Origin of the sequence: Paraburkholderia sp. BCC1885 (assembly GCF_900996235.1) — a bacterium.
GTDB lineage: Bacteria > Pseudomonadota > Gammaproteobacteria > Burkholderiales > Burkholderiaceae > Paraburkholderia.
This window is the reverse complement of sequence record NZ_CAAJGM010000177.1, coordinates 1-55,946: the sequence shown is the minus strand read 5'-3', so window position 1 is coordinate 55,946 and position 55,946 is coordinate 1. Positions and strand designations below refer to the sequence as shown.

Annotated in this window: 53 protein-coding genes (1 of these 53 running past the window's edge); 34 read left to right on the top strand and 19 right to left on the bottom strand. The window is 64.1% G+C overall.

Annotation, left to right across the window (positions count from 1 at the left end):
• The 11 genes in view from FQ755_RS16475 to FQ755_RS16425 are tightly spaced (at most 8 nt apart) and all read left to right on the top strand, a layout consistent with a single transcriptional unit that may run on beyond the window.
• Window positions 1-58, top strand: partial view of an AMP-binding protein gene (locus FQ755_RS16475; protein ID WP_144155920.1) — the final stretch only. Its footprint begins 1,646 nt before the window's first position; only the last 58 of its 1,704 coding nucleotides appear in the window; the start codon falls outside the window, past its left edge; the stop codon is at window positions 56-58.
• Window positions 55-1,797, top strand: coding sequence for a glycosyltransferase family 2 protein (locus FQ755_RS16470; RefSeq protein WP_144155919.1), 1,743 nt, complete (start codon window positions 55-57; stop codon window positions 1,795-1,797). Before FQ755_RS16475 ends, FQ755_RS16470 begins: the two co-directional genes overlap by 4 nt.
• Window positions 1,784-3,376 carry a histidine ammonia-lyase gene (hutH, locus tag FQ755_RS16465; RefSeq protein ID WP_144155918.1) on the top strand — a complete coding sequence of 531 codons (1,593 nt, stop codon included), beginning with the start codon at window positions 1,784-1,786 and terminating at the stop codon, window positions 3,374-3,376. The genes FQ755_RS16470 and hutH overlap by 14 nt, the downstream gene beginning before the upstream one ends.
• Window positions 3,373-3,804, top strand: coding sequence for an acyl-CoA thioesterase (locus FQ755_RS16460; RefSeq protein WP_144155917.1), 432 nt, complete (start codon window positions 3,373-3,375; stop codon window positions 3,802-3,804). Before hutH ends, FQ755_RS16460 begins: the two co-directional genes overlap by 4 nt.
• On the top strand, window positions 3,792-4,487 hold the full coding sequence (locus tag FQ755_RS16455; RefSeq protein ID WP_144155916.1) for a LolA family protein: 696 nt from the start codon (window positions 3,792-3,794) through the stop codon (window positions 4,485-4,487). Before FQ755_RS16460 ends, FQ755_RS16455 begins: the two co-directional genes overlap by 13 nt.
• A complete protein-coding gene (locus FQ755_RS16450; RefSeq protein WP_144155915.1) occupies window positions 4,487-6,889 on the top strand; it encodes an MMPL family transporter in 2,403 nt (800 codons plus the stop codon). The genes FQ755_RS16455 and FQ755_RS16450 overlap by 1 nt, the downstream gene beginning before the upstream one ends.
• On the top strand, window positions 6,886-8,070 hold the full coding sequence (locus FQ755_RS16445; RefSeq protein WP_222105738.1) for a beta-ketoacyl-ACP synthase: 1,185 nt from the start codon (window positions 6,886-6,888) through the stop codon (window positions 8,068-8,070). Before FQ755_RS16450 ends, FQ755_RS16445 begins: the two co-directional genes overlap by 4 nt.
• An 8-nt stretch (window positions 8,071-8,078) precedes the next feature.
• Window positions 8,079-8,576 carry a beta-hydroxyacyl-ACP dehydratase gene (locus FQ755_RS16440; protein WP_144155914.1) on the top strand — a complete coding sequence of 166 codons (498 nt, stop codon included), beginning with the start codon at window positions 8,079-8,081 and terminating at the stop codon, window positions 8,574-8,576.
• On the top strand, window positions 8,573-9,298 hold the full coding sequence (locus tag FQ755_RS16435; protein WP_144155913.1) for a 3-ketoacyl-ACP reductase FabG2: 726 nt from the start codon (window positions 8,573-8,575) through the stop codon (window positions 9,296-9,298). Before FQ755_RS16440 ends, FQ755_RS16435 begins: the two co-directional genes overlap by 4 nt.
• Complete coding sequence (locus tag FQ755_RS16430) at window positions 9,298-10,524, top strand: beta-ketoacyl-ACP synthase (RefSeq protein WP_144155912.1); 1,227 nt, start codon at window positions 9,298-9,300, stop codon at window positions 10,522-10,524. The genes FQ755_RS16435 and FQ755_RS16430 overlap by 1 nt, the downstream gene beginning before the upstream one ends.
• On the top strand, window positions 10,521-11,768 hold the full coding sequence (locus tag FQ755_RS16425) for a beta-ketoacyl synthase N-terminal-like domain-containing protein (protein ID WP_144155911.1): 1,248 nt from the start codon (window positions 10,521-10,523) through the stop codon (window positions 11,766-11,768). The genes FQ755_RS16430 and FQ755_RS16425 overlap by 4 nt, the downstream gene beginning before the upstream one ends.
• Window positions 11,769-11,785: 17 nt before the next feature.
• Here FQ755_RS16425 and FQ755_RS16420 read toward each other — a convergent pair whose 3' ends face one another.
• The gene (locus FQ755_RS16420; RefSeq protein ID WP_144155910.1) at window positions 11,786-12,523 is read right to left on the bottom strand and encodes a class I SAM-dependent methyltransferase; all 738 of its coding nucleotides are present in this window, start codon (window positions 12,521-12,523) and stop codon (window positions 11,786-11,788) included.
• Between the two features lie 124 nt (window positions 12,524-12,647).
• Here FQ755_RS16420 and FQ755_RS16415 point away from each other — a divergent pair, with 124 nt between their 5' ends.
• From FQ755_RS16415 to FQ755_RS16405, 3 genes are all read left to right on the top strand, one after another.
• Window positions 12,648-13,892 (top strand): NAD(P)/FAD-dependent oxidoreductase, encoded by a 1,245-nt coding sequence (locus tag FQ755_RS16415; RefSeq protein ID WP_144155909.1) that lies wholly within the window; start codon window positions 12,648-12,650, stop codon window positions 13,890-13,892.
• Between the two features lie 208 nt (window positions 13,893-14,100).
• Window positions 14,101-15,162 (top strand): catalase family peroxidase, encoded by a 1,062-nt coding sequence (locus FQ755_RS16410; protein WP_144155908.1) that lies wholly within the window; start codon window positions 14,101-14,103, stop codon window positions 15,160-15,162.
• A complete protein-coding gene (locus FQ755_RS16405) occupies window positions 15,159-15,695 on the top strand; it encodes a cytochrome b (protein ID WP_144155907.1) in 537 nt (178 codons plus the stop codon). Before FQ755_RS16410 ends, FQ755_RS16405 begins: the two co-directional genes overlap by 4 nt.
• Before the next feature lie 45 nt (window positions 15,696-15,740).
• Here FQ755_RS16405 and FQ755_RS16400 read toward each other — a convergent pair whose 3' ends face one another.
• The 3 genes from FQ755_RS16400 to FQ755_RS16390 all read right to left on the bottom strand — a co-directional run bounded on the left by FQ755_RS16400 (window position 15,741) and on the right by FQ755_RS16390 (window position 18,181).
• Complete coding sequence (locus FQ755_RS16400) at window positions 15,741-15,962, bottom strand: hypothetical protein (RefSeq protein ID WP_144155906.1); 222 nt, start codon at window positions 15,960-15,962, stop codon at window positions 15,741-15,743.
• A 195-nt stretch (window positions 15,963-16,157) separates the two neighbouring features.
• Window positions 16,158-17,522, bottom strand: a complete 1,365-nt coding sequence (locus FQ755_RS16395) for an ATP-binding protein (RefSeq protein WP_144155905.1) — start codon at window positions 17,520-17,522, stop codon at window positions 16,158-16,160.
• Entirely contained in the window at window positions 17,519-18,181 is a 663-nt protein-coding gene (locus tag FQ755_RS16390; RefSeq protein ID WP_144155958.1) for a response regulator, read from the bottom strand. The genes FQ755_RS16395 and FQ755_RS16390 overlap by 4 nt, the downstream gene beginning before the upstream one ends.
• 114 nt (window positions 18,182-18,295) lie before the next feature.
• Between FQ755_RS16390 and FQ755_RS16385 the strand changes: the two genes are divergently transcribed.
• The gene (locus FQ755_RS16385; protein WP_144155904.1) at window positions 18,296-19,084 is read left to right on the top strand and encodes a hypothetical protein; all 789 of its coding nucleotides are present in this window, start codon (window positions 18,296-18,298) and stop codon (window positions 19,082-19,084) included.
• 131 nt (window positions 19,085-19,215) lie between these two features.
• On the opposite strand, the gene FQ755_RS16380 is transcribed toward FQ755_RS16385, so the two are convergent.
• The 3 genes from FQ755_RS16380 to FQ755_RS16370 all read right to left on the bottom strand — a co-directional run bounded on the left by FQ755_RS16380 (window position 19,216) and on the right by FQ755_RS16370 (window position 21,133).
• Window positions 19,216-19,734 (bottom strand): hypothetical protein, encoded by a 519-nt coding sequence (locus FQ755_RS16380; RefSeq protein ID WP_144155903.1) that lies wholly within the window; start codon window positions 19,732-19,734, stop codon window positions 19,216-19,218.
• Between the two features lie 266 nt (window positions 19,735-20,000).
• The gene (locus tag FQ755_RS16375; RefSeq protein WP_144155902.1) at window positions 20,001-20,480 is read right to left on the bottom strand and encodes a DUF1348 family protein; all 480 of its coding nucleotides are present in this window, start codon (window positions 20,478-20,480) and stop codon (window positions 20,001-20,003) included.
• 14 nt (window positions 20,481-20,494) lie between these two features.
• Complete coding sequence (locus FQ755_RS16370) at window positions 20,495-21,133, bottom strand: TetR/AcrR family transcriptional regulator (protein ID WP_144155901.1); 639 nt, start codon at window positions 21,131-21,133, stop codon at window positions 20,495-20,497.
• Window positions 21,134-21,314: 181 nt separating this feature from the next.
• Between FQ755_RS16370 and FQ755_RS16365 the strand changes: the two genes are divergently transcribed.
• Window positions 21,315-21,965: a YceI family protein gene (locus FQ755_RS16365; protein ID WP_144155900.1), complete on the top strand. Its 651-nt coding sequence runs from the start codon at window positions 21,315-21,317 to the stop codon at window positions 21,963-21,965.
• A gap of 90 nt (window positions 21,966-22,055) precedes the next feature.
• Here the strand turns inward: FQ755_RS16365 and tdh are convergent, their stop codons facing one another.
• A complete protein-coding gene (tdh, locus tag FQ755_RS16360; protein ID WP_144155899.1) occupies window positions 22,056-23,084 on the bottom strand; it encodes an L-threonine 3-dehydrogenase in 1,029 nt (342 codons plus the stop codon).
• Between the two features lie 13 nt (window positions 23,085-23,097).
• A complete protein-coding gene (locus tag FQ755_RS16355) occupies window positions 23,098-24,300 on the bottom strand; it encodes a glycine C-acetyltransferase (RefSeq protein ID WP_144155898.1) in 1,203 nt (400 codons plus the stop codon).
• Between the two features lie 154 nt (window positions 24,301-24,454).
• Here FQ755_RS16355 and FQ755_RS16350 point away from each other — a divergent pair, with 154 nt between their 5' ends.
• The 3 genes from FQ755_RS16350 (at window position 24,455) to FQ755_RS16340 (ending at window position 26,663) form a co-directional block, all read left to right on the top strand.
• Window positions 24,455-25,069: a helix-turn-helix domain-containing protein gene (locus FQ755_RS16350; protein WP_144155897.1), complete on the top strand. Its 615-nt coding sequence runs from the start codon at window positions 24,455-24,457 to the stop codon at window positions 25,067-25,069.
• A gap of 118 nt (window positions 25,070-25,187) precedes the next feature.
• Window positions 25,188-25,586 carry a DUF2471 family protein gene (locus FQ755_RS16345; protein WP_144155896.1) on the top strand — a complete coding sequence of 133 codons (399 nt, stop codon included), beginning with the start codon at window positions 25,188-25,190 and terminating at the stop codon, window positions 25,584-25,586.
• Between the two features lie 69 nt (window positions 25,587-25,655).
• Window positions 25,656-26,663: a tyrosine-type recombinase/integrase gene (locus FQ755_RS16340; RefSeq protein WP_144155895.1), complete on the top strand. Its 1,008-nt coding sequence runs from the start codon at window positions 25,656-25,658 to the stop codon at window positions 26,661-26,663.
• 171 nt (window positions 26,664-26,834) lie between these two features.
• Here FQ755_RS16340 and FQ755_RS16335 read toward each other — a convergent pair whose 3' ends face one another.
• Window positions 26,835-28,040 carry a DNA-binding protein gene (locus FQ755_RS16335; protein WP_144155894.1) on the bottom strand — a complete coding sequence of 402 codons (1,206 nt, stop codon included), beginning with the start codon at window positions 28,038-28,040 and terminating at the stop codon, window positions 26,835-26,837.
• A gap of 2,443 nt (window positions 28,041-30,483) precedes the next feature.
• On the opposite strand from FQ755_RS16335, the gene FQ755_RS16330 reads away from it, so the two are divergent.
• Window positions 30,484-31,833 (top strand): replication initiation protein, encoded by a 1,350-nt coding sequence (locus FQ755_RS16330; RefSeq protein ID WP_144155893.1) that lies wholly within the window; start codon window positions 30,484-30,486, stop codon window positions 31,831-31,833.
• Window positions 31,834-31,910: 77 nt separating this feature from the next.
• Here the strand turns inward: FQ755_RS16330 and FQ755_RS16325 are convergent, their stop codons facing one another.
• Window positions 31,911-32,966: a ParB/RepB/Spo0J family partition protein gene (locus FQ755_RS16325; RefSeq protein ID WP_144155892.1), complete on the bottom strand. Its 1,056-nt coding sequence runs from the start codon at window positions 32,964-32,966 to the stop codon at window positions 31,911-31,913.
• A 24-nt stretch (window positions 32,967-32,990) separates the two neighbouring features.
• On the bottom strand, window positions 32,991-33,653 hold the full coding sequence (gene parA, locus FQ755_RS16320) for a ParA family partition ATPase (RefSeq protein WP_144155891.1): 663 nt from the start codon (window positions 33,651-33,653) through the stop codon (window positions 32,991-32,993).
• A 368-nt stretch (window positions 33,654-34,021) separates the two neighbouring features.
• Here parA and arsC point away from each other — a divergent pair, with 368 nt between their 5' ends.
• From arsC to FQ755_RS16305, 3 genes are all read left to right on the top strand, one after another.
• On the top strand, window positions 34,022-34,381 hold the full coding sequence (gene arsC, locus FQ755_RS16315) for an arsenate reductase (glutaredoxin) (protein WP_144155890.1): 360 nt from the start codon (window positions 34,022-34,024) through the stop codon (window positions 34,379-34,381).
• Between the two features lie 131 nt (window positions 34,382-34,512).
• Window positions 34,513-35,889 (top strand): gluconate:H+ symporter, encoded by a 1,377-nt coding sequence (locus tag FQ755_RS16310; protein ID WP_144155889.1) that lies wholly within the window; start codon window positions 34,513-34,515, stop codon window positions 35,887-35,889.
• Between the two features lie 199 nt (window positions 35,890-36,088).
• A complete protein-coding gene (locus FQ755_RS16305) occupies window positions 36,089-36,379 on the top strand; it encodes a DUF1272 domain-containing protein (protein WP_144155888.1) in 291 nt (96 codons plus the stop codon).
• A gap of 17 nt (window positions 36,380-36,396) precedes the next feature.
• Here FQ755_RS16305 and FQ755_RS16300 read toward each other — a convergent pair whose 3' ends face one another.
• Window positions 36,397-36,600 carry a zf-HC2 domain-containing protein gene (locus FQ755_RS16300; protein ID WP_144155887.1) on the bottom strand — a complete coding sequence of 68 codons (204 nt, stop codon included), beginning with the start codon at window positions 36,598-36,600 and terminating at the stop codon, window positions 36,397-36,399.
• Window positions 36,587-37,195 carry an RNA polymerase factor sigma-70 gene (locus tag FQ755_RS16295; RefSeq protein ID WP_144155886.1) on the bottom strand — a complete coding sequence of 203 codons (609 nt, stop codon included), beginning with the start codon at window positions 37,193-37,195 and terminating at the stop codon, window positions 36,587-36,589. The genes FQ755_RS16300 and FQ755_RS16295 overlap by 14 nt, the downstream gene beginning before the upstream one ends.
• A gap of 833 nt (window positions 37,196-38,028) precedes the next feature.
• On the opposite strand from FQ755_RS16295, the gene FQ755_RS16290 reads away from it, so the two are divergent.
• Both FQ755_RS16290 and FQ755_RS16285 read left to right on the top strand, forming a co-directional pair.
• Window positions 38,029-38,313 carry a hypothetical protein gene (locus FQ755_RS16290; RefSeq protein WP_144155885.1) on the top strand — a complete coding sequence of 95 codons (285 nt, stop codon included), beginning with the start codon at window positions 38,029-38,031 and terminating at the stop codon, window positions 38,311-38,313.
• Window positions 38,314-38,324: 11 nt separating this feature from the next.
• The gene (locus FQ755_RS16285) at window positions 38,325-38,597 is read left to right on the top strand and encodes a DUF6723 family protein (RefSeq protein ID WP_260858624.1); all 273 of its coding nucleotides are present in this window, start codon (window positions 38,325-38,327) and stop codon (window positions 38,595-38,597) included.
• A gap of 116 nt (window positions 38,598-38,713) precedes the next feature.
• Here the strand turns inward: FQ755_RS16285 and FQ755_RS37380 are convergent, their stop codons facing one another.
• The 3 genes from FQ755_RS37380 to FQ755_RS16275 all read right to left on the bottom strand — a co-directional run bounded on the left by FQ755_RS37380 (window position 38,714) and on the right by FQ755_RS16275 (window position 42,671).
• Window positions 38,714-38,884, bottom strand: coding sequence for a hypothetical protein (locus FQ755_RS37380; protein ID WP_186308544.1), 171 nt, complete (start codon window positions 38,882-38,884; stop codon window positions 38,714-38,716).
• 314 nt (window positions 38,885-39,198) lie between these two features.
• Complete coding sequence (locus FQ755_RS16280; protein WP_144155883.1) at window positions 39,199-40,146, bottom strand: hypothetical protein; 948 nt, start codon at window positions 40,144-40,146, stop codon at window positions 39,199-39,201.
• A 254-nt stretch (window positions 40,147-40,400) separates the two neighbouring features.
• On the bottom strand, window positions 40,401-42,671 hold the full coding sequence (locus tag FQ755_RS16275) for a hybrid sensor histidine kinase/response regulator (protein WP_144155882.1): 2,271 nt from the start codon (window positions 42,669-42,671) through the stop codon (window positions 40,401-40,403).
• Between the two features lie 687 nt (window positions 42,672-43,358).
• On the opposite strand from FQ755_RS16275, the gene FQ755_RS16270 reads away from it, so the two are divergent.
• The 8 genes from FQ755_RS16270 to FQ755_RS16235 all read left to right on the top strand — a co-directional run bounded on the left by FQ755_RS16270 (window position 43,359) and on the right by FQ755_RS16235 (window position 51,001).
• Window positions 43,359-43,727: a response regulator gene (locus FQ755_RS16270; RefSeq protein WP_144155881.1), complete on the top strand. Its 369-nt coding sequence runs from the start codon at window positions 43,359-43,361 to the stop codon at window positions 43,725-43,727.
• Complete coding sequence (locus tag FQ755_RS16265) at window positions 43,720-44,343, top strand: chemotaxis protein CheC (protein WP_144155880.1); 624 nt, start codon at window positions 43,720-43,722, stop codon at window positions 44,341-44,343. Before FQ755_RS16270 ends, FQ755_RS16265 begins: the two co-directional genes overlap by 8 nt.
• Complete coding sequence (locus FQ755_RS16260; RefSeq protein ID WP_144155879.1) at window positions 44,340-45,275, top strand: diguanylate cyclase; 936 nt, start codon at window positions 44,340-44,342, stop codon at window positions 45,273-45,275. Before FQ755_RS16265 ends, FQ755_RS16260 begins: the two co-directional genes overlap by 4 nt.
• Window positions 45,276-45,481: 206 nt before the next feature.
• Entirely contained in the window at window positions 45,482-46,330 is an 849-nt protein-coding gene (gene hpnD, locus FQ755_RS16255; protein ID WP_144155878.1) for a presqualene diphosphate synthase HpnD, read from the top strand.
• Complete coding sequence (gene hpnE, locus FQ755_RS16250) at window positions 46,330-47,598, top strand: hydroxysqualene dehydroxylase HpnE (RefSeq protein ID WP_144155877.1); 1,269 nt, start codon at window positions 46,330-46,332, stop codon at window positions 47,596-47,598. Before hpnD ends, hpnE begins: the two co-directional genes overlap by 1 nt.
• Entirely contained in the window at window positions 47,595-49,577 is a 1,983-nt protein-coding gene (shc, locus tag FQ755_RS16245) for a squalene--hopene cyclase (RefSeq protein ID WP_144155876.1), read from the top strand. The genes hpnE and shc overlap by 4 nt, the downstream gene beginning before the upstream one ends.
• Window positions 49,577-50,323 (top strand): phosphorylase, encoded by a 747-nt coding sequence (locus FQ755_RS16240; RefSeq protein WP_144155875.1) that lies wholly within the window; start codon window positions 49,577-49,579, stop codon window positions 50,321-50,323. The genes shc and FQ755_RS16240 overlap by 1 nt, the downstream gene beginning before the upstream one ends.
• 207 nt (window positions 50,324-50,530) lie before the next feature.
• Window positions 50,531-51,001: an acyl-CoA thioesterase gene (locus FQ755_RS16235; protein ID WP_144155874.1), complete on the top strand. Its 471-nt coding sequence runs from the start codon at window positions 50,531-50,533 to the stop codon at window positions 50,999-51,001.
• Between the two features lie 215 nt (window positions 51,002-51,216).
• Here FQ755_RS16235 and FQ755_RS16230 read toward each other — a convergent pair whose 3' ends face one another.
• On the bottom strand, window positions 51,217-52,281 hold the full coding sequence (locus FQ755_RS16230; RefSeq protein WP_144155873.1) for a VacJ family lipoprotein: 1,065 nt from the start codon (window positions 52,279-52,281) through the stop codon (window positions 51,217-51,219).
• On the bottom strand, window positions 52,278-54,905 hold the full coding sequence (locus FQ755_RS16225; protein WP_144155872.1) for an MMPL family transporter: 2,628 nt from the start codon (window positions 54,903-54,905) through the stop codon (window positions 52,278-52,280). The genes FQ755_RS16230 and FQ755_RS16225 overlap by 4 nt, the downstream gene beginning before the upstream one ends.
• A gap of 177 nt (window positions 54,906-55,082) precedes the next feature.
• On the opposite strand from FQ755_RS16225, the gene FQ755_RS16220 reads away from it, so the two are divergent.
• Window positions 55,083-55,688 (top strand): phospholipid-binding protein MlaC, encoded by a 606-nt coding sequence (locus FQ755_RS16220; protein ID WP_144155871.1) that lies wholly within the window; start codon window positions 55,083-55,085, stop codon window positions 55,686-55,688.
• The last annotated feature ends 258 nt before the right edge of the window (window positions 55,689-55,946 follow it).

Genomic DNA, 55,946 nt, shown 5'->3' with positions numbered 1-55,946 from the left:
CCGGCTCGGCGAACGTGACTGCGCCTCGGGCGTGATCGTCTACAGGGAGCTGGTATGAGCCACGCGGCCTGCATCGTGATCCCGATCTACAACCACAAGGACGCGATCGGCGCGACGGTGGCGAATCTGGTCGTCCACGGCTTGCCGCTTTTTGTGGTCGACGACGGCAGCGACGCCGCCACCCAGCAGGTCCTCGCCGCGCTGGCGCAGCAATACGCAGGGCAATTGACGCTGCTGCGCCTGCCCGTCAACGGCGGCAAGGGCGCCGCTGTCATGGCGGGACTGCGCGCGGCGCACGCGGCCGGCTACACGCACGCGCTGCAGATCGACGCCGACGGCCAGCACGACGCCAGCGACGTGCCGCGCTTTCTCGACGCCTCGCGCGCCAACCCGCAGGCGGTGATTCTCGGCAGCCCGATTTACGACGCGAGCGTGCCGAAAGCGCGGCTCTATGGGCGCTATCTGACGCACGTGTGGGTCTGGATCGAGACGCTCTCGTTCACGATCCGCGACTCGATGTGCGGCTTTCGCCTCTATCCGCTCGACATCGCCTGCGCGCTGATCGACTCCGTCAAGCTGGGCACGCGCATGGACTTCGACATCGAAATCCTCGTGCGTCTGCACTGGCGGCGCGTGCAGTTCATCGCGATCCCCACGCCGGTCACGTATGCGATAGACGGCGTCTCGCACTTCGACGTCCTGTGGGACAACGTGCGTATCAGCGGCACGCATACGCGGCTTGTCGCGGGGATGCTGGCGCGGCTGCCGTTGCTGCTGTGGCACAAACTGACGCCGCGCCGCGCGGCCTTTGCGTCTGCGCGCGCCGGTGAAGGAAAAGCAAGCGCGGAAGGCGACGCAGCCTGGTGGCGCATGGCGGAGCGCGGCAGCCGGCTCGGCATGCGGCTGCTCGCGCTCGGCTGCAAGACCATCGGCCCGCGCCTCACCGCGTGGTGGCTGCATCCGATCGTGGCGTATTTTCTGATCACGGGACGTCCCGCGCGCGACGCCTCGCGGCGCTACTTCGAGCACCTCGCGCAAGCCTCGGCGCCACACGACACGCCGCGTCCAGGCTGGCTGTCCGCCTACCGGCACATGCTCGCCTTCGCGCAGTCGGGTTTCGACAAGCTCACAGCCTGGTCAGGCCATGTCGAACCCGCCGAAGTCTGCTTCCACGACACCGGCGTGCTCGACGCCCTGCTCGACAGCGGCCGCGGCGCGCTCGTGATCGGCTCACACCTCGGCAACCTGGAAATGGCGCGGGCGCTGGCGACGCGCGGCTCCAAGACCAAGGTGACGGCCATCGTCTATACCGAACACGCGCGCCGCTTCAACAGCGTGCTGGCATCGACGAACCGCAACTTCTCGCAGCACATGCTCGAAGTGAGCGACTTCGGCCCGGAGACGGCGCTGATGATGCATGAGCGCGTCGCGCGCGGCGAACTGCTGGTTATCGTCGGCGACCGCACGCCGGCCCACGAAGCGGGCCGAACGACCAATGCCGAATTTCTCGGCGCCCCGGCGCCGTTCGCACACGGACCGTTCGTGCTCGCACATGTGCTCGAATGCCCGGTCTACCTGTTCTTCTGCCTGAAAGAGCGCGACAGCTACCGGCTGTATTTCGAGCCGTTCGCCGAGCGCATCGAACTGCCGCGCCGCGATCGCGCGCAGCATCTCGCGGCGTGGGCGCAACGCTACGCCACGCGGCTCGAGTATTACTGCCGCAAGGCGCCCTATCAGTGGTTCAACTTTTTCGATTTCTGGGCGCGCCCCAGTGGAGGCGCACATGGCCGAAAGTGATCTGACGCAGGACATCCAGCAACCGGCGCGCGCGAGCGGCGCGTCCATCGTCATCGGCGGACGCAAGCTGACCATCGAAGAGGTGGTGGACATTGCGCAGCAGCGCGCCCCGATCACGCTGAGCGACGATCCCGCGTGGCGTTCGCGCATCGCGCGCGGCGCCGACTTTCTGCGCCGCCATCTCGCTTCGGGCGCCACCGTCTACGGCGTGAATACCGGCTATGGCGATGCCTGCGTGGTCGACGTGCCGATGGAACTCGTCGAGGCGCTGCCGCTTCAGCTCACCCGCTACCACGGTTGCGGAATGGGCCGCTATCTCGACGATGCCGAAACGCTGGCCGTGATCGCCGCGCGGCTCAATTCGCTTGCATATGGCTTCTCCGGCGTGCGGCCGGTACTGCTCGAACGCGTCGCTGATCTGATCAATCATCGGGTGCTGCCGCGCATTCCCGCTGAAGGATCGGTAGGCGCGAGCGGCGATCTCACCCCGCTGTCGTATGTCGCCGCAGCTTTGGTCGGCGAACGCGACGTGCTGTTTAACGGCCAGTTGCGCGACGCGCGCGGCGTCTGGCGCGAACTCGGCCACGCGCCGCTCACGCTGGCGCCGAAAGAAGGCCTCGCGCTGATGAACGGCACTGCGGTCATGACGGGCCTCGCGTGTCTCGCCTTCGCCCGCGCCAGGCATTTGACGCGCGTGGCCGCACGGCTGACCGCCCTATCTACCATCGCGCTCGATGGCCGCGCCGCGCATTTCGATCCGCTGTTGTTCGAAGCCAAGCCGCACGCCGGCCAGGCCGAAGCCGCCGCATGGATTCGCGCCGATCTTGCGGGCCGCGACGACACGCCAGGCCATCGCCTGCAGGACCGCTACTCGATCCGCTGCGCGCCGCACGTGATCGGCGTGGCCTGCGACGCGTTGAGCTGGGTGCGGCGCGATGTCGAAAACGAACTGAACAGCGCCAACGACAATCCGCTGATCGACCCTGACAGCGAGCGCGTCCTGCACGGCGGCAACTTCTACGGCGGCCACATTGCCTTTGCGATGGACTCGCTGAAGAACGCCGTGGCCAATCTCGCCGATCTGATGGACCGCCAGTTGGCGCTGCTCGTCGACGACAAGTTCAACAATGGCCTGCCGCGCAATCTGTCCGGTGCGACGTCGGCCCGTGCGCCGATCAATCACGGCTTCAAGGCCGTGCAGATTTCGTCGTCCGCGTGGACGGCGGAAGCCCTCAAGCAGACCATGCCGGCGAGCGTCTTCTCGCGTTCCACCGAGGCCCACAATCAGGACAAGGTCAGCATGGGTACGATCGCCGCACGCGATTGCCTGCGCGTGCTCGAACTCACCGAGCAGGTTGCCGCCGCGCACACGCTTGCCGCCGTGCAGGCCGCGCGACTGCGGCTGCGCCTGAACCCGGCCACGCTGGTCCCGCAGCCGTTGGAAGCATTCATGCAAAGCGTGAGCGAGGATTCGCCGTTCGTCGACGAAGACCGCGCGCTCGAATTCGATCTGCGCGCGCTGACGGCGCGCATCGCGGCCTGCGCGCTGGTCGAGCGCAACGGCGGAGGCACGCCATGAGCGAATCACGCAAAGTGCTGAGCGCCAGCGCGAATGTCGAGGTGCCGTTTCACGACGTCGATGCGATGAACGTCTGCTGGCACGGTCATTACCTGAAGTACTTCGAGGCGGGCCGCGCGGCGCTGCTGCGGGCCTTCGATTACGACTACCGCGAGATGCAGGCGTCGGGCTATCTGTGGCCGGTGGTCGAGGCGCATTTGAAGTACGTGCGCCCGGCGATCTATGGTCAGCAACTCGAGGTCCGCGCGAGCCTGCTCGAATACGAGAACCGCCTGAAGATCGGCTACGAAGTCTTTGATCGGGCGTCGGGTACGCGGCTCACCAAGGGTCACACAATCCAGGTCGCCGTCGATGCGGCGACGCAGGAACTGCAGTTCGTTTCGCCGCCGATCGTGTTCGAAAAGCTGGAGCGCGTATGGCCGCGTTGAGGTTGCGCGGCGCCCAGACTGCGACGGCGGTGGCTATTGCACTTGCCTTGCAGACCCTCGTGCCTGTGAGCCACGCTGCGGCCTCGCCCGCTACTGACGCAGCCGCATCTACGCAGAGCGCGGGGCTCGTTTCGCAGATCGCCGCGCAACTGGGCCGCGCGAGCGGCATCCGCTCCCACTTCACGCAGACGCAGACACGCGCCGCGCTGAAACAGCCGCTCGTTAGCTCGGGATGGTTGCTGCTGGTGCGCGGCCGCGGTGTCGTCTGGCATATCGAAACGCCGTATCAGGCGACCTATCTGATCACCGATGCCGGTGTGAGCGAAATCAATGCGGCCGGTCAGCGCGTGGGCGCCGCTGCTGCACATGGCACATCCGGCGCACGCGGCATTGCTGAGGTGTCCAAAATGATGCGCGCGATGCTCGGCGGCGATCTCACCGCGCTCTATTCGCAATTCGACGTGCAGGCGAGCGGCACGCCTACGCAATGGCGCATGCAACTCACGCCGAACCAGCCGCAGCTCGCCCAGGCGATCAAAGGCCTGCAGATGAGCGGCGGCAACTATCTGCAAAGCCTGCGCATCACGCTCGCGAGCGGCGACATCACGAGTCTGGAGTTCGCGGACACCGCGACCGTCACCGATCCGACGCCCGCCGAGCAGCAGCTTTTTGGAGCGCCCTAGTGGACGTCTCACACGTGCGAGGCTCGAAACAGGCATGGGGCATACGCGCCGCGTGGCTGGCGTTCGCTCTCGTCGCGGCGCTTTACTGCGCATGGCGCTTTGCAGGTCCGTCGCCGCTGCAGACCAATCTGCTCGCGTTGCTGCCCGCCACCGAGGCGGACCCGGTCGCGGAGGAAGCGGTCGACAAGCTCGCCTCCGCACTCGGCGATCGCACCGTCTTTCTGGTGACGAGCAATGACGCGGCCCACGCCAAAGCCGCCGCCAGAGAGCTCGGCGCGTCGCTCGCCGCGAGCGGGGCGTTCCGCTCGGTCACCGCGACACTACCGCCGTTCGACGTCACGCAGATCGGCGCGCTTTACATGCCCTATCGTTTCGGCCTGCTAACGGCCGCCGATCGCGCGCAACTCGCCGGCGCCCCGAACTCGCTGCACGACGCGCTGATGCGGCGGCTCTACGCGCCAGCGGAAAGCGGTCTCGCCACCCCGCTCGCCGACGACCCGTTCGGTTGGCTCGAACACTGGCTCGGCGGCCTGCCGCTTGCCACCTCCAATCTGCAGATCGAAGACAGCCTGCTGGTCGCGCAGCGCGGCGCCGCGACCAGCGTGATGGTCCTCGCCACCTTGCCAGGATCGGCCTATGAGACGCAAACGCAACGCGGCGTCCTTGCGGCGGTCGCGCGCAGCGAAGCGGCTCTGAAGCAGCGCTTCCCCGACGTCAGGCTGGCGCGCACCGGCGCCGTTTTCTATGCCCAGGCGGCACGCAGCGCGTCCGAGCACGAGATGCATGCAATCGGCGTCGTCTCGATGTGCGGCATCGCCTTGCTGATGCTGTGGGTGTTCCGCTCGCCGAAGCTGTTGCTGCTCGGCTTCGTTTCGACCGCGCTTGGCATTGTCGGCGCCCTGGCCGTCACGCTGCTGGTCTTTGGCCAACTGCACCTGCTGACGCTGGTGTTCGGTGCGAGCCTGATCGGCGAGGCGGTCGATTATTCGATCCAGTATTTCATCGTCTATCTCGGCGCGCCACGCGGCTGGGATGCGCGGCGCGGCGCGCGCGCCGTCTCTGCGGCGCTGACGGTTGCCCTCGCCACGAGCCTGCTCGGCTACGCGATCCTCGCGTGCGCGCCGTTCCCCGCGCTCAAGCAGATCGCGTGCTTTGCCATCGCGGGCATTTCGATTGCCTTCGCCTCGGTGCTGTCGTTGTTGCCGACACTTCTCACGCGCCCCCCGACGCGCAGTCCGCAATCCCTGTTCAAGGCGGCAGGACGCGTGCTGAAAACCTGGCGCGCGCTGATCGGCGGCCGGCGCGCGGTCTGGGTGACGCTCGTGTTGCTGGTCGCTTGCCTGCCGGGCTGGTTGCAACTGCGCAGCGACGACGACATCCATCTGCTGATCCAGCGCGACCCGTCGCTGGTGGCGCAGGAGCATGAAGTCACCGCCGCCGCAGGGGTCGACAACACGGCGCAATTCTTCGTGGTGCGCGGCGAGACGCCCGAGATCGTGCTGGAACGCGCCGAAGCGCTCGGCGGAAAACTCGACGCGCTCACTGGCGCCGCGCAGGTGGGCGGCTGGCAATCGGTGACGTCGTTCGTGCCGTCCGCGAAGCAGCAACGCGCCGACCGCGCGCTGCTGGCGTCGCAGGTTTTCAGGGACCCCGCCGCCTTGCGCGCCCAGTTGCTGCAAGCCGGCTTCAAGGATGAAGTGGCCGACGCCTGGCTCGCGGACTACGCGAAATCGGCGGGGCAGGTGCTCAGCGTCGACAGTTGGCTGGCCGCGCCGTGGTCGCAGCCATTTCGTCATCTGTGGCTCGGCGCCACGCAGACCACGCCGCGTGCATTCGCCGCCGTCGTGATTCCGCAAAGCGTGACGCCGGCCAACCAGGCCGCGTTGCTCGAGGTGGCGCGTGCCGTACCGGGCGTGAGCTTCGTCGACAAGGCCGCGAGCGTGTCGAAACTGTTCGGCGAATATCGCGTCGATAGCGGCCTCTGGCTCGCGGGCGCGCTGGTGCTCGTGCTGATCCTGTTGATGCTGCGCTACCGGCCGCGCGGCGGCCTCGCCGTCACCTTGCCGGTGCTGCTCGCGGTAGGCGTCACGCTCGCCGCGTTCGGCTATGCGCACGTCCCGTTCACGCTATTCAACTGGCTCGCCTTGATGCTGGTGCTCGGGGTGGGCGCAAACTATGCCGTGTTCCTGCGCGAAGGCACCCTGCGCGCGGACGCGGATCCCGGCGCCGTGTGGACCGGCGTGCTGTTGTCGTCGGCGACGACCCTGCTGTCGTTCGGCATGCTCGGCATGAGTTCGATGCCGGCTTTGCGCAGCTTCGGCGCTACGTTGTCGCTCGGCATCCTCGTGTCCGTGCTGCTGGCGCCGATCGGCATTCCATCCCAAACCGGAGAAACAGTGTGAGCACGTCACGTGTTTATCTGCACGCGCTCGGCATGATCAATGCCCTCGGCAAGGACGTGCCGTCGATCGTCGCCGCGCTGGCGAACGGCGAGGCTCCCGGCATGGGCACGCTGCCGACCCGGCGCGGCGAAGCGTTCGTCGGCCGGGTGCTGGCGCCGCTCGACGCAGCGCCGCCCGCCGCGCTCGCGCATTACGACTGCCGCAACAACCGCCTGCTGCTCGCCGCCCTCGCGCAGATCCGTCCCGCCATCGAAGCGGCGCGCGAACGCTACGGCGCGAACCGGATCGGCGTGGTGCTCGGCACCAGCACCTCGGGCATCGGCGCGGGCGAAGCGGCGCTTGCGCAGCACGCCGCCGCCGGGGATCTGCCCGCCGGATTCGATTACCGTCAAATGGAAATCGGCACGGCCGCGCCGTTCGCCGCCGCGGCGCTCGGTCTGCAAGGGCCGGCCTACACCGTCTCGACCGCCTGCACGTCGGGCGCCAAGGCGGTCATCTCGGCGCGTCGTCTGCTCGATCTCGGATTGTGCGACGCTGTGATCGCGGGCGGTGTGGATTCGCTGTGCGAGCTGACCTTGCAGGGATTCGCCTCGATTGAATCCACCAGCGCGGTCCGCATGAATCCGCTGAGCCGCAACCGTCGCGGGATCAACGTCGGCGAAGGCGCGGCGGTGTTCCTGATGAGCCGCGACGCAGGGCCGGTCGTGCTGGCGGGCGCCGGTGAATCGAGCGACGCGCATCACATCTCGGCGCCGGACCCCCTGGGCATCGGCGGCGAACAGGCCCTGCGCGCCGCGCTCGCCGATGCGGGCCTCGCGGCGTCGGCCATCGGCTACGTGAACCTGCATGCCACCGCAACGCGCAAAAACGACGAGATGGAAGCTCATCTGATGGCGCGGATTTTCCCGCACGGCGTCGCCGCCAGCGGCACCAAGCCGCTGACCGGCCATCAACTCGGCGCGGCGGGCGCGAACGAACTCGGCCTCGCATGGCTCACGCTCGCGCGCGACGACGTCGCCTTGCCGCGTCATCTGTGGGATGGCGAAGCCGACGCCGAACTGCCCGCGCTCGATCTCGTCGAAACCGTGCGGCATTTGCCGCGCCATAGCGGCGCGCAGTACGTCATGAGCAATTCGTTCGCGTTCGGCGGCAGCAACGTCAGCGTGATTCTCGGCCGGTGAGCAATGTCATGATCCAGTCCAGTCCATCCAGTCAACCCGTCGGGCACGAGACGTTTGCGCCCATCGAGGAACTGCTGCCGCATCGCGGCACCATGCTGCTGCTCGAAGCGGTCGTCGCCTGCACGGACGAAGCGCTGACGGCTCACGCCCGCGCCCGGCACGACGCGTGGTACGCCGATGCGTCCGGCGCGATGCCCGCGTGGCTCGGCATCGAACTGATGGCGCAGGCGATTGCCGCGCACGTCGGCATCATGTCGATGCGCGCGGGGCATCCCATGCGCCCCGGCGTGCTGCTCGGCTCGCAGCGGTACGCCATGCATGCGCCGGCCTTTGCGCGCGACGCGCTGCTGCGGATCGACATCAAAGAGTTGTTGCGCGGCGAGGAAGGCCACGGCGCCTACGAATGCGTCATCCGGCAAGATGACACCGTGGCCGCCGAAGCGGTCATCAAGGTATTCCAGCCGCGCGATTTTCAGTCATTTATCGAAGAGGGTTTCAGGTCATGAGCAGGCGTGTTCTCGTCACCGGCGCAAGCCGTGGAATCGGCCGCGCGATCGCCTATCAACTGGCCGCCGACGGCTTTGCCGTAACCGTGCATTGCCGCACCGGCCGCAGCGAAGCCGAAGCGGTGACGGCCGGCATCGCGGCACAAGGCGGCACGGCGGGCGTGTTGCAGTTCGACGTGCGCGACCGCGTCGCGTGTCGCACCGTGCTCGAGGCGGACGTCGCCGCGCACGGCGCCTACTACGGCATCGTTTGCTGCGCCGGTGTCACCCGCGACGCGGCGTTTCCGGCGCTCACGGACGAAGACTGGGACATCGTCATCGAAACCGGTCTCGACGCGTTCTACAACGTCGTGCATCCGCTGACGATGCCGATGGTCCGCGCGCGCAAGGGCGGCCGCATCGTGACGGTCGCTTCGGTGTCCGGCGTGACCGGCAATCGCGGCCAGGTCAACTACAGCGCGGCGAAAGCCGGGCTGATCGGCGCGACCAAGGCGCTGGCGGTCGAACTCGCGACCCGCAACATCACGGTCAATAGCGTGGCGCCGGGTCTGATCGATACTGGCATGCTCGACGACGTGCCGCTCGAACACGCGCTGAAGGCCGTGCCGATGAGCCGCGTGGGCCAGCCCGTCGAAGTGGCGGCGGTGGTGGGCTTCCTGATGTCGGATGCGGCGTCCTATATCACGCGCCAGGTGATCGGCGTCAACGGCGGGATGGTGTGATGAAACGTGTCGTCATTACCGGAATGGGTGGCGTGTCGGCGTTCGGCGACCAATGGGACGAAGTCGAAGCCGCCTTGAAGCGCGGCCGCAACGCGGTGCAGCGCATCGCCGCATGGGACTACTTCCAGTCGCTGCATACGCGGCTCGCCTGTCCGCTGCCCTCGTTTGTCACACCGGCGCACTATCCGCGCAAGAAGACCCGCTCGATGGGTCCGGTGTCGAAGTACGCGGTGCGCGCCAGCGAGCTCGCGCTGACCGATGCCGGTCTGCTCGACGACCCGTCGATCAGCGACGGCCGCATGGGTGTCGCCTACGGCTCGTCGTCCGGTTCGGTGGAGCCGATCCGCGCCTTCGGCAAGATGCTCGACACCGGTTCGATGAGCGACGTGACGTCGAATAGCTACGTGCAGATGATGCCGCACACGACCGCCGTCAACGTCAGCCTGTTCTGGGACCTGAAAGGCCGCATCGTGCCGACCTCGTCGGCCTGCGCCTCGGGCAGCCAGGCGGTGGGTTACGCCTACGAAGCCATTGCGCAAGGCAAGCAGACGCTGATGCTGGCAGGCGGCGCGGAAGAACTGTCGGGACCGGCCGTCGCCGTGTTCGACACGCTCTATGCGACCAGCACGCGCAACGACGAACCGCATCTGACGCCGCGCCCGTTCGATGCCGCGCGCGACGGCCTGGTGGTCGGCGAAGGCGCGGCCACGCTGGTGCTCGAAGAATACGAACACGCGGTGGCGCGCGGCGCGCGCATTCATGCGGAAGTGGTGGGCTTCGGCTGCAATTCGGACGGCGCGCACATGACGCAGCCCACCGCCGAAACCATGGCGGTGGCCATGCGCCTCGCGCTGCAGGACGCCGGCTTGCCGCCGGAAGCGATTGCCTATGTCAACGCGCACGGCACTTCCACGGATCTCGGCGACGTTGCGGAAAGCCGCGCCACCGCGCAGGTGTTCGGCTCGCGCATGCCGATCAGCTCGCTGAAAAGCTACATTGGCCACACGCTCGGCGCGTGCGGGGCGATCGAAGCGTGGTGGACGATCGAGATGATGAAGCGCAACTGGTTCGCGCCGACGCTGAACCTCAGCAACGTCGATCCGGCCTGCGCGCCGCTCGACTACATCGTCGGCGAGGGCCGCGCGCTCGAAGCCGAATACGTGATGAGCAACAACTTTGCGTTCGGCGGCATCAATACGTCGCTGATTTTCAGGCGCGCCGGATGAGCGTGCCCACGCATACCGCCAACGGCCTGCGCCGCGTCGTCGTGACGGGCATGGGGCTCGTGTCCTGTCTTGGCAACACGCTCGACGGGGTGTCGGCACGTCTGCGCGAAGGACGCTCAGGCGTCACGCACATCGACGCATGGCGCGAGCGCGGCTTCGCGACCCAGGTGGCGGGCGTCGCCTCGGTGGCCGGCGAGCCGCTGTTCGAGCGCAAGCTCGAACGCTTCATGGGCGACACCGCGCGCTTCGCCTGTCACGCGGTGCGCAGCGCGCTCGACGATGCCGGCCTCGATCCCGCCGCCCTGCATTCGCCGCAGGCGGGCGCGGTGATCGGCTCGGGCGTCGGCACAATGTCCGCTTATGACGTCGCCATGGATATCGCCCGGGCGCGCGGGATCGATCGCGTGCCGCCGTACATCGTGCCGCAGGCGATGGGCAGCACGGCCTCCGCCAACGTCGCGCACGTGTTCGGCATGGAAGGGACGACCTATTCGCCATCGTCGGCCTGCACGACCTCGGCGCTTGCCATCGGCCAGGCGCTGCAACTGATCCAGACCGGCCGTCAGCAGATTGTCCTCGCCGGCGGCAGCGAAGCGCTGCACGACAACATGACGCTGATGTTCGACGCGATGGGCGCGCTGTCACGCCGCTTCAACGACGCGCCCGAACACGCTTCGCGTCCCTACGACACCGCGCGCGACGGCTTCGTGATGGCCTCGGGCGCGGGCGTGCTGCTGCTCGAATCGCTCGAACACGCGCTCGCGCGCGGCGCGCGCATTCAGGCGGAACTGACCGGCTTCGGTCATTGCACCGACGGCGCGGACATGGTGGCGCCGCGCGCGCCCGGCATCGCGCGCGCCATCCGCGAGACGCTTGCCGAGGCACGCACGCGTCCCGGCTACATCAACACCCACGCGCCTTCGACACCGCGTGGCGATCTCGAAGAACTGCACGCCTTGGTGGACGTATTCGGCCACGACATGCCGGCGTTTTCGTCGACCAAAGGTTTGACCGGGCATCCGCTCGGCGCCTGTGGCGCGCATGAAGCGATCTACACGCTGTTGATGATGAGAGACGGCTTCATGGCCGGCACGCCCGGTATCGAAACGCTCGATGCCGCCGTGGCCGGCCTGCCACTCGTGCGGCAGTCGCGTGCGGCGCGGATCGATACGGCCTTGTCGGTTTCATTCGGGTTCGGCGGCAGTTGCGCCGGCCTGATGTTTAGCGCCTGGAAAGACGCATAACGTTTTACCCTCGGCAATCAGGCCGCCTTGCGCGCGGCGACGTTGACCAGGGTTTCGCGGCGCTTGCCGGGCTGCGGACGATGCAGGCCGAGCCGCTCGAGCAGACCGAAATCTGCCGCACGGCTCCACCAAAGGTAAGGCAAGGAAATGTTCTGTGGTCCGAACGAAAAACCGGCCTGCCGGATCATCTCGAGGTAGCCGTCCGCGCTCTTTTGCACCTGCATGGGATGACGGAACAAAAGACGGATCACCCACGATCTGATGTAGGCATCGGTCGATTCGGCGAACAGCAACACACCGCCGGGCTTGAGGACGCGCCGGAACTCGGCCAGCGCGCGCGCCTGCTCGACGAGGTGGTGGAAAGTCTGATGGCAGAACACAATGTCGACACTCGCGTCGGGTAGCGTCAGGTGCGCGCAGTCGCCGTGCAGCACCTCGATCTCACCGACGCCAGCCTTGCCGGCCTTGCACTTGCGCGCGGCCTCGGCGGCCAGTTCGAGCGACGGCTCGTGATAGTCGATGCCGACGATGCGGCCCGGACGGAACGCTTCGGCCAGCAGCCGAAACGAGATACCCTGTCCACAACCGACGTCGGCAATCACCGGCGCCTCGGGCAACGGTGTGTCGATCAGGCGCTTGAGGTCGTTGATCGCCACGCGCAGGACATGATGCTCCCACGTATGGGTGCGCAGGAACCAGATGCCGAAGGCCGTTTCGTGCACGAAAGGCACGGCGGAAGTTTCAGACGCAGACATGGCTGTTTCCCCGGCAAAAATCGGCCTTTTGATTGAATAGGTAGCATTGTAATAGCAAGCCAGAACGTCACGATGCTGGGCCCGCCGCGGCGCAGTTCACTTTAGATAACCGGTAGAGGAAAGATTGAATTCCCTTTTAGCGAGTAACAACCAGGTCGACGTCGCGATCATCGGCGCCGGTCCCGCAGGCGCGGTCGCAGCGGCGCTGCTCAGAAAAGCGGGCCGTTCGGTGCTCGTGCTGGAACGGCAACATTTCCCGCGCTTTTCGATTGGCGAGAGTCTGTTGCCGCAAAGCATGGCCTACCTCGAAGAGGCCGGCATGCTGCAGGCGGTCGTGCAGGCCGGCTTCCAGTACAAGAACGGCGCGCACTTCATCTGGCGCGACAAGTCGTCGGCCTTCGACTTCCGCGACAAACACACGCCGGGATGGGGCACGACCTATCAGGTCGAACGCGCGACCTTCGACGACATCCTGATTCGCTGCGCCGCCGAACAAGGCGCCGAAGTGCGTTTCGGCCATACCGTGCAGGCCCTGCAAACCGGCAGCGCGCCCGTGCTCGACGTAGTCGATGAAGCCGGCCAGGCCTACCAGGTGCATGCGCGTTTCGTATTCGACGCCAGCGGCTTTGGCCGCGTCTTGCCGCGTCTGCTGAATCTCGAGACGCCAACCGGGATGCCGACGCGCGCGGCCATCTTCACCCACGTGCGCGACGGCCTCACGCTCGACGCCACCGACCGCAACAAGATCTGCGTCGCCACCCATCCGGAGCGCCGCGACGTCTGGTTCTGGATGATCCCGCTGGCGTGCGGCCGCTCGTCCGTCGGTTGCGTCGCCGAGGCGGACTTTCTCGCCGGCCCCGAGGAAGAACGCGACGCGAAGCTGCGCGGTTTGATCCAGCAGGAACCGACGCTCGCCCGCCTGATCGGCGATGCGCCGTTTCTGATGCCGGTTCGCCACATTGGCGGCTATGCGGCCAATGTCGAACGCCTGCATGGTCCGGGCTACGCCCTGCTTGGCAACGCGGGCGAGTTCCTCGATCCGGTGTTTTCGTCGGGCGTGACGATCGCGCTGCGTTCGGCGCATCTCGCTGTGCAGACGCTCGAACGCCAGTTGAACGGCGAGCCGGTCGACTGGCAGACCGAATACGACGTGCCGCTGCGCAAAGGCATCGATACCTTCCGCGCGTTCGTGGAGCGGTGGTACACCGGCGATCTGCAGGACATCATCTTCTATCCGCGTCAAACCACACTGATTCGCCGCATGATCAGCGCCATCCTCGCGGGCTATGCGTGGGACGAGTCGAATCCGTATGTGGCGGATCCGGTGCGCCGGCTGGATGCGTTGCATGAGATATGCATGACGCACTGAGGTTGTCGGAGGCCGCATTGGGACGCGGCAAGACCGCTCGCGGCCGAGGTCCGGCCCGGGCGGCGCCGCACACGGCAGGAGCGGACACCGGACAGGATTCGCGCTTTGCGACCTGCGGCGACGACGCGCGAAGTCTATTGATCATTGGCGCTTTTGCGATTGCCCTGCTAGATTGCTAGTCAGCCGAATCATTGATCGGGAGAGATCGATGGCCGACAGTCCGAGTTCCAACGGGTCCACCGTCCGTTCGCTAGTACTGATTGCAGTCGTCGTGATCGTGCTGATCGCGGCCTTCGCCTTTACGGCCGGCTGGCTCTCGCCGGCACGGCTGACGCCGGCCAGGCTCGTCAACGCCCTCGCGCCGCCAAACGGTCCGGCGCTCGGCTTCCGGCGCAATCACGCCAAGGGTATCTGCTTTACCGGCAGCTTCGAATCGAATGGCGCGGCGGCAGACCTGTCCAAGGCGCCCATGCTCGCGCAGGGCTCATACCCAGTCACGGGCCGTTTCAATCTCGGCACGCCGGACCCCAAAGCGCCGGACGCCACGGTTCGGGTACGCGGCCTCAGTCTGCGGATCGTCGCGCCGGACGGCAGCGAATGGCGCACGGCGATGATCAATCCGCCGTTCTTCCCGGTCGCCACGCCACAGGCCTTCTATGGTCTGCTTAAAGCCTCGGGCGACAAGACCGATCCGGACGCCATGAAGAATTTTATCGCCGCGCATCCGGAGTTCGGCCACTTCGCCCAGTGGGCCGGCAGCGCGCCGTGGACCGGTTCTTTCGCGCAGGAACGCTACAACAGCCTCAACAGCTTCATCTTCACCAACGCGGCGGGACAGGACCAGGCCGTGCGCTGGTCCTTCGTACCGGCCGCGCAACCCGAGGCCGTCTCCGTCGACCAGTTGAAAGCGCGCGGCGACGATTTCCTCGACGCGGATATTACGCAGCGGGTGCACAGTGCGCCGCAACGCTGGACCCTGGTCGTGACGGTCGCCAATCCGGGCGACCCCACCGCCGACCCGAGCCAGGCCTGGCCCGACGATCGACGCAAGGTGCAGGCGGGCACCCTGGTGGTCAATACCATCGAGTCCGAACCCGACGGGCCGTGCCGCGATCTCAACTTCGATCCCACTGTCCTGCCGTCCGGCATGCGCGTCTCGGACGATCCGTTTCCCGCCGCGCGCTCAGCCGCATACGCCGTCTCGTTCAACCGGCGCACCGCCGAGGAGAAGGACTATCCGCGCCATCCGGCAGGAGGAGACACGCAATGAGCACCCCGATCCACGCCCGCTTCACACCGCTGCAGCGCGCGCTTCACTGGCTCATGGCGGTTTGCATCCTGGCGATGCTGTTTATCGGCGTCGGGATGGTGTCGACCGTGCGGCCGGATTATCTGTCGCTGGTGTCGATCCATAAGCCGCTGGGAATCGTGATTCTCGTGCTGGGACTGATTCGTCTGGTGGTCAGGCTGGTTCGCGGCGCGCCGCCGTTGCCCGCTTCCATGCCGGAACCGATGAAGCTCGCCGCGCGTCTCTCGCATCTCGCGTTTTATCTGCTGATGATCGGGCTGCCGCTCATCGGCTGGGGCATGCTGTCGGCCGCGGATTATCCGGTCGTCGTGTTCGGCATCCATCTGCCGTCCTTCCTGCCACACAGCGACGCGCTGCATTCATTGCTGTGGAATGCGCATCGGGCGCTCGCGCTGTGCTTCTTTGCGCTGATCGTGCTCCATCTGGCGGCGGCGCTTTTACATGCGCTCGTCAGACGCGATGGTGTTTTCGAAGCGATGGCGCCGTGGAAATAAAACGGGCAAGAGGGATGCTGCGCATCGAGCGGCAGAACGCCACCGTCACGAGTCTGACGCCGCTAATTGCCGGCCAATGCATTTTGTTAGCAATACGAAGCATGCGATAGCCGCGACCGCCGCAAGGCGGAACGTCGTGGACGTGAACACGTTTTCCGACACGCCAAACAGGTCGATCAGCAACAGTGCGGCTGCATCTATCACGCTGGCAGCAAGCGATGCTGTCAAAAGATAGTTTCGTAGCAGGTTGATCGTGGCTGGTTTCATGATGCGGCTCGTCGACACGGATGGATGGCGCCACCGGTCGCGCTTTCATTTTTCTTGTAGCAACCGGTTAGCCAATGCACGTCGTATGGCTGTCACGCCCATCTATATACATGCGGTATGTGTCGATACTAGCGACGAAACCTGATGAGAACCTTAAGCAGGCAAGCGGCTTGCTTTCAACCGCACAACATACGCTTAAGCGTTGATTGCAGCGACGCGTTCGTGCACCGGCACAAATCCGCTTACCGATACCGTCAGGCCTGACGCGGCTATGTTATTACGCAGCGTAAGGGTCAGTTGATGCCGCTGCGCAATGCGAGCGGCGATGGCGAGTCCTAAACCGCTGCCCGTCCCCTTGGTCTGCTCGCCGCGATAGAAGCGGTCCAGCACGCGACCCAGTTCCTGTTCGGGAATGCCGGGGCCGTTGTCCGCCACTTCGAGGCCGAAGCGCGCTGACGATACGCGAGTGAGCACGACGTCGATCTTGCCTCCCCGCGGCGTATAGCGAATTGCATTGTCAATCAGATTGCTTAACAGCACGCTCAAGCCGTGTGGATCGGCCAGCACGTTGCATACGTCCTCCTGCGTGACCGGTTGGCGGAATTCGAGGCCGAGGTCGATCTGCTTTTCATCGGCAAGCAAAGAGAAATCGCTGACGGCCTGCTCGGCGAGTCGGCGCAAACTCACGCACGTGTCCAAGCTTGCCGATTGCGCGTCCTCGCGGGCGAGCGTCAGCAGTTGCTGTACGAGCCGGATGATGCGGTTAAGCCGCATGTCGATTCGTTCGAGCGTCTGACCGTCGTCCTTCAAGGTGCCGTTGTTCGAAGCCGCCTGCAATTGCAGTTTCAGCGCGGCAAGTGGGGAACGCAGTTCGTGGGCGGCATCGGCAATAAAAGTTCGTTGTGCCTGGGATGCGATGTTCAGACGCGCAAGCAGATCGTTCAGCGCCTCGACCAGGGGCCGGATTTCGACGGGCACGTCGCCGTCGAGACGCAGTGCATCGAGCGAATCGAGTGAACGCGTCGCAAGCAGACGCGACAACCCACCGATAGGCGCGAGCCCGCGCGCCACGACCAGCAGCACCAGCAGGATCGTCGCGGGCATGAACACGCCGAGAGGCCATAACGTGTGCAGCGCCAGATGGACGGCGAGCGCCTCACGCACGGACACCGGCTGTGCCACCTGAACGAAACGACCGGGCTGTTGCAGACCGAAGACACGCCAGGCATCGCCATTTCGGTCGATGGTGCGAATCCCCGCCGGCAGACGATCCAGCACCGCCGATTGCTGCGAGTGATAAATCAGTGCGCCGGTTTTGTCCCAGATCTCGATGAGAATCCGGTCGTCCGAAATGCCGCCGACTTCCGCGTCTTCCCGCTCGACCGTCTGCGTCGCCTCGACACTCGAAGGCAACGACAGGGCGACGGTGCGCAGTTCATAGTCGAACAGTTCGCTCGCCTCTTCGCGGGCGGTGTGAAAGATCGCCCACGCGGCGATGCCGGAGGCGGCGGCAAGACCGCAGATGAGCCACCCGAGCAGCCAGCGGCGAATCGATTTCATCCGCACCTCTTGAGCCGATAACCGACGCCACGCACCGTCACGATCTGGTCGACGCCGATCTTGCGCCGCAGGCTATGCACGTGGACTTCGATCGTGTTGCTGCCCACTTCTTCGCCCCAGCCGTATAACTTGTCTTCGAGCTCCGCTCGGGTGAAAACGCGCGCAGGTTCTTCGATCAGCGCCTGCAGCAAGGCGAATTCGCGCGGCACCAGCGTAATCGGCAGGCTGCCTTTGGTGACTTCGTGGGCCGCCGGGTCGAGCGTCAATTCGCCGTGCGTGTAGATGGGCTGCTTCTGTCCCGTGCGCCGGCGCAGCAACGCGCGGGCTCGCGCCGCCAGTTCGTCGAGATCGAAGGGTTTGATCAGGTAGTCGTCGGCGCCGGCGTCGAGACCGCGAATGCGGTCGGTCACGGCGTCGCGCGCGGTCAGGATGATGACGGGCGCCTCGCCACCCTGCTTGCGATAGCTGCTGAGCACATCGATGCCGTTTTTTCCCGGCAAACCCAGGTCCAGCAGGACCAGATCGTAGACGCCATTGTCGAGCGACAGTTCCGCCGCGCGGCCGTCCTGCGCCCAGTCGACGGCGTAACCCACGCGCCGCATGGATTCGAGCACGGTCTCCGCAATCATTTCATCGTCTTCTACCAGAAGCAGACGCATTGCGCCCCCCGCGTTGTCATTCAGCGCCATTGTCGCGCATCCCGCCTTACCCCTTCCTTAAGCCTTCGTTAAGCGTTCCTTCAATATCATCCCCCTTCAACCGAGGAGTGCGAGATGAAACAGGATGCTGTGCGCTTTGCCAGACAGGCCGTCAGCAAGGTTCCCGAAGTCACGCTGGGCTTCTGGGTGATCAAGGTGGCGGCCACCACGCTGGGCGAAACCGGCGGCGACTGGGTATCCATGTCACTGAATCTGGGTTACCTGGTCGGTTCGGCGATCTTCCTCGTGCTATTCGTCGGGCTTGTTTATGGCCAGGTGATGGCGCGCGATTTCCGTCGCTTTCTCTACTGGGCCACCATCATTGCGACGACGACGCTCGGTACCACCATGGCCGATTTCGCCGATCGATCCCTGGGCGTCGGCTATCCCGGCGGCACCGCGATCGTCGTGGCGTTGCTGATCGCCAGTCTGGGGATATGGTATCGATCGGAGGGCACGGTCTCGGCTGCAAGCATCGTCACCGGCCGCGCGGAATGGTTTTACTGGATCACGATCCTGTTCTCGCAGACACTCGGCACGGCGCTCGGCGACTGGGTGGCGGGCGACGATCGCGGCGGGCTCGGTATCGGTTACGAAGACAGCGCGCTGTTGTTCGGAGCGGGGCTTGTCGTCGTGGCCGCGCTGTATTTCTGCACGCGGGTGTCGCGCACGGCGCTATTCTGGGCCGCGTTTATTCTGACGCGGCCGTTGGGCGCGACGCTGGGCGACTTCCTCGATAAACCCCTGGCGCAAGGCGGATTGCAGATTAGCCGGCTGTATGCGTCTGCGATCCTGCTCGCCTTTATCGTGGTTTGTGTGGTGGTGATACCGCAGCGGCCAGCCAGGCGTGACGCGGCGGTTTAGCTGTGTTCTGCCGGCAAAGGTGAGCTTCTGCGGGATAGTGAGGACTTCCAGGAGATACGCCGGAAAGGTGAGCGTATTCGGGATGGTGAGGAGTTCCAGGAGTTGGAATATCGCACACCATCCCGATTGGATCAAAACTTCACTTTCACCTGAAACCCAATCGTGAACGGCAGGTTATCGGAAGGAATCGGCGGAATGAAGATCAGGTTCGCACCCACGCGCTTGTAGTCGAACATCACAATCGGCGCAGCCACCGGGCCGACGGTGTGATTGCGCCCAAGCCCCCAGTTGCCATAGTTATAACCGGAGATGATGCCGGCGATCACCGCGAGCCGCACGAAACCAAAGTGCGTAAACTCCGGCGCCCACAGACCGCCGCCATAGTACGAGGGACGGCGCAGCGAGTTGCGAAAGCCGCCCGCCGTCACGCCCCATTCGCCGTTGAACCAGCACTCGACGCCCAGGCCCGGATTGAATTCGTTGAAGTGGGTGCCCGGATCGGGATCGATATGGTATGAGCCCAGCATTGCGTCAACCCACACGCCACCGCCGCACCAGTCCGCCGCTTTCGCGGTAGAAGCCATCGCGAGGCAGGCGGTCAGCGCGACGAACAGGCGCAAAAATCGATTGAGGGTTGGCCGCAAATGCATATCTTCTCCGTCACCGGTCGTACGCCGGTGTCATGAATGTGCTGGTTATGGTCAGTGTGTCGTCCGTCGGGCACTGTACCTCAACCCATAAAAATCATGTTGAGGCCGCGCTCGGAAACGAGGGCGCGCGCCCTACGCGCGCCGCCCAGCCAGCACAATAACGGAAAGCAGTGGCAGATCGGTGAATCCGCGACGAGTCCTCATAGGAGGGTGAGGCTCGTGCATCGGTTGCGGCGCTCGGCCCACGCGCCGCAATCGTTCAGTCGTTACAGCCCGAGGTCCGAGAGGCCCGGATGATCGTCCGGACGACGCCCCAGCGGCCAGCGGAACAGACGATCCTGTTCGCGGATCGGCATATCGTTGATGCTTGCATGGCGATACGCCATCAGGCCGTGCTCGTCGAACTGCCAGTTTTCATTGCCGTAAGAGCGGAACCAGTTGCCCGAGTCGTCGTGCGATTCGTAAGCAAAACGTACCGCGATGCGGTTATCCGTGAAGGCCCACAGTTCCTTGATCAGACGGTAGTCGAGTTCCCTCGCCCACTTGCGGCGCAGCAGGCCGACGATTTCAGCGCGGCCCGTCACAAACTCCGCGCGGTTGCGCCACACGCTTTGCGGCGTGTAGGCGAGCGAAACGCGTTCCGGGTCGCGTGTGTTCCAGCCGTCTTCCGCGGCACGTACTTTCTGAATCGCGGTTTCGCGCGTGAAAGGCGGCACCGGGGGACGGGTTTCGATAACGTCAGCCATGATTGCTCCAAAGGTCAGGTGAGAGAACGCCGCGAGGGCGCGTGAGTGTGAGTCTCTTCGGCGTTCAGCAATTGCTCGGCCGCCGCGCGTGCATCCAGTGCCGTATCGGGTTCGCCGCTGACCAGCGCAACGCCAATGGCGCCGTCGATCAGGATCAGCCATTGCCGTGCAAGCGGCGCCGCGCGCCGGCCATCGATGCCGGTGGCGGCCACGTAGTCGTCGCATTGCTCGCGCACGAACGCCAGCAGGTGCTCCTTGTGTTCGCGCGCGACGACGCGGATCGGGTCGTCGGCCGCGGCGATTTCGCCGGATGCGTTGAGAAACGCGCAGCCGTGAAACTCCTTGGCGGCAAACCATTCGCGCAGCACGTCGAACATGCCGAGCAGATGCGCGCGCGGTGTCTTGCCGTGGCGCAACGTGCCTTCAATGAACCAGTTCATCCACCGTTCGTGACGACGTTCGAGCGCTGCGGCAACCAGCGCGTCCTTCGATTCGAAATGCGTGTAGAAGCTCTTGCGCGCCGTGCCGGACTGCTTGACGATCGCGTCCACGCCCGTCGCGTGGATGCCGCCGGCGTAGACCAGCGCCTCCGCAGCGGCCAGCAGGCGGTCGCGGGCGCTAGCCTGGGTCGGGGTTTCAGTAGAAGTAGCCATGGACGAAAGGTAGAACGATCATTCTCCCGCGTCAAGAAAAATTTTGCGAAGGGAATTTTTGGATGTCCACGGCGTTAACCTGACAGTACACGACGGACACTTGGACGTATCAACAGAGGAATGCCCGGGCGTAGCGCCGGCTTGCGTTATCGTGGCGCGAGCGGAATCAGGGAGCGAAACGATGAAGAAGGATGCTGTCCGCGCGATCGTGCTGCGCGGTTTGTCGATTGCGGCGGTCGCTGCGGTGGCCGCCTGCACGCCGTTACAGGTCGTCACGCACACGGTCACGCAGACCGAAGCCAGCGTGCCGGCCGGGCAATACATGCTCGACCCGCATCACTGGAGCATTACGTTCGACGTCGAACACCTGAAGTATTCGCGCTTTACGATGCGTTTCGACCACGCCACGGCCCAGCTTGACTGGAACGCGGGCGGCCTCGACAGGAGTTCGGTGGAAGCGGATATCGACGCGGCCAGTCTCGACACCAACGTGCCGCTGCTCGACAAGCAGGTCAAAAGCGACAGCGTGCTCGACGTGACGCAGTATCCGCAGATCCGCTTCGTCAGCACGGGCTTTGAGCGCACCGGCGAGGCACGCGGCAAGCTGACCGGCAATCTGACGATCCACGGCGCGACGGCGCCGGTGACGCTCGATGTGGTGTTCAACGGCTTCGGCCCGGATCCGCTCACCAGGCAGGACACACTTGGCTTCTCGGCGGAGGGCAGTTTTAGCCGCGCCAAATTCGGACTGGCGACGTGGTATCCGGCCGTGGGCGACGACGTCCACGTGCGGATTCAGGCTGAATTCGTCAAACCGGTTGCGGGCGGCTGAATGCACGACTGAACGCACGACCGAGCGTGCGCTCAGAGGCGCGACCGGGCGGCGGCGCACATGGCAGTGCGGCCGCCTCGTTTGCCGGTCTCAGGCGGTCCAGTCGAGAATGACCTTGCCGCTTTCGCCCGACAGCATGGTGGCAAAAGCGCGCTGATAATCGTCGACGGGGAAGTGGTGCGTGAGGATCGGTGACAGGTCCAGTCCGCTTTGCAGCATCGCCACCATCTTGTACCAGGTCTCGAACATTTCGCGGCCGTAAATGCCCTTGATTTCCAGCCCCTTGAAGATCACCTGATTCCAGTCGATGGCGGTCTGCGCGGGCGGAATGCCGAGCAGCGCGATCTTGCCGCCGTGGTTCATCGCTTCGAGCATGCTGGTGAATGCGCTAGGCACGCCGGACATTTCCAGGCCCACGTCGAAGCCTTCTGCCATGTGCAGATCGGCCATCACATCGCGCAGCGATTCGCGCGACACATTCACCGCGCGTGTCGCGCCCATCTTGCGCGCGAGTTCGAGCCGGTAGTCGTTGACGTCGGTAATAACCACATTGCGTGCGCCGACGTGTTTCGCGATTGCCACCGCCATGATGCCGATTGGCCCGGCGCCGGTGATCAGCACATCTTCGCCCACCAGGTTGAACGACAGCGCCGTGTGCGTCGCGTTGCCGAACGGGTCGAAGATCGCTGCGAGGTCATCGGAGATTTCCGGCGGAATCTTGAAGGCATTGAACGCGGGAATCACCAGAAATTCGGCGAACGCGCCTTCGCGATTCACGCCCACGCCGGTCGTATTGCGGCATAAATGACGGCGCCCCGCGCGACAGTTGCGGCAAAATCCGCAGGTGATATGCCCTTCGCCGGAGACGCGGTCGCCGATGGCAAAGCCGCGCACTTCCTGGCCCATTTCGACGATCTCACCGACATATTCGTGCCCCACGTGCATCGGCACGGGAATGGTTTTTTGCGCCCAGTCGTCCCATTTCCAGATGTGGATGTCGGTCCCGCAGATGGCCGTGCGCTTGATGCGGATCATCACATCGTTATGGCCGACTTCGGGTTTCGGCACGTCGGTGAGCGTGAGGCCCGGCGCGCGTTCGAGTTTTGCGAGTGCTTTCATGTGCGCCCCTGGTTTATTGGATGATGCCGAGCGAGCGGCCGACGCGCGCGAAGGCATCCACGGCGCGGTCGATCTGTTCAGAAGTATGCGCGGCGCTCATCTGCGTGCGGATGCGCGCACGTCCCTTGGGCACCACCGGGAACGAGAAGCCGATCACGTAGACGCCTTCCTTCAATAGTTCCTCCGCCATGCGCGAGGCGAGTTGCGCGTCGCCGAGCATCACCGGGATGATGGGATGTTCGCCCGGCACCAGCGTGAAACCCAGCGCGCTCATCTTGCTGCGAAAGTGCGCGCCGTTGGCTCGCACGCGCGCCCGCAGATCCGCGCCTTCCGCGCTTGCCAGCAGTTCGAGCACCTTGAGCGAGGCCGCGGCAATGCTCGGCGTCAGCGTGTTCGAGAACAGATACGGGCGCGACCGTTGCCGCAGCAATTCGACAATTTCCTTGCGCGCAGCGACGTAGCCGCCCGACGCGCCGCCCAGCGCCTTGCCGAGCGTGCCGGTGATGATGTCGACGCGCGACAGCACGCCGCAATGTTCCGGCGTGCCGCGTCCGTGCTCGCCGATAAAGCCGACCGCGTGCGAATCGTCGACCATCACCAGCGCGCCGTAGCGATCAGCCAGATCGCAAATGCCGGCGAGGTCGGCGATGATGCCGTCCATCGAGAACACGCCGTCGCTCGCGATCAGCTTGAAGCGCGCGCCGGCGGCGTCCGCTTCTTTCAGCTTCGCTTCGAGGTCGGCGAGATCGTTGTTCTTGTAGCGAAAGCGTTTCGCCTTCGAAAGCCGCACGCCATCGATGATGCTGGCGTGATTCAGTTCGTCGCTGATGATCGCGTCGGATTCGTCGAGCAGTGTTTCGAACAGGCCGCCGTTTGCATCGAAGCAGCTTGAGTAGAGAATGCAGTCGTCGGTTTGCAGAAAGGCGGCGAGCGCCTGCTCCAGTTCCTTGTGCACTGTCTGCGTGCCGCAGATGAAACGCACCGACGCCATGCCGAAGCCGTCGCGGTCGAGCCCGTCTTTGGCGGCCTCGATCAGGCGCGCGTCGTCCGCGAGGCCCAGATAATTATTCGCGCAGAAGTTCAGTACGTCCGCACCGTTGGCAAGCCGGACGCCGGCCGATTGCGGGCTGGCGATGACGCGCTCGGTCTTGTAAAAGCCGTCGGCGCGGATCTGCTCGAGCGTGCTGCGCAGATGGGCGAGGTAGGGTTCACGCATACGTCGGGCTCCTGGATAGGCAGCAGGCCGCGTGCGCTTACGATGTTCGGCGCGGTGGCGGCCTGCTATAGTCGAATAGCAGTTTTATCGAACAAATTCGATTTTCCGAACGAAAGTCCGGTATATCGAACAACTCTAAACGATAGGTCGGAAAATGGCAAGTTCGGGAACCCGGCGCGCAGCAGCCAGCGCTGCACCCACTCTGGCCCAAACGGTCGCGGCGCCGCCGCGGGTGGGCGAACAGATCCAGCGCCTGCGCAGCGAACGGCGCATGACGCTCGACGACCTGTCGCGCGCGGCGGGTGTGTCGAAATCCATGCTGTCCGAAATCGAACGCGACAAGGCCAATCCGACTATCGCGGTGGCGTGGCGCCTGACCAATGCGTTGGGCGTCAGTCTCGATTCGCTGTTCGCGCAGCAGAAGGCGCCCGAGGCCATCGCCGTTTCCGGACCGCACGAAATTCCGACGCTAAGCGGTCACGACGCCAAATATCAGTTGCGGGTGTGGGGACCCATCGAGCTGGCCGGCAAGTTCGAATGGTACGAATTGACGCTGCAGCCAGGCGGCGCGCTGGTGTCCAACGCGCACGAACCCGGCACGCGCGAACATTTGACGGTGCTGCACGGCTCGATCGAAATCGAGGCGGCCGGCACCACCCGGCGCCTGAAGACGGCGGACACGGCGCGCTACGTGGCCGACGAAGCACACGCCATTCGCAATGCCGGCAAGAGCGAAGCGAAGGCTTTGCTGGTGGTGATTCACGGCTGAGCAATCCGCGCACCGCCGGCGGCAAAACGCGTCGCGGCGGCAGATGAGGGGAAGGGTTGGCCTGGTTGCGCTGACTACTGTATGTTTGTACAGTATACCCAGATTGACCGGAGCCGAAATGAACGAACTGACAACCCACCACGCCGATCACGGCCTGGCTGCGCTGCGCTTCCAGACCGCGGCGCGCGACCTCGAACACATCGTCCGCAGCATCGCCGCGCGTTATATCGTGCAGCAAGTTCCACTCACCTGGCGGCTTCTGCACGCTATCGAGGCAGAAGCGCTTGCTGATCTCGGCTTCGCCAGCCGTCACGACGCGCTGATGCTCGGACTCTTTCAGCGCCCCTCGGCACTTCCGTATCCCGAAACCGACGAGGCAGTGGATTTCGGCGCGTCCAATGCGCTGCCGGCGGTGTTTGCGTTTGCTGTCGCCGTGTATGAAGAAGCGCATCGCAACGCGGCTCAAACGGCGCCACGACAAAGCGCGCCGCGACGGGCACGGGCCTGGGGCGGATGAGGTCGGCCGCGCCTGGCGGTCCGGTTGCGTCTCACCTACAATGAGACGCAACTAACGGTAAACTAGACAATGGTCCCTCCCAGCTCGTCCGGCTCCGCCGGCCGCAACATTCCCGCGACCGATCTGTTCGATCAGGAACGCGAAGACTGGCGCCGCGATCCGCGTATCGCCTTCGATGCGTGGCTGGCCAAACAACAGTTTCGTCAGTCTTCCGCTCAGGTGTACCAGGCGCAGTGGGGACTCTTTCTCGACTGGCTGAAAGTTCGGCATACTAATCTTATGACCGTCGACACGCGAACAATCGCCGATTTTGTCGCCGGGCTCGCCATCCGAAAACCGCAACGGGTCCGCTATTTAAGGCTCATCGAACGCGTGCTCGATCACGTCCGCGAAATCGAACTGGCGTCGACCAATCCCGCACGGTTTATCGCCCAGGACGGCGAAGCGGCGTGGCGCAATGCACGCGACAATGAACCCACCGGTTTTCTGACCAGTCACGAGCGCGCCTTACTGGTCGCGCATCTGTTCTCACCTGTAAGCCAACTATCCGCTGCGCAACGTTGGCGGGAACGGCGCGATCGGGCGTTGATTGCCGTGTTTCTCGGTGGCGGCCTAAAAACCGGCGAAGCGAGAGCGCTAACGGTTAGTTGCGTGATGGCCGGTTCATCGTGGGTCGTCATCGAGTCACCTAATCCATTGATGACCCGACGCACGCGGCTATCGCCTTTCGCCGTCGCGGCGCTGGACGCGTGGCTCGGGGAGCGGCGCGCGTCCGAGCTGGCCGGAACCCTCGTGTTTCCCGCATCGCCTTCTGGACGGCCGATGCACAAGGCCACCATGCTGCGTTCCGTCGACGCGCTGATCGACGCGGCGGGGCTCGCCAAGTCGCGTGCATCGCGCGCCAGTCCGCAAACCCTGCGCAATACCTTTGCTGCGGATCTGTTCGAAACAGGTGTCGCGCCGGATCTGGTCGGGCAATGGCTGGGGTTTATGCAACCGGTTTCGGCTAGCCGGCTGCATCGTGCATGGAAAACGTGGGTTGAGCAGCAAGATCCAGCGGGAAATCCCGGTGAGTGATGCGCCGGATTTCAGTCGGGCATCGGATCGCCCGGCGCCGCGCGACGGGCTTTCTGCGAAATAAGCGTGTGGAAATTTCCCCGCAAAGGCTCACCTTTCCGATCCCGAATTACCTCACCTTTAGCCAACGCCCGGCTACGCGGTGACATGCAGTGACAAATGGCCGTTCCACTACGCAGCCGAAGCAGCCGGTTTGAAGGCCAGAAACCGGCTGACGGCCTCAAGCCGCGAGTGACCGGGCCCCGATGAATGCTCGCACTCCGGACACTGCAGTTCGTAGCGGTGATCGACCTCGGATAGCTCCGGTTCACCTTCCTGGCATTTTGGACAACGCGACGGTAGCAGGACGTGGCCGTCCGCGAGCGTGCCAATCGTCTCCATTTCCTCCCCGTTCAGGCGACCTGACTGTGCAAGCGCGCTCAACAAACCTGCAATGGCCGGGTCGACATCCTGTTGGGTGCGGAGCGCCGCGACTTCTTTCGTCAGCGCATCGAGTTCGTCCGACTGCTCGCGTAATTGCAAGTCCAGCCGGTCGCCGCGCGCTTTGGCCGCCGCGATTTGCTGGATGAATTCGAATTCCTTGCGACTGGCGTCGCGCACGCCGGATTGATAGGTCGCCGCCATGCTGCGTAGCGAGTCGAGTTCGACCAGCATGGGTTTAACGCGGCGCTCGGCCTCGGCCACTGCATCCTTGATCTGCTGCGCATAGTGCTCGGTGCTCTGACGCAATTCGACGTGCAGGGCATCGATGCGGTCGCGCAAAGCGGCATTGCCCGATTGCTCGGTCTCCAGACGCTTGCGCAGCGTTTCGTTTTCAGCCTCAAGCCGGCGGACGCTGGATTGCAAGCTATCCTGGTGAATGCTGCCATGCGTGTTAGCCATCGCCAGTTCCGCTTCGAGCGCGCGAACGCGCTCCCACGCCGCATCCGCTCGCGCATCGCTGCGGCGAATGGCTTCTTCCGACGCCTGCCGGCGAATTTCGGCCTCGCGGGTTTCGCGTTCGGCCGTGGAAATCTGCGTCTGAATTTGTTCGCGCTCACTGTCGAGGGTGGTGCGGGCATGCACCATGGCTTCCTCGAATAAGGCGCCGAGCAACTCGCCCGCTCGTTCTTCAAGTACCTTCGGAATGGTTCCGGCACCGACGCGGACCCGGGAGGCGCTACGAATTCGCTCCCAGAAGGTGTCGATGTCCTTGGGGATATCGCTTGCGCTGCCGGTTTGGGTCAAATCCCGCACGGCCGCCATGGAGGGGCGAATACCCAGATCGAAGAAAAGACGCTTGCAGGCATGTAGCGATAAATCTTGCCGGCGAGCGCCGTTTTCACGCATCGACTCCAGTTCCTGCTTGATGGCTTGCCGTTCTTCGTCCAGTGTCATTGGGTCCTCGATGCCGATGTACGTCGAGGAATAATAACAAATTACGTAGTAATTGCTACAGCGTGACGAGAATGACAGGCCTTGATGCAGGACAGAGCGCAATTCAGCCGATGCGGGCGCGTCTGTGGTAATCGACGCTGCCATTTCCGTGAAACAAAACGAAGAATGGTCTATAAGTCATTGTATGCAAAACGATTTGCGGGGTTTCCGAGCGTATTGTCACTGTTTCACGGGACGGAATGCGAGCGGGTTGTGGATTTGGGATGGTCCGGAGGGCTCGCGGGGTAAAAAAGTCTTGAGAGTAATAAAAGTAAACACCCTTGAACCTTATTAAAAACGTTAACGCCACGGCAGACCGTTACCTGGTAAGGGTTTCAGCCGGGTCAGGTGAAACTTTACGGGAGACTGGGTGAGGACTTGCAGGACAGTCCGGTGATGGGGTTCAGGGGCCATGGTGAGGCGCTGCGGGACGCTCAGTGAGCGGGTTCAGGAGCTGCTTACAAAATACCAACCGGCCAAAGGTGAGGTTTTGCGGGACCGGACGGATCGTGCGCCCCTGCCAGGCGTAAAAAAGATCATCGCGTCACCCGATTGGTGCGGTGAGCGCTTTCGGGAGGCATTGTAGACGCTCTTTTGAGGTGAATTGAGGAGTCGAAAAGCCTTCGGTGAGGCAACGCGGGAGAAAAAGCCTCTACAAGGTGAGGCTTTACGGGGGATCGAGGGTGGTTATGCCCGGTTTTTGGGCATATGAGCATCTAAGGTGAGCGTTTTCGGGAGTCCGTAACGGGTTTCGGGATTATCTGGACGCTCAATGTACCTGGTGAAGGGCTCCGGCGCGGATAGGTGAGGTTATTCGGGAGATGTCCGAGAGGCGCTCTCGCCTGGCCAAAAATCGCACCGCTGGTGCTTAAGGTGAGTGTTTGCGGGAGTGATCGGGATCCCAAAAATCATGTCAGGTGAGGCTTTTCGGGAAGAAGTTGGCGATTACTTACGTGAAATGCCCTACTGGGCTTGATGGGTGAAGGCGAATTCGTGACGGCAAAATTTCTAACGGTGAGGATTTCCGGGAGATAGTCAAGGCGCGATGTTCGGGTGACCTGCGGTTCGATGCATTCGTTGAGGTGAGGTTTTACGGGATGCATTATTTCAAGCGATACTCGATGTGTTTTGTTTAAGTACCTGAAGTAAATGAATATTTGCATGCCTGCGAAGATAGGTGAGACTTTTCGGGAGTTGGGAATAGGCACGCTGCGGGTGCGAAAACGAAGGGCCATTCCAGTGAAAGGTGAGGTTTTACGGGAGTGTTTTCCAGCTCATTGCGTGTGCGCTTCGACCTGGGCCGCGTGTTTTCGCGGCTTCGGCTTCGGCAAAGGTGAGGGTTTCCGGGGGATGAAATGACCTGCGCCGACGTGGCTATCGCGGGTGAGTTAAGCCGGGGCGGTTCGCGAGGGCGCGTTACCGATGCGGGCTGCATCGTGCTCGCGGCGATGCGGTAAAAGGCTCCGCGCTTCAACTGTGCTTGCTTCCAAGGTCTTGATGTACCAGCCAATTTCCTCGGAGTACAGGCTCCCGGAAGTACCGCGCTGCTTTCAGGTGGGACATGAATTGCCGAGGGATAGGTATGGAATGCGACGGAGGAAGGTGAACGCCGTGCAACTGGCGCGGTGTGTTCTGTGGTTCGGACGATGATCCCGCTTGAGCCGGTAGTGCTGCCCAATGCGACCGGTGCGTTTCTGCGTGCAGCGACGCCTCACCGTGCAATGAGCCGGTTGCGGCCAGTCCGAAACGCTGCTCGGAACATGAGCGGTGCGTTTACGCCGCCTATCGCACCTCACCACCCAATTGCAGGCGATCCGGTCGTCGGGATGCAGCGAAGTGCCACCGGTGCATCTGCAGGCGCTGAAGCGCCTCACCGTGAGCCTGCGGCTTCTGAAAAAAGTCCGCGTGTCATCCTCGACTTTCGTGACGCAGCGGAGCGTGCCGAACAGGCCGACTCATAACAACTTCGTGCGCGGCGTGATGCGTCCGATACGATCAATGCACTTCCCACAAACCCTTGCTGGCACCGGATCCCAGGGTTTGCCCCTGGCCGCCGACTCGACTGCTTCGGTCATGCTTCGGTTTCCGAAAAGGGCCACCCTTGGCGAATCACCCAGGAGTGCGAACCAGGTCGTGAATATGCGAGAATTTTTAGGGTGAGTCGATACGGGAGCAAAAACCTCCCTTTGGTGACCGGTGCAGGAAACGCCGGTTTTCGCCTGGCCCGCGACGCGCAACGCCATGGCCGATATGGCGGTGAATGCTAGAGGTGAGCCTTTTCAGGATCGCGCCGAGGTGAGTCGCGGTCCGTAAACTCACTTCACCGGGAATGGTGAGACGGTCCCTATAGACGCCCTTCACCACAGCCGGTATGCTCTCGCCAAATCCCTCCTCGACCCGACGCATGGCCACGAAGCGCGCGAAGAAGACTGATGTGGTGAGCCCCAGCTCCGCCGAATTGCGTAAAGCCGTCGAGGCAATCGCGATTCAGCCCAAGAGCGGCAAGATCACCCTTCTCACCCGAAAGCTGTTCAATGTTTTGCTTGCGGTCGCCCAGCAGGCTGACGAGTCCGGCGATACCTACCGCGCGCTGCTTTCGGACATCGTCGCTAACTCGGCGTTCGATTCGAACGACACAGCGCTCGTCAAGGAACATCTGCGGCGGATGGTGTCGGTGCAGGTCGAATGGAGTACCGGCACCTCGAGCCAGAAGCCTGGGCGCAAGTGGGGTATTTCGACGCTGATCGCGGACGCCGAAATTCTCGAAGACCCGACCACACGGCGCGTGTGGGTCGAATTCTCGTTTGCTCCCAAGATCAAAAAGAAGCTGCTCGACCCCGTGCAGTACGCGCGCCTGAGCCTGCAGTTCCAGAGCCAATTGCGCAGTAGCGCGGGTCTTGCGCTGTACGAAATCTGCGTGCGCTATCTCACCAATCCGAGTCATCTCACCATGCGCGAATCGTGGGAGTGGTGGCGGCCGATTCTTTCCGGCACGCCTGACACGGAAGCGGGCGACGAGGCCAAGCGCGAATACAAGTATTTCAAGCGCGACTATCTGCGCCCGGCGATCGCCGAGGTGAACGCGGTTACCAACATCTTCGTCGAGTTGATCGAGCATCGCGAAGGCCGGCGTGTCGCCGAAATCCAGTTTCGCGTGACGGAGCGCAAGCAGCCGATGCTGGCGCTCGACGAGCATCCAAACGTCTTCGACAGCACGCTCGTCGACCGGATGGTCAAGATCGGCATTCCGCTCAAGGAAGCGCAGACGCTTTACGCGGATAGCGAGGAAAACCGGATTCGCGCTGCGCTGCAGATGACCGAGCAGCGCATGCGGAGCACGTCGTTGCCTCCGGTGCGCAGTGCCCCCGCCCTGTTCAAGGACGCGCTGAAGAAGGGTTACGCGCCGCCGGTCGAGGCGCTCGTATCAGGCGTTTCCGGCAAATCCGCTGTCGCAGCGCCGGCGGACGATCTCAAGGCACGTCTGCTTGGCGAGTATTCCGCCTATCGTCGCAAGGAAGCGCGCGCGCTCTATGACGAGCAAGGTGAGTCGGAACGGGAGATCGCGCGTCGGTCGTTTGAGGACGACGAGTTGCCGGGGCTGGGTTCGCATCTGCGCGATGACTGGCGCCGCCGCGGTCTGGAATCGAAGATCACCGAAACGGCGTTTTTCGACTGGCTGGCCCGCAAGACATGGGGTGAGCCAACCGACGGGGACCTGCTCGCTTTCACCTTGAGCCAGTCGCGCGCCGCCTGACGGAGCCGTTTCTGTTTCTATTGATGGGCCGCTGGTTCTCGTGAGCGGAGCGCCGTTGGAGGCGCCCCGCTCACCGGTTACTTCTGCTGCAACATCTGTTCGATCTGCCTGAGGATGTCGTCGCGTTTTTCTTTCGACAGACCCTTCAGCCGCAGTTCGATGCGGTCGTCGCCGTAAGACTTCAGATCGCCGACCGACACACCATCCATTTTGATCTCGAGGCGCTGCGCGTAGCGTTGCCGCCCTGCCGGCTTGGCGTTTTCCTGCGCGCTGGCCCGCCCCTTCACGATGTCGGCCACCTGGCGCGTGCTCAGATCGTCGGAGAGAATCTTGTTGATCAAGCGCAGCGTGGAGTCAGAGCCGCGAGCCGCGTGATAGCGGCCGACCTGGTAGGCCATGTTCGAGCCGAAGCGATCCGTCCGCGCAACCATTTCATGCATGACCACCTCGGGCAACTTGGCAATCGAGAGCGCCACGGCAACCGTGGATTCGTCGAGGCCGAGATGCTCGGCCAGTTCCTTCTGGCTCTGGAAGAACTTCTCATCCAGAAAGCGTTTCCAGACGACCGCGTTATCAAACACCGTCTGCGAGTCACGCTGGACGTTGAGGTCATAGCCGAGCTTGTAGCTTTGAATGCCGATCGGCAGATCAATGACGATCGCCTTCACCGACTCCTTGTTGGCTTCCTTGAGCGCGCGCACGCGGCGGCCGCCGTCGCTCACGAAATACGAGCCGGGATTGTCGTAATCGGGAATCACATGGATCGCCTGCTGCTGCCCCTGTTTCGCGAGATTGACCGCGAGTTCGGCGATTGACGACTTCAGGTAGAAATGGCGCGGATTGAACGGACTCGGTTTGATGTCCTTCAGCGCGAGTTCGATGACCTGACCCGGACGATAGCCGTGTTCGATGCGCCAGGCGCGATAGGCGGCAGATTCATTGAGCGTTTCGGCCGTGTCGGCTTCGGTCGCGGCGGAAACCGGCTGAGCGGTACGACCGGCGACGTTGCCCGTCTTCGGCGCATTCTGTACCAGCCCGTCGATGGCATTGAGGCGATCGAGGGCGGTTCGCTTTTCGCTGCTAGTCGTGTCGGGACGTGCTTGAAAGCCTTTGGCGAATTGGGAGGGTTTCATTCAGTGTCCTTTATGCGCATAAATTCAGGGGAGCAGGGCGGCGATCTCATCGGCAAACGCCCTTATTTCGGCGGCGGCGAGCTTGGCGCCGCGGTCGTTCATCTGCAGCACGGTCTGCCCGAGGGCCATGGCCTGTTTATAGGCTTCACGGGTCGGGATTTGGGTCTTAAGTAACGGAAACCCCAGCTCTTCGAGCGCGCGCTTCAGTTCACGCGTCAGCATGCGCTTTTCTTCCGTCTTATTAAGCAGAAAGACGGCGCGCAGGTCTTCGTTCATGGCCTGGGCCTGCTGGATCAGCTTGACCAGACCGACGCTGGACCAATAATCAGCCGGCGACGAAGAGGTGGGGATAATGGCGACGGTCGCGGCGAGCAGGACGACGCCAGAAACTTTCTCGGTGATGGAGGGCGGACAGTCTACGACGATGATGTCGTAGTCCCCCACGAATTTCTTGATCTCGCGGTGAATCTGGCCACCGAACTCGGAAAGGTTGACGACCGGAAACGGGATCCCGCTTTCGCTATCCGACGAGGCGCTGGTCCAGTGGACGAGGGTGTTTTGCCCGTCTGCGTCCACGACGAGGACGCGCTTACCCTTCTCGTGAAATGCGGCGCCCAGGTGCATCGCGATGGTGCTCTTCCCGACCCCGCCCTTCTGTTGAGTTACCGCGATGATTTCTGCTGCCAATCTGCACCTCTCTTTTTAGACGCTGATGGATTTTACCTTGGCGATTTTGTATTTCAATCTCTTTTACTGGAAACATGTGACACGTTAGCCATTTGGCCAAGGTTTATGCGCATAAAGCGGGCGGACTATTGAGCCGAGCGTGAGTGCGGAGGACCAAAGGCGTGGTGGGATCCATTGAACCACTCGCCGGCGCCGTTGCGCCGCACGCATGCCGCGGGTTTATGCGCATAAACCCATGCGCCATGGCGGGGCAACATGCCATACCAACGGCGTCGGCTCGCCCCTAAGTCGCGCCGCCTGAACGTGCGGCTTGATCCCTGGTTGGCCGCTACAATCGCCTGCCATCTCCACCCATCGCAAACCCGCCAATGATCACGATCTACCATAACCCCCGCTGCTCCAAATCGCGCGGTGCCTGCGAGTTGATCGCCGGCACATGCAACGTCGCGGGCGAGCCTGTTGAAGTCATCGAATACCTGCGGCAACCGTTGTCGGCTGCGCAATTGAAGGCCTTGAACGCCATGCTTGGTGGCCCAGTCCGCGAAATGCTCCGTGACACTGAACCCGCGTACAAGGAACTGGGGTTGGACGATGCCACCCTCTCCGACGACCAGCTATACGAAGCCATCGAAAAGCGCCCTGTCCTGATGCAACGGCCAATCGTCGTCCGCAACGGCCGCGCGGTCATCGGCCGCCCGCCCGAGCGCATCAAAGCGCTTTTCGACTGACCGTCCATCCCGCGCAGCCAACGGTTCTTCCGCTCGAGCCCGGGTCGTCACGCGCCCTACGGCGAGGCCCGCTACAATCGCCGTCAGCCACGCGTAGCCGCGGCAGCGTCAATCCACACAAAAGGGACATCGTGCATTTACCGACAACACTCGCGCCGTGGTCGCCCCACGACACTCGACTCATTCTGTCGTGCGCGCTGGGGCTCGCGCTGATCATCGTTTTCATCAGCGTGCTAAAACTGGCGCCGTTCCTGTCGATTCTGGTCGGCACCTTCGCCGCCGGGTTTGCGGCGGGCTTACCGCTCGAAGCGGTAGCCAGCGCATTCAGCAAGGGCGCGGGGGCGCTGCTCGGCGACGTGGGGATCATCATTGCGCTAGGGGCGATGCTCGGCGCGCTAATGGCGGAGTCCGGCGCGGCGGACCGGCTCGTCTCGACGATCCTCAGGCACTCCACACCGCGCCTGCTACCGTGGATGATGGCGCTGGTCGCAATCATCGTCGGCTTGCCGTTGTTCTTCGAAGTGGGTCTGGTGATGATGGTGCCGATCATCTTCGTGATGGCGCGCCGTTCCAAACAGCCGATCCTGCTGATCGCGATTCCCGCACTGGCTGGCATGACGACGCTGCACGCACTGCTGCCGCCTCACCCGGGTCCGTTGATCGCCGTCAGCGCCTTGCACGCGGACCTTGGCCTGACGCTGCTGCTCGGGTTGATCGTCGCGATTCCCGCTGTGATCCTGGCAGGACCGGTCTATGGTATCTGGCTCGCGAAGCGCATGGACGTTGTCGAACCGGAAGAGATGGGCAAACTGTTCTCGTCGCAACAGGACGCCGCCGAGCCGCCCAGCTTCGCCATTTCGCTGATCACGATTCTGTTGCCTGTGATCATGATGCTGGGTCGCACGATTGCCAAATTGCTGCTCAAGCCAGAAACCTTTCTCTTCGACGCGCTCAACTTCCTCGGCGAGCCGCTGGTCGCGCTGGGTCTAACGGTTCTGTTTGCGATTGTGGCGCTCGGCTGGTCGCGCGGCATGCCACGTGATCGCGTCGGCGGCATCCTGCGCAAGAGTCTGCCCCCCATCGCCGCGCTGCTGCTGACCATCGGTGCGGGCGGCGGCCTCAAACAGGCACTGGTGGTGGCCGGCATCAGCACGACGGTCGGCAAGATCGCCGTGGGCGCGCACATGCCGCTGATTTTGCTCGCGTGGCTGATTGCCGTCGCGCTGCGCCAGGCCACCGGCTCGGCCACGGTTGCGACGACGACGACGGCCGGCATTGTCGCGCCGGTCGTCATCGGCCTGAGCCCGACCCATGATTCGCTGATGGCGCTGGCCATCGGCGCGGGCTCGGTGTTCTTCTGCCACGTGAACGACGCGGGTTTCTGGATGGTGCGCGAATACTTCGGCCTGAAACTGAAACAGACGGTGCTGGTCTGGTCGGTCCTGCAGACGATCGTCTCGGTGGTCGGTCTCGCGCTCACGCTCGTAATGTGGAGTGTCCTGACCTGAGACTGCCGCGCGCCGCATCGAAGCCATAGAAAGACCTCACATCCTTGCGGCATGTGACCCGGCAACATCACGGCTGCATGGCAGCCATTGACGCCCGATTGGCAGACCTCCCGCCCACCGCAAGCGCACACTGCTTCGTACCGAAAGGAGGTGCATTGGAAAGCACCTCCTTCCGCCATGAATCCCATACGGAGCGCCCATGCTGGAACTGAGGCCGTCCTGTGAACGATGCGGCAAGCCATTGCCGCCGCACGCCCCCGACGCCATGATCTGCAGCTACGAATGCACGTTCTGCGAGGTCTGCGCGTCGAGCGCGCTTTGCAATGTCTGTCCGAACTGCGGCGGCAATTTCCAGCACCGGCCCACGCGTCCGCGCGCGATGCTCGCGAAACATCCCGCCAGCCAGGAGCGACATGCCGCGCATGTCGACGAGGCCGCCCACGCCGCCTATCTCGAACGGTATCGCGCGATACCGCCCAGCGAGCGATAACCCGTCGCGGCGCCGCATCAGTCTTCCGCGCGGTCCCCGTCTGCGTCGTCGAGCCCGCTCATCGCGCGCGCCGCCGCCCGCAGCAGACCGATATGCTTACGATAATTGCGGCAACCGCTGCAGGTCGGCAGATGCAGGCCGATGGCGACCCATTCGCCCGCCTTCAGCGGCCGGTCGAGCGCGTCCGATAGCAGGCGCGTGATGTTTTTACACTTCCCCATTCGCGTCCTCTCTCGATAAGCCCTTCTCGGTCAGGCACGTGCGCAGCCGAATGCGCGCGCGATAGATCAGCACGCTGCAGTGATTGGCGGTCAGCTGCAATTCGGCGCAGATTTCGTCGGTTTCCAGGTCGAGAAATTCTCGCATCATGAATACGCGGCCGATATGTTCCGGCAGATGTTCGAGGCAGATCTCGAAGAGTTGCCAGAACTGCTGCTGACGTAAGGCGGTCTCGGGCGTTGGCCACGGGCGCGGCTTCGCTTCGCGCGACCAGTGTCCGTTGTCCTTGAAAAGCTCGCGGTCGAGTATTGCCTCACCTTCGAGTTCGGAATCCAGTTCTGAGAGATTCACGGTCCGCTTGCGCGCGCGCAGGGTATCGACGAGCTTATGGCGCAGAATGCCGAACACCCAGGTCTTGTGCTCCGACTGCGCGGCAAAGCGATCGGCCTGCGACCATGCCGCCGCGAGCGCTTCCTGCACCGCATCTTCGGCTGCGGCCGCGTCGCGCAATTGCAGGCGCGCAAAGCGCAGCAGGTCGCGCCGCAAGTGCATCAGATAGATCGGATCGTCGAACGCGGTGCCGGCCGTCTGCGTCATGCCAGCCTCCGGTGCCGCGCGTCCAGGATTGACGCGGCTGCTGGCAGGCCAGTAAGGGCGACGCGCCTGTCCCCGCGCTCGGTCATGTCGATGATATTCATGAGTAGATGTTTTTCGAGGCGCCCGATACGGCTCGGGCGTCCATTTTCTCGCCCGCTCCTGCCCGGGCAAACTGGGGTTCGGCATGGCTGCGCCCACCAATGGTGACTTCAACCGGCATTAGTCGCACGTGTGGCGGCTTGATGACAGCCGGGCGAAATTATTTTTCTTCGCCCTCAGAAGGAGACTCGTTGCCGGCCGTTAGCGGGCAAACCGATTATGCATTTACAAAGAGAATTTTTTCGCAACAATGCGCATCGCGGAAGAGGCTTTGCCGATCTTTAAGCCATCGATGCGAGCGTCCCCAGTTCCAGCGGGCGGGCATTTTATTAAGGAAAGCAGAATATTTGCTTTCTTCAAGGAATAGTCCGCGTCGCGCCTCGAGCATGTTTTCCCCGCAAACGCCCGCGCGCTGCAAATGTCCCGGGCTGTCAGGCCCTTTTCGTGCTACAGTGAGTCAGCCGCTTGTAGATCTATCGCGCGCTTGCGCCGACCACCCAAGTCTTCGCCTCATTGCGCTCCCCGGGTCGATCAGGATCCCTTCTTTCATGTCACTTCGCGTAGCCGCTGGTTCTATCCCATGGATACGACCGTCGTGTGCGCGTACCGACCCACCCTGCGCCTGTCGCAGGTCCGCCTGCCGCGGAAAATGCAGTGCTGTAGCGTGTGCGGCGTAAAGCCGGCGCCGTCTCCATTGCTCTCGCATGGCAGGTCACTCAACGGAGACGACTACCATGAACAACATCATTAGAAGCTATCGCGGTCTTGAGATTTATCCGCTGGTCTATGCTCACGAACCGCGCGGCGCAAATGGTTCGCGTCATTACGATGCGGGTTTCGATGCATCCGTGAAAATCTGCCGCCGCGGGTCGGACGGCTCGATGACCACCAGCCGCGTGTTTCGCGTGCCGAGCGGCTCGCCGTTCGGCAACACCGGCGATGCGCGTATGGCATCCGCAAGTCACGCCGAACGCGTTATCGACGGCATGATCGCCGGACAGTCGATCGTCGGATTATGAGTCGCGCATCGATGGCCGATTCGACCCGCGCACGACGCGCGGCGCCGCCGAACCCCGTCGAGCGATCGGGCCGGGACAACTACCTGGTCGCCGTGTCGTCGCGGCGCACTTCGAGCGGCACCGTGCCGACACTCAAGATCACGCGCCTGAGCGACGCGCGGGTGATCTATCCGTTCCAGGGACACGCCGACATGCCGTTCTTCGAAAGCGCGCAAGCGGCGGAGCAATACGCGCAAACCTACGGCCTGCAACTGGTGGACGGGGATATCGCGGTACCGGAATAGCGCCGCGGCGCATGCATGCGCTCCTGTTTATGCGCATTGTATAAACCGCAGATAAACGCAAAAAAGCCGCTAAAACTAGCGGCTTTTTCAATTTTGATGCCTCAATTCCAAACGCCTTATCGAGTCACCTTCGTCGGCGGCGTCACGGGCCGATAGCGCCACTTTTCCGCGCCAGAATTGATCTGCGCGTCATCTTCTTTGCGCTTTTCCTCGCGAGCCACGTCGGCTTCCTGTAACTCCGCCCGTTTGTCCTTGATGGGACGCATCGCATCTATCCGGTATGACATAAAGCCTCCGTCGCTGTGTTGTTTCGTATCGGGACATAGTCAAACGCTCATTTGCCTGAAATCGTCTCAGGCCGGTGATGTGCTTGACTGGAAAGGCAAAACCCCCAGTTATCCACAAGGTTATTCAGTGAAATTGTGGATAACTTTGTTGCGGGCGGGGTTATCCACTGCGCGTTTTGCGACGAACGCCCTGACCCCGGGGTTTATTGCGGCGGGCGGCGCATGCCAGGCGGCGTGAGCGCCGCGGGAAGCGGCACGTCCCCAACGAGGATACGCGCTTATTCCCGCGGATGTTGGCCGGTCGCTAAATCGCGTCAAACGTGATGATGACCCGTCACGCGATCCCAGCCATGCCGCACGGCCAGCTTGAAGCGCTCCCAGGTGTCGGTCGCTTCGGGCGAAGTCGATTCCCAATGGCGGCGTGCTTCCGGCTCGACTTCGTCCCACGGCCGATCGCGGTATTGCAGGTCGCGGGCGATCGTTGCGCCATACCGGTAAGCCGGCACGTAATCCTCGTAACGCGCCTGGTCGCTTGCATACTGCTCGTCGTAGTGACTGCGGAAGTCCTCTTCGTATTCGAGAAACTCATCCGGCATCGTATCGTCCGCCACCGATTCAGGATGGCGCGCCGCCGGTGCGACGTCGACCGGTGTGAACACGGCGCCAAAGCCCGGCGCGCTGCCGGCGGCGATGGTGTTCATCGTCGCTGCTTCGCTCAGCGGCGGCTGCGGCGTCAACGGGTCCTGCGCGCGAGGCTCGACCGGCATGGGCGCCCTGCCACGCAGCGGTTCATCCACCGGCCGCGCGGTGGTAAAGCCGTGGTTGGCGCTGCTTACGCCGAGTTCGTCGAGCATCGAGTGCTCGCGGCTCGCGACGGGATCGTCCAGCGCTGCGTCGCGGCCCAGCAGACGCTCACCGATCTCGGTGGCGCCAAGCCGTGTCAGGGTCGTGCTGGCGAGTTCGGCATGCGCTTCGCTGGCGGCGTATACGCAGACCAGCACGGCGCCGCGGCGCACGGCCTCCGTATAGCGGTCGGCCTCCGCCTGGCGGGGTTCTCTGGAGAACAGGCTGCTGATGAAGCGCTCGATATTGCCAAACACGCCGCCATTGTCCACCGCCTCCGTGGCCGCCGTCGGCGATGGCGCGGTGTGGTTGGCCTGCAGTTCGATGGTGTCGTTGGCGAAGCCGGTCTGCACGAGTGTGTCGCGTGCGTTTTCCGCCTGGGCGTAGGTGTCGAATAATCCGATCACAGTGTGGCGCATGGCTGTCTCCCTAACCTTGATGGCGGCCGCCGCGAGTGCGCGGGGCCTTGCATGAGTCTGGAAGCGCAATGATCGTGCCGGGTCGCGTCAAACCACGCCCGGGCTGCGGAAAAGCCTTGGCTGCCGGGCGCGGCAGGGCTTGCCGCGTGGCGTGGCGGCGCGGCGGCGGTGTCTGGCCGGGCCGCTTTTACAAAATGCGGTAACTCGGGGCGCCGCGCACCGCGCCGGGATGAGTCAGGCGCGTGACTGGGCGCTCACCCCGCAGGATGCGTATTCGCCTGCGCCAGCTCGCGCTGGAGGTCTTGCAGCAGCTTGTCGAGCAAGGCGATATCGAAGGGCTTCGACAGCACGCGCACGTCGACGTGACGTGCGCGGTCGAGTTCTTCCGCGTAGCCAGTTACAAGAATCACCGGCAGACGGGTTTCGAACGTCTGCACGGCTTCGGCCAGATCGATGCCGTTCATCGTGCCGGGCATGTGGATATCGGAGATCACCAGGTCGAACGGTAGCGGCTCGCCGGTGCGCGCCTGCTTCGCGTGGGCGTCGTCGAACAGGCGTAGCGCGGTGTCGGCATTGAAGACGCAGGTCACCTGATGCCCCATCATCTGCAGCAGCGCCTCGGTGCCTGCGGCGACCTCGTCGTTATCCTCGACCAGCAGAATGCGCAGACCGTGCGGCACGCCGGTCTCTTCGGCCTTCGGCTCGCTGGCGGGACGCTCCGCCTCCGGCTGGTCCGCCGCGCGCGGCAGATAGAGCCGCACCGAGGTGCCGGCGCCGATCGCGCTATCGATCGCGGCAAGGCCGCCCGAGCGCTCGCAGAACGCGAAAACCTGCGGCAGTCCGAGACCCGTGCCCATGCCTTTCGGCTTGGTGGTGAATAGCGGCTCGAAGGCCCGCGCGAGGACATCCGGCGGCATGCCCATGCCGGTGTCTTCGAGCGAGAGCTGCACGAAGTCACCGGTCAGCGGGAAGCCGTCCTCGTGACGGAAGGTGATGTTGGCCGCCCGCACCGTGAAGCGGCCGCCGCTGGGCATCGCGTCGCGCGCGTTGACGGCGATGTTGATCAGCGCGAGTTCGAGCTCGGCGACGTCGACGCGCATCGGCCAGACGTCGGTGCCGATATCGATGACCAGCGAAACCTTCGCCCCCAGCGAGGCGCGCAGCAGTTCGCGGCAGGCCGGCAGCCAGCGTTCGAGCGCGAGCGTCTCGTTGCGCAGCGGCTGCTTGCGCGCGACACCCAGCAGCTGGCGCGTGAGCGACTGGCCGCTCTTGAGGGCGCGCTCGATGGCGGACAGCTCGCGATCGAGCCCCGGTGCGCCGCGCCGCCGGGCGATCTGCACATTCGCCGACACGATCATCAGCAGGTTGTTGAAGTCATGCGCGACGCTGCCCACCAGATTGCCGAGCGCCTCCATCTTGCGCGACTGCCGGTAGGCGGATTCGATCGAGCGGCGCATCGACGCCTCGGCCTGCCAGCGCTCCCACGCTTCCTCCTCGGCGCCCAGACGGCGCAGCGACAGCCAGATCACGCACCACAGCACGATGGACGGCGTGAACATGGACAGGATCAGCACGCTCAGGTGCCGATACCAGGCCGCCCAGATCGCCGAGGTGCGATAACCGCACGACACGTACACCGGGTAGGCTCCAACCCGCCGGTAGGCGACGATCAGATTGTCGTTGTCGAACACGGAGCGGGTACGTACCACGCCCGCGCGGCTGCCGCGGGCGAGGGCGTCGGTGAGCGGCGTGTGGGCCGCGATCATGTCGGGCTGGCCGGGCGAGGGCGGGTAGTGGGCGAGCACGGCGCCGTCCGCGCGCGTCAGGCTGATGGTCATCGGCGTGCCGGCGCCGCCCAGCAGGTCCTGGTAGAACGCGTTGAAATAGCCGGGCCGCAGCGCGACCGAGACGACGCCGGCAAACCCGCCGTCCGCATCGCGCCGGGCCACGCCGGTGTTGAAGACGTTTTCGCCGGCCACCTGACCGACCATGTCCCTGGAGACGTGTTCGAGCACCTTGCCGTCGCGAATGCCGGTGAAGTCGTCACGGCTCGCGATCGAAATGGGCGGCACCGGGAAAAAGCGGCTGCTGGCGAGCAGCGTGCCGTCCTGGCCGAAAATCGACACCGCCGCCACCTGCGGATAGCCGCCGCCCATGACGCGCAGCTTCTCGTGAATCTCGCGTCCGCGCGCGCGGATGCCGTCGCCGTCCAGACCCTGCACCAGGTCGACGACGCGCGCATCGAGCGCCTCGTTCATGTCGAACACTTTCAGCGCGTGTTCTTCGGCGACGCGCACGGTGCGCAGCGTCAGGTCGGTGGCGTCGGCCTCGCGGGCGCGCAGGTCGCTGAAGGCCATCGCCGCGACGTACACGCACGGCAGCACGATCGCCGCCACCAGCAAGGCGATGAGCGTGATGCGCCGGACTTGGAAATTCTGTTCCGGCACTGCCGGGAACAGCGCCTCGTCCTGCCGGTTGGAGGAGAGGCGGCTCGCTTCGCGCGGGTCGGACCGGTCGGATGTCATTTCGGGTACCGCTGCAATCGTCTGGGACGGAAACACTTCAAGTTGCCATCATACGAGAACCGGGAAATTTGCCGGGAACGATCTCGCTGATCGGTAAGAATAGACCGTCTGGATCATGCGAAAGTTTTTCTCCAAACAGCGACGAATCCGGAAGCGCAAACGTACACAAAAGCATAAGCCACGTAATTCACGCCCCGTGAAGCCAGTAAATTTCTCAAAATGCGAATTTTGTGAGTCATTTCCGTTCGTTAATTCCATTCTGACGAGTTGCCTTTTCGTCAGATTAAATTAAGAATCTCGCCACGATAAATTAGTGCGTCCGCCATGTTCGGACGCATGTGCCGCGAGGGCCAGCCAGACAACGCACACAGGCGTGACGGAGGGGGTCGCGGAAACGCGCGCGACAGGCTGGAGTTCGCCTTTTCCACCCGGCCGCGCAGAACCACCTAGTGGGTAGGCTCGAACATGCCGGTCATCCTTATCGTCGCGCGCGCGTTTGCGCGCATCCGCCGCCTTCCTCCCGCGCGCGCAGCAGCGTGCGCATTCCCCGGCTGCGTGCAAATGGCGCAACCGGTGTTCCCGCTCGTGACGGAGTATCCTTGCGCCGGTTCGCGTCAGCCGCTAAAGAATCGTTGATCCAGGCCGTTAACGCGACCGAGCTAATCCCGTTTTACTGACCCTCCGCCCATGTCATTGCCCATTGTGATCGCCGACGATTCGCTGCTTGCCCGTAAGGTGCTCACAAAGGCGCTGCCCCCGGCCTGGGACGTCGACATCAGCTACGCGTCGAATGGCCGCGAAGCGCTCGCGCTCTATCGCGAAGGCAAGGCGTCGGTGATGTTCCTCGATCTGACCATGCCGGACATGACCGGCTACCAGGTGCTGGAGGCGCTGCAACACGAAGACCTGAACACGTTCGTGATCGTGGTCTCCGCCGACGTGCAGCCGATGGCCCAGGCGCGCGTGCGTTCGCTGGGCGCGATTGCCTTCATCGCCAAGCCCGTCAGCCCCGAGGCGGTACTACCCATCCTCCAGGAGTACGGGTTGTATGTCTGAGCCAGTCCTCAATGAAGAGCGGCGCGACGCGCTGCAGGAGGTCGCCAATCTTGCGATGGGGCAGGCCGCGACCCGCCTCGGGCGTCTGCTCGACACCTTTATCGAATTGTCGGTGCCGCGCGTCAAGGTGGTGGAGATCAGCAAGGCCGCGGCGGCGTTGCGCGAGATGACCGGCATCCACGAGGCGGTGAGCGCGGTGCGCCAGGGCTTCCGTTCGGACATCAAGGGCGAGGCGCTGGTGATCTGCCGCAGCGGCAGCATCGACCAGTTGTGCGCGCTGGTGAACGACCCGTATCCGCGCTCGGCCTACGAAACCGTCAGCCAGGAAGAGCTGATTTTCGACGTTGCCAATGTGCTGACCGGCGCCTGCGTCTCCAGTATCTTCGAACAACTGGGCCGCACGCCGGTGTTTTCGGCGCCGGGGCTGCTTGGCGAGTCCATGTCGCTCGACGACGTGTTTCAGCCTGGCGTGCTCGCCTGGGAAGTGGCGTTGCTCGTCGAAGTCAATTTCGCGCTCGAAGACCAGAGTTTCCGGGCCCATCTCGTCATGCTCATGGCGGAAGAGTCGATCCGCCATATGAATCACGCGCTTGACGCGTTGTTGTCCAGCCTATGAATGTGCCTCCTTCGCTAAGCGATCTCGTCGTCGAGCGCGTCGGCTTCGGTATTTTCGTCCTCGACCGCGAGATGAACGTGCTGATGTGGAACCGCTTCATGCAGGATCACAGCGGCTTGCCGGCCGAGCAGGTGGTCGGCAAGTCGATTTTCGCCAGTTTCCCCGAGTTGCCGCGCGTGTGGCTGACCCGCAAGCTCGAAAGCGTGTTCCAGCTCGGCAGCTTCGCGTTCAGTTCGTGGGAACAGCGCCCGTATCTGTTCAAGTTCGACCACGACCGGCCGATTACCGGCGGCGTCGACTTCATGCAGCAGGACTGCACCTTCATGCCGCTCACCCGCGAGCGCGAAGTGGTGGCGGTGTGCGTGACCATCTCGGATGTGACCCACGTTAGCATCGTGCAGCGCGAGCGCGAAGAGGCGGTCGCCAAGCTGCAGGAGTACGCGGACCGCGACGGCCTGACCGGCATCGCCAATCGCCGCTATTTCGAGGCGCGGTTGCGCGACGAATACACGCGCTGGCAGCGCTATGGCGGCGAGATGTCGGTGCTGTTGTTCGATCTGGACCACTTCAAGAAGATCAACGACCAGTTCGGCCACGGCGTCGGTGACACGGTGCTGCGCGAGATGGCGCAGCGGGTCGCCCAGGTGGTCAGGGTGCAGGACACCTTCGGCCGCTTCGGCGGCGAGGAATTCGCGCTGCTGCTGCCGTGCACGCCGCTCGAAGACGCCATGCTGGTGGCCGAAAAGATCCGCCTGACGATCGGCGACACGCCGGTCGAGGTGCAGGGCGTGCAGGTGCCGGTGACGGCGAGCGTCGGCGGCGCGGCGGCGCGGGTCGGCGTGCCCAACTACGACGTGTTGATCAACGAGGCGGACGCGGCGCTCTACAGCGCCAAGCGGCAGGGCCGCAACCGCTCGGTCGCGTTTATCTGAGCAGCGGCCCGGCGCGCCACGCCGGATCCGGCAATAATGGCCGATCCTTCGGCGTCAAACTGCGCCGTCTCGCAAAGATTGTTATACTTTTCGCCGTTTCCGGCCTCCTGGCCGGCGTATTTGCGCGTGTCCGCGCGCGCGGCTTGCCCTGCGGGTAGGCACGATTTCTTGATTGCCTCCAGAGGGGCCCCTCAGCGGAGATCGTCTTGGCTGTTTCCAACCTTGTCGTGGACGATACAGAAACCGACGCCGCTGCCGCCACATCGGGCAGCTCGTTCTATCTTGCGATGCGCATCCTGCCGGCCGCGCAGCGCGACGCAATGTATCAGGTCTACGCTTTTTGCCGTGCTGTCGACGACATCGCCGACGGCGACATGCCACGCGCCGAACGCGCGGCAGGGCTCGAACGCTGGCGTGCCGACATCGACGCCTGCTATGCCGGCGCGCCGCGCGCTTCATTGCGCGCGTTGACGCGCCACATCCATACGTTCCAGCTGCAACGCGAGGATTTTCACGCGATGATCGACGGCATGGCGATGGACGCCGCCGCCGATATCTGCGCGCCGGACGAGGAGACCCTCGACCTCTATTGCGACCGGGTCGCCAGTGCCGCAGGGCGCCTGTCGGTGAGGATATTCGGGATGCAGGAAGAGCCCGGCCGGCTGCTCGCGCATCACCTGGGCCGCGCGCTGCAGTTGACCAACATCCTGCGCGACATCGACGAAGACGCGGACCTCAACCGCTGCTATCTGCCGCGCGAACTGCTGGCGCTCGAAGGCATCGCGACCAACACGCCGCATGCCGTCGCCGACGATCCGTCGCTGCCGCGCGTCTGCGCCAAGCTGGTTGCGCGCGCCCGCGAGCACTTCGCCCAGGCCGACGCCATCATGGACCGCTCGCCGCGCAACCACGTCCGCGCTCCGCGCATCATGTCCGGGGTCTATCGCGTTCTGCTCGATCGCACCGTCGAGCGCGGCTTCGATCTGCCCCGTACCAAGGTCAGCAAGCCGCGCGCGCGCCTGCTGTGGATCGTCGCGAAGTACGCCTTCTTCTGATGTCGAAGCTCGTCCACGTGATCGGCGCGGGCCTTGCCGGCCTGGCCGCGGCGGTGCAATTGCAGCGGCGCGGGGCGCAGGTCGTGTTGCACGAGGCCGCCGCGCAAGCCGGCGGACGGTGCCGCTCCTGGTACGACAGGACGCTCGGCGCGACCATCGACAGCGGCAATCACGTGGTCTTTTCCGGCAACCTCGCGACGCTGAATTACCTGCGCGCGATCGGCGCCGCCGACGAACTCACCGGGCCGGCGCTGCCCGAATACCCTTTCGTGGACCTCGCGACGCGCGCGCGCTGGAATGTGCGCCTGTCGCCGGGGCGCCTGCCCCGGTGGATCTTCGACCAGGCCGCGCGGGTGCCGGATACGCAGCCAGGCGACTATCTGACACTCGCACCGCTGCTGTTCGCCAGGCCCGGCCGCACGACGGCGCAGACCATGCGCTGCGATGGCATGCTGTGGGACCGCTTGGTGCGGCCGCTGTTGCGGCTGGTGCTCAACCACGAACCGCGTGAGGCGACGGCCGAACTGGCGGCGGCGGTGCTGCGCGATACGCTGGCGGCCGGTGGTCCGGCGAGCCGGCCGCTGCTCGCGCGCAATGGCCTGAGCAGCGCCTTTGTCGATCCGGCCTTGCGCCTGTTGCAGCACGGCGGCGCGGCGATCCGGCTTGGCGCGCAATTGAATCAGATCGTGTTCGCCGACACGAGCCGTGTCAGCGCGCTGGATTTCGTCGGCGAAGGGCGTATCGAACTGGATGCCAACGCGGCCGTGGTGCTGGCTGTGCCGCCGCAGGTCGCGCAAAAACTGGTGCCGGTTCAACTGGCGCCGCGCCGGTTTGACGCCGCCATCGCCGTGCATTTCGCGGTCGAGCCGCCGTTTGGCGTGCCGCCGTTGATGGGACTGCTCAACGGCACGGCCGAATGGCTGTTCGCGCTCGACGGACGCCTCTCGGTGACGATCAGCGGGGCCGATCGGCTGTTGAATACGCCGCACGAAGTTCTCGCGAAGACGGTCTGGGCGGACGTCGCCCAGGCGGCCAGCCTGCCGCTCGAGCCGATGCCGGCCTGGCAGGTGGTCATGGAACCTCAGGCGAGTTTCGCGGCCGTGCCCGGCGAGGAGATGCGCCGCCCAGGCACCCGCACACGTTGGAAAAACCTCATGCTCGCGGGCGACTGGACGGCCACCGGCCTGCCCGCGACGATCGAAGGGGCAATCCGCTCCGGCCAGAAGGCCGCGGATACGCTGCTGAACGAACCGATGGAACGCAGATGAACGATTTATCCCTTGCCCGGACTGCGGGCGACGAAACCACGCCCGGCTCGAGCGAAGCACTGGACGCCGCCGTCACGCGCGCCACCGACGCCATTCTTGCCGCCCAAAAGCCCGACGGCCATTGGGTCTACGAACTCGAAGCCGACGCGACCATCCCCGCCGAATATGTGCTGCTGGTCCACTACCTCGGCGAAGAACCCAACGCGGAACTGGAGCAGAAGATTGCGCGCTACCTGCGCCGCATCCAGTTGCCCAACGGCGGCTGGCCGCTTTTCACCGACGGCGCGCTCGACGTTAGCGCGAGCGTCAAGGCGTATTTCGCCCTGAAGATGATCGGCGAACCGGAAGACGCCGATCACATGCGCCGCGCCCGCGAGGCGATCCTCGCGCACGGCGGCGCGGAAGCCTCGAACGTGTTCACGCGCATCCTGCTGGCGCTGTTCGGCGTGGTGTCGTGGTATGCCGTGCCGATGATGCCGGTCGAGATCATGCTGCTGCCGCAGTGGTTCCCGTTCCATCTGTCGAAGGTGTCGTATTGGGCGCGGACCGTGATCGTGCCGCTGCTGGTGCTGAATGCGAAGCGTCCGGTGGCGCGCAATCCGCGCGGCGTGCGGATCGATGAACTGTTCCATGGCGCGCCCGTCACGACCGGCTTGCTGCCGCGTGCGCCGCATCAGAGCCAGGGCTGGTTCACGTTTTTCCGCGGCGTGGATCACGTGCTGCGCCTCGTCGACGGCCTGTTCCCGAAGTACACCCGCGAGCGCGCGATCAAGGCCGCCCAGGCCTTCGTTGACGAGCGGCTGAACGGCGAAGACGGCCTCGGTGCGATTTTCCCGGCCATGGCGAACTCGGTGATGATGTACGACGTGCTGGGCTATCCGGCCGATCATCCGAACCGCGCCATCGCCCGGCAGTCGATCGACAAGCTGCTCGTCATCCGCGACGACGAAGCGTATTGCCAGCCGTGCCTGTCGCCGGTGTGGGATACCTCGCTGGTCGCGCACGCGCTGCTCGAAACCGGCGACCCGCGTGCCGAGCAGGCGGCCGAGCGCGGCTTGCAATGGCTGCGTCCGCTGCAGATTCTCGACGTGCGCGGCGACTGGATCTCGCGCCGTCCGAACGTGCGTCCCGGCGGCTGGGCGTTTCAGTACGCGAATCCCTACTATCCGGACGTCGACGACACAGCCGTGGTCGTGATGGCCATGCAGCGCTCGGCGGCGCTGACACAGTCGGACGTCGACCGCGAAGCCATTGCCCGCGCCCGCGAATGGGTGGTGGGCATGCAGAGCAGCGACGGCGGCTGGGGCGCCTTCGAGCCTGAAAACACTCAATATCACCTGAATAACATCCCGTTCTCGGATCATGGCGCCTTGCTCGATCCGCCCACCGCGGACGTCTCGGGCCGCTGTCTGTCGATGCTCGCGCAACTGGGCGAGATGCCGGCCAGCAGCGAGCCGGCCCGCCGCGCCTATGACTACATGCTCAAGGAGCAGGAGTCGGACGGTAGTTGGTACGGCCGCTGGGGCATGAATTACATCTACGGGACGTGGACGGCGCTCTGTTCGCTGAACGCGGCCGGCATGTCGCACGACGACCCGCGCATCCGGCGCGCGGCGCAATGGCTCGCGTCGATCCAGAACGAGGACGGCGGCTGGGGCGAGGACGGCACCAGCTACAAGCTCGACTACCGCGGTTACGAGCGCGCCGCCAGCACGGCGTCGCAGACGGCGTGGGCCTTGATGGGCCTGATGGCGGCGGGCTGCGTCGAGCATCCGGCGGTGGCGCGCGGCGTCGACTACCTGCTGCGCGAGCAGCAGGAACATGGTCTGTGGGACGAAACCCGCTTTACGGCGACCGGTTTCCCGCGCGTGTTCTATCTGCGCTACCACGGTTATCGCAAATTCTTCCCGCTCTGGGCGCTGGCGCGCTACCGGCAACTGAAGCGTGACGGGCTGACGCGCGTCACGGTCGGAATGTGATGGCGAGCACGTTGACCCGTTCGACCCAGCCGGCTTCGTCTGCTGGCGGTGCCAGTCACGGCTTGCCGGTGATCGCGGTGACCGGCATGGCCTTCGAGGCGCGCATCGTGCGCGGCGAGGGCATCGAGGTTGTCTACGCGGCGCGTGCCGATCTGCTCGAGCGGGCGCTGAGCGCGGCGGTGGCGCGCGGCTGCTCGGGGATCGTCAGTTTTGGCACGGCAGGGGGGCTCGCGCCTGATCTGGAACCGGGTGCGCTGATCGTGGCGCAGGCCGTGGAAGGCCCGCTGGGGCGCTTTGCCACTGATCCGCGCTGGTCCGAGCGTCTGGCCGCCGCGCTGGCCGCGACGCCGCTGGCGGCGCGCTTGCATCGCGGTCTGCTGGCCGGCGTCACTGCGCCGTTGACGGGTGCGCACGACAAAGCCGTCCTGCATCGGTCGAGCGGCGCGCTGGCCGTGGACATGGAATCGCATATCGCCGGCGCCATCGCCGCCGCGCACGATGTGCCGTTCGCGGTGTGTCGCGCGATTGTCGATCCCGCGTGGCGCACCCTGCCGTCCGCCGCGACGGCCGGACTGCGCGACGATGGCAGTACCGCTATCGGGCCGATCCTGCGCGAGCTGCTGAAGCAGCCATCCCAGCTCGGACCGCTGCTGCGCGTCGCCGCCGACGCGTGGGCCGCCCGCACGGCGCTGGTTCAGGCGCGTCATGCCTTGGGCGCGGCCGGGGCGCTACAGCCCACCGCCTGAATCGTCAGTCCCGGTAAGGCGAGATTAAGAACCAAGCCGAAAGCCACGCCAGGCACCCTAAAGCCGCACCCAAAGCCCGACGGGAAACCGGCCGGGCTTCTTTTTTGACATCCTAGGGAAAACCCTTGTTTTTGATATAATCTAGGTATTAACCCTAGGGTTCGATCTGTTGACCGACCCCGTCACCTCTTACGAAGGGGATACCAGATGAATTTCCACACCAGAAAATGGGTCAAGCCCGAAGATCTGAACCCGAACGGCACGCTGTTCGGCGGCAGCCTGCTGCGCTGGATCGATGAAGAAGCGGCCATCTACGCCATCTGCCAACTGGACAACCAGCGCGTGGTGACCAAGTTCATGTCGGAGATCAATTTTGTCAGCTCGGCACGCCAGGGCGACATCATCGAACTCGGCATGACTGCCACGCATTTCGGCCGCACGTCGATCACGCTGCGCTGCGAAGTGCGCAACAAGATCACGCGCAAGAGCATCCTGACGGTCGAGAAGATGGTGTTCGTGAATCTCGGCGAGAACGGCGAACCGGCGCCGCATGGCCGCACGCAGATCCGTTACGCGGACGAAGCCTTCGAACGCTATCGCACGACCCTCACGCCGATGCAGCCGGCAGCGAGTGTCGACGAGGCGGCGCGCCGGATCGAAGCCGATACGATGAATTGAGTGTGGCGCGGCGGGTCCGTGCGGCTTGTATGGTCCGTGCGGCGGCGCGTGCAAATGTGAGCGGCGGCTGGCTGATGCCGCTCGCGTAGTAGCACGCACGCATGCGCCTGCAGAGCGAAGCGCTTAACGAAAGCTCAAACGAAACAGCCCGACCGGGGTGGACCGGTCGGGCTGTTTTGCTTTGCGGCCGGGTAAGCGGCGAAAGCCGGATCGGACTACTTGACCGGGACCGGTGCCGCCACCGCCGACGCAGCGGACGCCGCCGCTGCCGCAGCAGCGGGCGCACTCGCCGCCCTGGCCGCGCTGGCGCTCGCCGGTGCCTCGGCTGCCTGAGCGTTGCTGGCGGGATTTGCCTGACCCGCCGGAACAGCAGCGCCCGACGCGCCGTTGGCCGGCGCCGCCGAATCACCCGGATCGGTGTAATTCGGCACGTCGGCGCCCTCCGTATTGGAAGCGCCATTAGCCGGTGCAGCCGGCGCCGATGTATCGCCCGGATCGCTGTAGTCCGGCAATCCCGACGGTGCCGCATCCGAGGCGCCCGGCGCCGGCGCCGCGCCGCCCGGCGAGTCCGGATCGCCATAGTTCGGCAAGGGCGCCGCGTTCGGATTCGAGCTTCTGAGCAGCGAGACGCGCTGCTGCGTGTAGGCGTCGCGCACGAACGAATACTTGTCGAGCGCGGCGGCCTGCAGCAGGTCCGACGCACCCAGCAGATCGGAACGCGCGCTGATGAACTGGGCGATATACATCGGATTGCGCACCGCCGGCTTCATGTAGTGAATCAGGTTGAAACGGAAGTCGACCACGTAGCCGGTGCTGTCGCGCACCGAACTCGGCCCGAACAGCGGCAACACGAGATACGGGCCGGCCGGCACGCCCCAGCGTCCGAGTGTCAGGCCGAAGTCCTCGTGGTGTTTCGGCAGACCGGCGGGCGTCGCGAAGTCGAGCAGGCCGCCCAGCCCGAAGGTCGAGTTCATGGCGAAGCGCATGATGTCCTCGGCCGCGTCCGTGACCTTCAATTGCAGGATGTTGTTCGCCGCGTTGCCCAGGTCCCCGAGGTTCGAGAAGAAGTTGCTGATGGCCTGACGGACAGGTTGCGGCGTGACCTTCTGATAACCCCGCGCGACCGGCTGGGCGATCGTCCGGTCGAGTGCATCGTTGAACTTGAAGATCTGGCGGTTCATTGGCTCCAGTGGGTCGCCGGGCTTGCGGTCCGGACCCGTCGCGCACCCTGAGGCTACACCTGCGACGAGCAGGGCCAGGGCGGTGTTTCGCATCTTCATTTCATAATTCCTTGCTTTTCTTTTGAAGCGCGACGTGCGCGCGGCTTACCCATCAAGACGGGCTGAAACACCACGGCACCAATTAACGTGCAGAGGAGGGAAAGCGCCAGCAACCGGCCCATGCTCGACGTTCCCGGATGATGCGACAGCCAGAGACTTCCGAACGCAGTAGCGGTAGTGGCTGCGCTAAACATGACGGCGTGGGTGAGGCTCGATTGCAGCAAGCCGGTCTGCCCATTACGCCACGCCATTACAAAGTAAATCTTGAACGCGACGCCCACGCCGAGCATAAGCGGCAACGCGATGATGTTGGCGAAATTAAGCGGCATGCCGAACACTACGCACAATTCAAGCGTCACCAGTGCGGACACCAGCAGCGGGATCAGCGTGCGCAGCACGTCGCCAATGCGCCGCAGCGCGAGCCACAGCAGGATGGTGATTGTCACCAGCGCCCAGCATGCCGCTTGCAGGAACGCCTTGATGATTACGTCTGCGGAATGCAGGATCGAAATGGTGCCGCCGATCGCGCCAGGTTCAGCCGCTTTCACAGTATGCGCGAACCGGCGCAGCATTGCATCGTCGCCGGGATCCGCGCCGGGCGCGACCTTCGGCGCGATGTCGACGAGTGCGCGGCCGTCAGCCGAAACCCAGTCGCGCGAGATCTCCGCCGGCAAGCTGGCACGGGTGATTTCGGTGGGCTGCAGCAGCGCGGCGAGTTGCGCCAGCGCGATCTTAAGCGTGCTGGACATCGCGGCCTCGGCGTGCTCGCGCGTTGCCGGGCTGGCTGCAGCCAGCTTTTGCAGCGTCGCCGCCAGATGCTGGGCCTCTGCCGCGCCCGGCCCCGGATGGTCCTCGGCTGCGAGCACGAGCTGGTTCGCCGCGCGTTTTAACGCGGCGACGCGCAATGCGTCGCTCGAAGGCGGCGCCGGCGTTTGAGTCAACGCCGGCAGTAACTGTTGGGCGGCGCCGTTGATCAGCAGGATCTTTTGCGTCTGGTCAGGCGGGATAAAAGTGCTCAACGTGGTGACCCGGCCCACCTCCGGCAGCTTCTTCAGACGGGCCTCGATCTGGTCCGCCGCCGCCAGCGAGGGCGCCAGCACGCGCACGTTGTTGACCGCCGCCTCGGGCGAATCCTTCAGCGAGAGCAACGTCGCCATCGATTCCGTATGCGGGTCTTTCAGATGCAGCGGGTTGAAATCGAAGCGCAGATGCGTGAGCAACGGCGCCGCGCCGATTACGACCACGAGCGTGCCGATCAGCACGGGTTTGCGATGGCGATCGAGGAAATCGTCGACGGGAGCGAGCTGCTTGAAACCGGGCGCAACCGATTCGCCCGGCGGATTGAAAATCTTCAGGAGTGCCGGAAACAGCGTCATGTTGGTGCCGTAGGCGACGAACATGCCGACGCCCGCGATCTGCCCCAGCTCCGCGACCCCGCGATACGCCGTGGGCAGAAACGAGAAGAACGCCTCGGCGACCGCGACGGCGGCGAGCGTCAACGGCACGCCGATGGTATGCGCGGTATTGATGAGCGCGGCGGTCAGACGGTCGTCGCGATTACGTTCTTCGCGATACTTGACGCCGAACTGGACGCCGAAGTCGATCCCCAGCCCGACGAACAGCACCATGAAGGCGACCGAAATCATGTTGAGCGCGCCGACCATCATCAGGCCGATTGCCGCCGTAATGGCGAGGCCGACGAACAATGTGATCAGCACGGCGAGGATCATGCGGCCCGAGCGCAACGCGAGCCACAGGATCACCAGCACCACGACGAAGGTGATGGCGCCGTTCAGCGCGGCGCCGTCCTGCACGGAGGCGAACTCTTCGTCGGCGAGCGGCTGTTCGCCGGTCAGACGAATCGACGCGCCGTAATGGGCGCCGAGGTCGAGCGACGCAGCGGTGGCGCGAATCGCGGCCGAGGCGCGCGCGCCCGGTTCGAGCGCGCCGTAGTTGACCACCGGCTGCACGGTGATGAAGGCGCGCGCCGGGTTGGTGGCGACGTCCTTGTCGACCAGCGCGCGCCATGAGAAGGCGGCCGGTTGGCCGGCAAGCACACGGTCGAGCACGTCCGCGCTTTGCGAGAGCAGATGGCTCATGTCGCTGAGTTTCACCTGGCCCAACTGCAGCGGCAGCAGCAGGCTGGTGGTGAGGACACCGGCCAGACCGGTCAGGCTCGGGTCTTTGGCGAGCGCGTTGACGAGCGGGCGCGACTGCACGAGTTGCCCGGTGGTGGACTGGACCTCATCGAGCGATGGATACAGCAGGCCGTTGTGTTCGAAGAACGGACCGCCGGCCGGTTGCGTGACGGCGACGAATTCCTTCGGCTGGCTCTTGAGCGCGGCGGTCAGGGCATTGGCGGCGGCATCGGCGAATTCGGGCGCGCGCGCTTCGACGACGACCAGCACTGTTTGACCGCGCTGGGGGAAGGCGTTGTCGATGGCGTCGTCGAGCGAGGTCCAGGCTTGATCGTTTTCGACGAGACGGCTGATGTCGGTGTTGATCTTGAAGTGAGCGGCGACGTAATAGCCGCTCAGGACCGCGAGGATCAGCGAGAGCACGATGACGCGCAGTGGGCGGCTCACCGACCAGGCGACGAGACGGACGATAGATGACTTCAGCATGTAGGGGAGTTTGGCCCTGTCACAGACGGCGTTTTAGGCATAAGGGCACAAGTATACCGACGTGAGGCTGAATACCCCACCTTGTAGGGAGCGGACAGCGGCGCAAAATCGGTATACTGGCTTGCAGCGTGGCCCAGCGGGTCATCCAGTGGTCATTTTTACTGTCCTGATGAGCTTATGAAACGTTATCTGTCTGCTTTTTTCGCGGCCGCGGTGGTTTCCACGACGGTCTTTGCACAAGCTGCCCCGGACGCGGTGGTGAAGAACGCGGTCGAGGGCACGGTCAGCGCGATGAAGGCCGACCCAACCGCGCGCAGCGGCGACATGGGCAAAATCACCCAGGTGGTAGTAACACATTTTGTGCCCGCCACCGACTTCCAGCGCACGACGCGAATCGCAGTGGGTAAGGCGTGGACGACGGCGACGCCGGAGCAGCAGAAGCAGTTGTACGAACAGTTCCAGACCTTGCTGGTGCGTACCTATGCTGCTTCGTTGGCGCAGCTTCGGGATCAGGACGTGACGTTCAAGTTCGCACCCGCGAACGTGGCCGCCGGCGGCAAGGATGCCGTGGTGCAGTCGCATGTGCTGAGCAATGGCGGCGATGATGCCGTGGGATATCGGATGGAGAAGACCGATTCAGGGTGGAAGGTCTATGACATCGATATGATGGGCGCCTGGCTGATTCAGGTTTATCAGAATCAGTTTGCTGATCAGCTTTCTAAAGGCGGCGTGGATGGGCTGATTAAATTTTTGACTGAGCATAATGCTCGGAGTGTGGGGTAAGGGTTTTTGTTTGTCTGACTGACGGGTTTGGGGTTGTTGTGCTTCTGGCTGCTTTGGTGGTTGTTTTTGCCGTTTTGGCCTTTCCTTGCTTTGTTCGTGGTTTGCTTGCGTTGCCCCTGTGCGGGGCGGCACTTACTTTCTTTGCCGCCGCAAAGAAAGCAACTGTATTGAAGGTCAAGTGTCAGGGGTTCATTCGATCATGATTTCGGCGGACTCCAGGGGGTGGCGTCACGCATCATGGCGTTGAGCCGGATGAGC

Excerpts from the sequence above, each read along its gene's own strand:
- FQ755_RS16470 (WP_144155919.1), top strand. The coding sequence starts at position 55 with ATGAGCCACGCGGCCTGCATCGTGATCCCGATCTACAACCACAAGGAC.
- hutH (WP_144155918.1), top strand. The coding sequence starts at position 1,784 with ATGGCCGAAAGTGATCTGACGCAGGACATCCAGCAACCGGCGCGCGCG.
- FQ755_RS16460 (WP_144155917.1), top strand. The coding sequence starts at position 3,373 with ATGAGCGAATCACGCAAAGTGCTGAGCGCCAGCGCGAATGTCGAGGTG.
- FQ755_RS16455 (WP_144155916.1), top strand. The coding sequence starts at position 3,792 with ATGGCCGCGTTGAGGTTGCGCGGCGCCCAGACTGCGACGGCGGTGGCT.
- FQ755_RS16440 (WP_144155914.1), top strand. The coding sequence starts at position 8,079 with ATGATCCAGTCCAGTCCATCCAGTCAACCCGTCGGGCACGAGACGTTT.
- FQ755_RS16435 (WP_144155913.1), top strand. The coding sequence starts at position 8,573 with ATGAGCAGGCGTGTTCTCGTCACCGGCGCAAGCCGTGGAATCGGCCGC.
- FQ755_RS16430 (WP_144155912.1), top strand. The coding sequence starts at position 9,298 with ATGAAACGTGTCGTCATTACCGGAATGGGTGGCGTGTCGGCGTTCGGC.
- FQ755_RS16425 (WP_144155911.1), top strand. The coding sequence starts at position 10,521 with ATGAGCGTGCCCACGCATACCGCCAACGGCCTGCGCCGCGTCGTCGTG.
- FQ755_RS16420 (WP_144155910.1), bottom strand. The coding sequence starts at position 12,523 with ATGTCTGCGTCTGAAACTTCCGCCGTGCCTTTCGTGCACGAAACGGCC.
- FQ755_RS16410 (WP_144155908.1), top strand. The coding sequence starts at position 14,101 with ATGGCCGACAGTCCGAGTTCCAACGGGTCCACCGTCCGTTCGCTAGTA.
- FQ755_RS16405 (WP_144155907.1), top strand. The coding sequence starts at position 15,159 with ATGAGCACCCCGATCCACGCCCGCTTCACACCGCTGCAGCGCGCGCTT.
- FQ755_RS16400 (WP_144155906.1), bottom strand. The coding sequence starts at position 15,962 with ATGAAACCAGCCACGATCAACCTGCTACGAAACTATCTTTTGACAGCA.
- FQ755_RS16395 (WP_144155905.1), bottom strand. The coding sequence starts at position 17,522 with ATGAAATCGATTCGCCGCTGGCTGCTCGGGTGGCTCATCTGCGGTCTT.
- FQ755_RS16390 (WP_144155958.1), bottom strand. The coding sequence starts at position 18,181 with ATGCGTCTGCTTCTGGTAGAAGACGATGAAATGATTGCGGAGACCGTG.
- FQ755_RS16385 (WP_144155904.1), top strand. The coding sequence starts at position 18,296 with ATGAAACAGGATGCTGTGCGCTTTGCCAGACAGGCCGTCAGCAAGGTT.
- FQ755_RS16380 (WP_144155903.1), bottom strand. The coding sequence starts at position 19,734 with ATGCATTTGCGGCCAACCCTCAATCGATTTTTGCGCCTGTTCGTCGCG.
- FQ755_RS16375 (WP_144155902.1), bottom strand. The coding sequence starts at position 20,480 with ATGGCTGACGTTATCGAAACCCGTCCCCCGGTGCCGCCTTTCACGCGC.
- FQ755_RS16370 (WP_144155901.1), bottom strand. The coding sequence starts at position 21,133 with ATGGCTACTTCTACTGAAACCCCGACCCAGGCTAGCGCCCGCGACCGC.
- FQ755_RS16365 (WP_144155900.1), top strand. The coding sequence starts at position 21,315 with ATGAAGAAGGATGCTGTCCGCGCGATCGTGCTGCGCGGTTTGTCGATT.
- tdh (WP_144155899.1), bottom strand. The coding sequence starts at position 23,084 with ATGAAAGCACTCGCAAAACTCGAACGCGCGCCGGGCCTCACGCTCACC.
- FQ755_RS16355 (WP_144155898.1), bottom strand. The coding sequence starts at position 24,300 with ATGCGTGAACCCTACCTCGCCCATCTGCGCAGCACGCTCGAGCAGATC.
- FQ755_RS16350 (WP_144155897.1), top strand. The coding sequence starts at position 24,455 with ATGGCAAGTTCGGGAACCCGGCGCGCAGCAGCCAGCGCTGCACCCACT.
- FQ755_RS16345 (WP_144155896.1), top strand. The coding sequence starts at position 25,188 with ATGAACGAACTGACAACCCACCACGCCGATCACGGCCTGGCTGCGCTG.
- FQ755_RS16340 (WP_144155895.1), top strand. The coding sequence starts at position 25,656 with ATGGTCCCTCCCAGCTCGTCCGGCTCCGCCGGCCGCAACATTCCCGCG.
- FQ755_RS16335 (WP_144155894.1), bottom strand. The coding sequence starts at position 28,040 with ATGACACTGGACGAAGAACGGCAAGCCATCAAGCAGGAACTGGAGTCG.
- FQ755_RS16330 (WP_144155893.1), top strand. The coding sequence starts at position 30,484 with ATGGCCACGAAGCGCGCGAAGAAGACTGATGTGGTGAGCCCCAGCTCC.
- FQ755_RS16325 (WP_144155892.1), bottom strand. The coding sequence starts at position 32,966 with ATGAAACCCTCCCAATTCGCCAAAGGCTTTCAAGCACGTCCCGACACG.
- arsC (WP_144155890.1), top strand. The coding sequence starts at position 34,022 with ATGATCACGATCTACCATAACCCCCGCTGCTCCAAATCGCGCGGTGCC.
- FQ755_RS16305 (WP_144155888.1), top strand. The coding sequence starts at position 36,089 with ATGCTGGAACTGAGGCCGTCCTGTGAACGATGCGGCAAGCCATTGCCG.
- FQ755_RS16300 (WP_144155887.1), bottom strand. The coding sequence starts at position 36,600 with ATGGGGAAGTGTAAAAACATCACGCGCCTGCTATCGGACGCGCTCGAC.
- FQ755_RS16295 (WP_144155886.1), bottom strand. The coding sequence starts at position 37,195 with ATGACGCAGACGGCCGGCACCGCGTTCGACGATCCGATCTATCTGATG.
- FQ755_RS16290 (WP_144155885.1), top strand. The coding sequence starts at position 38,029 with ATGAACAACATCATTAGAAGCTATCGCGGTCTTGAGATTTATCCGCTG.
- FQ755_RS16285 (WP_260858624.1), top strand. The coding sequence starts at position 38,325 with ATGGCCGATTCGACCCGCGCACGACGCGCGGCGCCGCCGAACCCCGTC.
- FQ755_RS37380 (WP_186308544.1), bottom strand. The coding sequence starts at position 38,884 with ATGTCATACCGGATAGATGCGATGCGTCCCATCAAGGACAAACGGGCG.
- FQ755_RS16280 (WP_144155883.1), bottom strand. The coding sequence starts at position 40,146 with ATGCGCCACACTGTGATCGGATTATTCGACACCTACGCCCAGGCGGAA.
- FQ755_RS16275 (WP_144155882.1), bottom strand. The coding sequence starts at position 42,671 with ATGACATCCGACCGGTCCGACCCGCGCGAAGCGAGCCGCCTCTCCTCC.
- FQ755_RS16270 (WP_144155881.1), top strand. The coding sequence starts at position 43,359 with ATGTCATTGCCCATTGTGATCGCCGACGATTCGCTGCTTGCCCGTAAG.
- FQ755_RS16265 (WP_144155880.1), top strand. The coding sequence starts at position 43,720 with ATGTCTGAGCCAGTCCTCAATGAAGAGCGGCGCGACGCGCTGCAGGAG.
- FQ755_RS16260 (WP_144155879.1), top strand. The coding sequence starts at position 44,340 with ATGAATGTGCCTCCTTCGCTAAGCGATCTCGTCGTCGAGCGCGTCGGC.
- hpnE (WP_144155877.1), top strand. The coding sequence starts at position 46,330 with ATGTCGAAGCTCGTCCACGTGATCGGCGCGGGCCTTGCCGGCCTGGCC.
- shc (WP_144155876.1), top strand. The coding sequence starts at position 47,595 with ATGAACGATTTATCCCTTGCCCGGACTGCGGGCGACGAAACCACGCCC.
- FQ755_RS16240 (WP_144155875.1), top strand. The coding sequence starts at position 49,577 with ATGGCGAGCACGTTGACCCGTTCGACCCAGCCGGCTTCGTCTGCTGGC.
- FQ755_RS16235 (WP_144155874.1), top strand. The coding sequence starts at position 50,531 with ATGAATTTCCACACCAGAAAATGGGTCAAGCCCGAAGATCTGAACCCG.
- FQ755_RS16230 (WP_144155873.1), bottom strand. The coding sequence starts at position 52,281 with ATGAAGATGCGAAACACCGCCCTGGCCCTGCTCGTCGCAGGTGTAGCC.
- FQ755_RS16225 (WP_144155872.1), bottom strand. The coding sequence starts at position 54,905 with ATGCTGAAGTCATCTATCGTCCGTCTCGTCGCCTGGTCGGTGAGCCGC.
- FQ755_RS16220 (WP_144155871.1), top strand. The coding sequence starts at position 55,083 with ATGAAACGTTATCTGTCTGCTTTTTTCGCGGCCGCGGTGGTTTCCACG.